Here is a 54,209-nt window from a genome sequence, read left to right on the forward strand (position 1 = left end):
ATTCATCGCTGTAGTCGGGGTCGTAAAAGGCACCGTAAAGATTAACGCTCCGTCGCCATATCTTGGACGACCAAGCACCGGCGATTATGTTCCGAATCCCGTCACCCTTCACGCCTCCCATGCTGGGAGCGCGCGTGCCGTCCCCGGCCATCGCGCGGAACATTCCACGCAAGTCCGGCATGTAGAGGGTATCTGTCTCAGGGTCGTAAAAGAATTTGCAGACACCGCCAAAGCCCTCCCAGCCAACGGTGGCCCCGCTGGCGAGCGTATGCCAGATGGCGACGTGCGCGGCCTCGCGCTCGGCGAGAGATTCAAAGCAGCGCGCCTGCCCGTGGGCTGTTTGCAGGTAGGCATGGGCCTGCGGCCATGTGGCAGCAAAATTGGCGACAGTGTTGCCGTTGAGCGGAATCATGCCGGGCCGCTCCAGCGTGTCCTCGAACCAGACGGTCTGGCAGATGCTCCAAGGACCCATGCCTGCCAGAATCTGCCAGTCCGCGCCGGCATAGATGATTTCATAGACCTGCCCCTTTGCGAGATTGCCAACCTCCACCGGCATACCCAGATACCTCAAGGGCGTGGCCTCGCCGCCATTGATGCTGATTTGGGGATTTTCTGCGGTGTTGACCTCATCGAAGCGCAAATACACTTTTGCCCCCGGGACCAGCGTGAAGTTGGCAGCCTCGAGGTTTTTGACTGCGGTTGCGGCCGGGGTGGCGCAAGTGAGGAACGGGCCGCGCCGGGTAATGAGGGCAAGAAGGGCATCGCGGACCTGGGTATTGCTCGTCTTGTCCAGTGACATGGCAGCGCCTTGGATAATGGCGCAAAGCTCCTCCTGCACGGCGTTGAGCCAGTCGGCCGTGACGGTTGTGGCGGCCACGGGGATGGTGGGGTCGCCCTCGGTGAACCTGTTGTCCGGCGTGGCCGTGGGGCAGTCTATGCGGTGCATGGGGCCTCCGTGTCGTAAGAAATGATGGCAATGGCGTGGGCGGGTTTGCGCCAGGCGATGACGCACTCGAGGATGGGGTCGCCCCAGTGGCGCAGGGCATCGCCCGCCGGGCTTTGGCCGGCCTTGAACACGCGCGCCACGTCGCCCCGGGCTGTCACCTGAAAGGCGAAGATCCAGAGGCCGTTGGTGAGCGGGTCGCCGGCTTGCGAGTGCCCGGCCCTGAAGGGCCGGAAGCCCGCAATATCCACCTCATAGCCCGCCAGGAGCGCATAGCGCCTGAGCCAGCGGCGCGAGATGCCGCCGCGCTCCTGAAAGGCGAGGGCCAGAAGCGCCATGCGCACCTGCAAGAGCTGGCCGCCCCGGGTACAGGGGCCGGGCAGGCCGTAAACACGCTCCCAGTCCGGGAGCCATTGCTGCCAGACAAAGGGCCGCAAGGCGCCGAGGACGCGCGCGCCGTCGGCCTGCACGCGGTCGAGCTCGCGGCCTTCCATCTGGAGGGAAAGCTCCACGGCCGGGGCCGCCGCGTCATAGGAAACCGGCGGCAGAAGCGCCGCCAGGAGGTCGCGGTGCGGCATCAGGGCATCCTCCGGGCGCAGACAGGAGGATGCCCAGGCGGCGGCAAAGCGCCGCCCGGCCCAAAGCAAGCAGGAAAGCCGCGCCTTTCCTGCGAAGCGAGAGGCCGTATGGTTTGAAGCGCGGAGCGGTTCAAACTAACCATTTTTAAAGGGCCTCCAGCGTCACATCCCCGAGCCGGCACCATTGCAGGGCCGTGGGCGCGGGATTGGTGGCGGGCTCACGCACGGCCACATCCGCCACGCCCTCGATGCCGGAAACGGCGGCAATCACGCGCGCGAGCACCAGGGCCTCGCCGGGCTTGAGGAGGGCGAATTGCGCCGAAAGCGCCTCGAGCACCTGCGGCCGCAAGGTGAGCAGTGTGGCGTGGCCTTCCACGCGCAAGGCGAGCGTCATGTCCACGGTGAGGAGCACGGGCGCATAGACCGTGGCCCGGATGCCCAGCGGGCACTCCTCGTCGATATGCGCCTGGGCGGCGGCTACGACATCCGGCCCGGGGATGCCGTCCTGCCCGGTGAGCACCACGTCCACCGTGCCCGGTCCCTGCCGCACGGGATAGACCTGGGCATCGGCCACGCCCGGCACCTCGCGCGCCCAGCGGCGATAGTCGGCCGCCGTGCCGCCGGCGGGCGGCTCGCGCATGTAGTCGAGCAGGCGGCCGAGCAGGCTTGAATCCGTCTCGGCATCCGTGCCCCCGGCAAGGTCGAGGAGGCCGGTGGACTGGACGCCGGAAGGCGCGGCCAGCAGCGTGACGCGCGCCCCGCGCCTGTCCGGCATGGCGCCGGCCTTTTGCGCCCGGCAGGGCACTTGCGCCGTGGCGTCGACATCTTCCCCGGCAAGCGTGGCGGCGGCGGTTGTGAGGTAGAGCTCGCCCTCCTCGTCGCGGGCCTCGGTGCCCGCGGGGACATACGCCCCGGCGCGGCCCGTGAGGGTGAGCGTTCCGGCCGCGCGGGTGGCCGCCTTGCGGGTGATGCCGCGCAGGGCGCAGTGCTGCTCAAGGTATTCGGGGTCGGCCGTATCGGGCAAAATCTGGCGCGTCTGCCAGTGCTGGAAGGCGTAGAGGCCGTCCACAGCCGAGGCCACGCAGCTCGCGCGGATGAAGAGGTCGCTGTCCGCGTCCGTATGCGCCGTGGCGTCAAGGTTGCGGGCGTCGCGCAACTGGCGGGCGCGGATCTCGGCGAAGCTGGGCACGGTATAGGGCATGGTCAGGCTCCCACTCGTACAAAATGCTCGAAGGCCCAGGCCGCGCCCCCGGCCTCGGTGACTTGCACATGGAGGAGCAAGCGCCCGTTGTGCGGCTGCTTGGCCGTCACCTCGATGGCGCGCGCCCGGCCGTCGTCCAGCAGGGGCTGGAGCGCCTGCTCGGCATATTGGCGGGCGAGGATGCTTACGCGCGGCACGTCCTTCTCGCGCGCGAGCTCGTGGAGGCGGCTGCCCAAGGCGGGGTCGGCCCACCAGGAGCCGCGCGGCGTCATGAGGCGCAGGTAAACGGCGTTGCCCAGGTGGTCGATGCGGGCGCCGGTGTAGTCGCCGGTAGTTGGGTCAAGTTGAGCGTCCATGCCCCCACTTTAGTGGGGGCAGCAGCGCAGGAAAGGCTGGCGGGGTACAGCGGCGGGGAACCTACTGGGGGAGGCCCGTGTTGCCGCCGCCGGGGAGGACGCCCGTGTGCGTGTGGCCTGTCTGGCTGATGCCGCCGGCCACATGGTCGCCGCTGGAGACGATGGAGCCGTCTTGCGTGATATTGCCCTGAATGGCGACATTGGCGCTCATTTCCACCTTGTCGCCCTTTTCGCCGGTGGCGGTCATGTTGCCGGTGAGCGTGGTCTGCGGCGTATCAATGAGGACGCCCTGCCCGGCCTCGATGACGGCGGCGTTCTTGACGCGCAGGCGGAAGTCGTCGCACTCGGCCTCGATGACGCGGCCCTGCTTTATGTGGACGTAGGCGCCCTCCTGGCTGTACATGCGCGCCTCGCCGGGGCCGACCTTGAGGCGGTAGGCCCCGTGTTCCGTGGCGATGACCACGTTGGCGGAGCTCTTCCCGGCGAGCGGCAGCACGATGAGCTGGCTGCCCTCGGGGATGCCGGAGGAAAAGCCGAACTGCTGCACGACCTCCACGGCCTGGGCCTGCTCACCCGCGAGGCCCTGCCCCTGGGCGAGCTGCAAGGCGGGGTCGCCGTTGAGCTGCGTCAGGCGCGCGCGGAAGGGCAGGCGCAGGGCGCGCAGGGCGCGGCGGATGCGCTCGTCAATGAGGGCGGTTATATCCATAATTCAATCAATCCCCCACTCGTCGTCGTCATGCGTGCCGCGCTTCTTTTTCTTTTTCGGCTTTTTGGAGGTATCGGGGAGCCAGAGGCCCCAGGGCTTGAGGGTGAGCGTGGTGGTTCGCCCCTCCCGCCCCGCGCGCAGGGTGCGCCGCGCGAGGAGGTTATCCGTCTCGCACAGGCCCTCCACGCGCAGGCGGATGTGCATCCCCGGCTCCCAGAGGGCGCCTGCGTCCGTCCTGTGGCCGCGCACCTCCACCGTGGTGGTACGGTACTCGAACACGCTGTCGCTCAAGATTTTCTTGGCGCGGGTCCTGGCCTCGGCGATGCTGTCCACATGGCCCTCGTCGCGGATGAGGGGGCGCTGAAACCAGGCCAGCGCGTCCCAGGCGCGGCCGCTGATGGCGTTTTGCGCCTCGTCGTCCTCATTGCCCACGGACTGGCCGAGGACCGTGACCTCGCTGTAGCGGCGGGAGATGTCCGTCTCGTATTCCACGGAGAGGACATTGTTTTTCGTGCCATCGAAAGCGCACAAGAGTTCCGCGTCGGCCGGGCGGGAATAGTCCGGCGCGGCCACCTTGAGCACGCCGTCCGGCGTGAACCACGGCCAGAGGCCGCTGGCCTCGGCCGCGCGGGTGAGCGCCTCCCAGGCGGTCATGCCCGGCTCCACGCTCACCTTCTTGCGGGGCGGGCCGCCCGCCCGCACCTCGATGCGGTCGATGCCCAGCGGGCGCACGATGAGGGCGCAGACTTCCTCCACTGTCACGTCGCGCCGCGTCTTGACGGGGGCCGAGCAGTCCAGCAGCACGGCCGCGCCGTCCCGGCCCGAGATGGTCAATTCCAGCGCGTCCTTGCGGATGGTGCGCCGGATGGCGTCGATGCGGCCCGAGAGCACGAGCGCGTCGCCCACGCGCACCTCCACGGGCGCCCAGGGGCGTATCCATTCCGGGATTTGCGCGGCCGGGATGCCGAGGCCCACCTGCCAGGCGTCGGCCGGGGTGAAGAGGTCGGAGTCGATGCTCGCCCGCGTCCAGTCGCGGTGGAGGTGCCCGGCGATGGTGAGCGAGACGGCGTCCTTATCTTGCATACACCAAAAGCTCCTGCCCCCGGGCCACAAAGTTGGGGTTGCGCACCTGGGGATTGATGCGCGCAAGCTCGGCCGCGCGGGTGTAGTCGCCATAGAGGCGGTGGGCCAGAAGGTGGAAGTTGCAGGGTGTTACGGCCACATGCGTCACCAGCGGCGGCCGGGCGTTCAGCGCGGCCTCGCCCATTTGCCGCACGGCAAGCGCGGCCTCGCGCAGGCCCTCACAGATGTCATGCGTGCGGCCGGGCGCCCATGCGGCCGTCACGGCGTCAAGGCAATCCTCAACGCGGGCGCGGGCATTGCCCGTGAGGCTTTCCACCTCCGCCGGGGTGAGGGCCGGCTCGTCCAGCTCGGCCTCGAGCGTGTCGGCCACGGCCTGGCACCATGTTTGCGTCTGAAGGATGAGGGCCTGCGTGGTGGCCTGGGCCACGGCCGTCTGGAGGCTCCCGGGCGTGGGCGGCGCGGGCGTGGCGGCTTGCGCCCGGGGAGCGCGCACGGCCAAAACGGCCTCGGCCCGGCCCACCTGATCGCTCACCGGGCCGGATACCCAGGCCGCGCCATAGGAGTTGACGCCGGTCGCGTAGTCGCCAGACTTGCGGCCCGTGGCAAGGTCCAGCCGGGGGAAGGCCTGGGACAGGCGCGAGAGGGAAAGATAGCCGCCAAGCCCGGAAACGCCGGCGGCCGCATGGGAAATGCAGGCGGAAAGGTCGGCCACAAAGGCGCGGGGCGCGTCCAGCCACTGGGCGGCGGTGCGGACCACCTGCCGGCTCCCGTCATAGACGGTGAGCAGGCCGTCCAGCTCCACCAGCACGGCGTTCCTGACGCTGGCGGCCTTGCCCGCAAGCTCGCCCAGGGTGGACATGAGGCCCGGCGCCGCGCCGTCGGCGGCCTTTTGCAGGCCGGAAAGGAGGGCGTCGCGGGCCTTTTCGGCCAGCGAGCGGGCGCTCGCGCCGGCAAAGAAGGGATTGTCCGGCCCGGCCTCCACGGCCTCGAAACTCACCGTGGCGTAATTGGCGCGCTCGGCGTCGTGGGCGACCTCCCAGGAGCGGATGCAGACCTCGACGCTGCCGAACACGGGGTGCACGAGCTCGCCCTTGCCGTCCTTTTCCAGCGCCGTGACGAGCGCCTCCACGCCGGCCTTGTAGGACTGGCCCCAGAACAGCGCCTTGACCGGGATGACGCGGGCCTTGCGCCCCAGGTCCTCCACTTCCGCGCCGGGGCGCCAGGGGTATTCATGGACGGCGAGGCTTTTCTCGCCCTTGTCCGTGATGGATTCCACCTGAAAGGGCACGCCCCTAAAGGTGGCGTCAAGCAGGGTGAGCCACGACATATGCCTACCTCCTCGTGGACTGCCTAAGCTGGGCCTGCTCGACCTTGCGGGCGATGACCTCGCCGTCCAGCTCCACGGTCAGGTTGAGGGTGGCGGCAAGGGGCGCGGAGCGGATAACCTCCGCCGCCCGCATGACGGTTTCTTCAATGGGCTTGGGCTCCGGGGCTTCTTTTTCCTTGTTGCCGAAGGCAAAGTCGCCCACGGCCTCACCGAGCTTGCTGCCCGCGAAGGTGCCCACGAGAGCGCCCAAAAGGCCGCCGATGCCCATGCCCACAGGCCCGGCGAAGGCGCCCGCCGCCGCGCCCGCCTTGGCCCCGCCGACGCCGCCCGCAAGGCCGCCCGCCGTTTCGGTGTGGGCCGCGTTTTTCTGGGCGCGCGTCATGCTGTCATCAAGCTCGGTGGCCGCGACCTCGCCCCCGGCAAAGAGGAGGTTGAGGAAGGGGACTTTCTTGGCGAAATTGCGCGCCGTGTTCATGACGCCGCCCCTGGCGGCGCCCTTGGCCGCCCCCTCCACGGCTTGCGCGGCCGAGCCTTCCGCCGGGGCGGTGATGTTGAGGGGCGCGTCCTTGGCGGCGGCCTTGACCTCACGCACCACATTCTTTTTTTGCGCGGCGGCCTGTTCCAGGGCCTGTACAGACTTGTTCGCGGGCCTGGCGGCCTTTTCCACGGCCTCGGCCGCGCCGCCTTTTGCCATGAACTTCCGCGCCATGCCCATGAGCGCCTGCCCGGCCTTGACCTTGGCGAAGAGCGCGAGCGCCCCCATGCCAAGCGCGCCGAGGGCGACGGTGGTGTCGCGCGCGCCCTCGCTCATGTCCGTGATGACGCGGGCAGCATTCTTGAGGGGCGCGGTGAACAGGCTGTCCATGATCTTTGCCCAGGAATTGCCCAGGGCCGTCAGGGCGCTGTCGATGGTGTCGCTGTTTTCGCGCCACTTGCGGTCGAGGTCGCCCTCGTTGCCTGTGACGTTATACTTGTCCAGGAAGTCAAAATTGCCGGATTCCCGGTACTGCTTCATGATGCTTTGCAAGGCCGCCTGGGCCTCACCGCTCAAGCCAAGTTTCTTGAGTTTTTCAATGCTGCCGCCCGTGGCCTTGGCAATGTCCTTCTGAATATCAATGATGCTGCGGATATTGCCTTTCTCGTCAAAAACCTTGATGCCCGCCTTGGCAAGGGAATCCTTTTTTCCCGATTTCGCCACCAGTTCGCGAAAGAGGGAAACCACCGCCGTGCCCGCTTCCGCCGAGGTGCCCTTGCTGTCCTTGGCAAGCTGGAGGGCGGTGTTGACCTCGAAGAGCCCACCCGTGCCGCCGCGCCCGAGGGCGCTATAGGCGGCGGCAGCGGAGCGACCATATTGGGCAAAGTCGCGCAGGGTGAAGGAGCCCTTGTCGCCAATGGCTATGGCGCCGGAAAGGCCGCGCTCTGTATCTTCACGGTTGGTGATGCCCATGGTGTGCATGACCTTGGCAAGCGCGCCCATGTCCGCGGCATTGCCACCGCTGGCCTTTTGCGCCTTGCTGTAAAGGTCAAGCGTGTTGCCGTAAAACTTGCTATCGCCGATAAGATCCTGCATGACCTCGGCCAGGGTCATGACATCGCCCTCGCCCACGCGGGTAGCCCCGGCCGCCCCCTGCACGCGGGACTTGAAGGCGCTGGCCTCCTCCGCGTTCATGTTGGCGTTGGCCTTGAGGGCGGCATAGCGGGAATCCATGCTGACGAGGTGCGCGGCGGAGCCCGCCGCGGCAATGCCCCCGGCCACCTGCGCGGCGGTGCTGGTCGCCACGGAGCCGGCCATGCGCACGCCCGCGCCCACCACATGGCCCGCCCGGTTCGCCACCTTGAGGAGGGCCGCCATTTCCCGGCGCGTCCTGCCCGTGGCCTCGCGGAGGTTTTGCATCTGCGCGGCGGCGCTCGTGAAGGGCGTGTGCGCCGCATGGGCCAGCGCCTGGGCCACGCCGTTTACGGAGCGCGAGGCATCCCGCCCGCGTTTGTCCACTTCGGCAAGGGCGTCGGCCACGGTGCGGGCGCTCGTGGCGCTCTTCTCCTGCTCCCGCGCCGCCTTGCGGGCGTCAGCGCTCACGCGGGCCACGGCCCTGGAGGCCGGGCCCGAGAGGGCATCCTTGAGCGAGGGTTCCGCAACTACCTTGAGATCATCGGCCATTCTTGCGCCTCATGGCCCGCAGGCTGTGCACCTGCCTTGGCTGGCCGCGCTTGCGCAGGGCGGCCATGCGCTCGGGATAGAGCGCCGCGTACCATTCCTCGGCCTCCGGGACGGTCATGGCGTCAATGCGCGCCATGTCAAGGCCGCCCGCCAGAAGCCCGGCTACGAGACAGCGCCGCCCTCTTCCCTGCCGAAGGCGGCCCGCAATTTTTTTGTGAGGTCTTCCTCCGCCTGGGCGAGGGCCGCGAAGTCCTGCAAGGGCAGCCCGGCCAGGAGCTCGGGCGTGATGTCCGCCTTTGGGAGCGTGCCCAGGGATTCAAGCTCGCAGGCGAAGGTCAGGCGGCGCATGGCGAGGCCGCCCCGGCTCCAGAGCTCGGGGTGCTCCTCCTCCATGCGCTCCATGTCGCCCAGGGTGAGGGCGCGCATGGTGAAGGCGCGGTGGATGGCGCCCTGCCCGTCCTTGTAGCCGTAGGGGAGCTCGCCCTTTACGGTGATGTTTTCCATTTTCTACTCCACAACGCGGTCGACCGCGAAGAGCTTGATGTCCCTTTTCGCCTCGCCCTCGGCCTCGTAGCTGGGGGAGACCTCCTGCACGACGCAGCCGGTATAGGCCGTGCGCCTGCCGTTGCCCCGGATGGGGTAGATGACCATTTTCACGTCAAAACAGTTGAACCAGTCGATCTCGTCGCCGTCCACGGGGATGGGCACCGAGGCAGTGATCTCGAAGGTGGCCACGCCCGTGGAAAAGCCCGCGATGCGGCGGCCGCGGTTCATGGTCTTGACCGGCTGCATGCCCGTGTTTTCGGTGACGCTGTAGCTCGCGCACTCCACCTCGCGGCCATCGACCTCAAGCACGACGGCGCCCACATATTCCTTGATTGCCATGCGGTTCTCCTTCGGGGCCTGAATAAGCAAGGCCCGCACCGCCACAATAGTGGCGGCGCGGGCCATAAGAAAGGCTGGCCTGTGCCAGCGCCGGGGCGGCGCGATAGCGCTGCTGTCGCTATCCGTAGCTTCCTGCGTCGCAACGGCTAGCGCTTCGCGCTCCGCTGCGTCAGGCTTCGCTTTTTCTCTCGGTCGAGTACCGTAAGAGTACACTCCCTCAAGAAAAGCTCGCCTTCCTTGCGGCGCATCGAAACTTGCGCCGCCCCGAGGTTTCAGGCTTTCTGGCTTTCCTCCATATTCCGCAGGGCGGCGGTGATGTCCTCGAAGATGTCCTCAAGGGTGTAGTAGAGGCCTTGGGCGTCTTGCGCGCCCATGTCGAGGTCGCCGTCCGGGGGAAGGCCGCAGAGCAGGCGCTGCTGCCAGCGGATGCGCGCGGCCGCGCGGGTGAGCAGGTCGGCGGGGTGGAGGTTCATGTCAGGCATGACGCACCCCCTTGGCGGCGGGAAGGTCGATGCCGAGGCGGCGGCCCGTGCCGAGCAGATCGGCCACGCGCTGGTGGGCCACGCCCATGAGCTTGCCGATGTCGCGCAGGCTCAGGCCCATGCGGCGGTAGTGGAGCACGCGCTCGAGCAGGCGCAGGCGGTCGGCGCGGGCGGCAAGGCGTTTCCCCTCGCGCAGGCCGTCAAGGTAGGAGGCCTTGAGCCTGGCCTCCTCGGCCACGGGAAGCGCGGCCTGCGGGGCGCTTTCCTGCAAGCGGGCCTCCATCTCATTGAACGCCTCGATGTAGCGCAGCTTCCACATGATGGCGGCCTTGCCGGTGAAGCCCATTGCCAGCAGAGAAAAAGCGTCACGGGACAGGAGAAAAGCGCACCGATTTTCGCCCTTGGCATCGGCGTATTCAACGGGCCGAAAATTCGGCCCGTTGAATATTTTCGGGGTGATAGAGATAATTTTGCGGATTTCAGCGAGCACATGCTTGTGCTTTTTCTGGAAATGCCGGGCCACATCCACGGAGGAAACGACAGGGGTTTGCCCTGCGGCTAAATCAATGCGAATGGGGCTGTTTTCTTTGACAAAAGACGTGATTTGAGATACTGTTTTTCCAGCCATTTCACTACCTCCGCTGTAGTGTCAGGGTTAGGCTTCAAGTGGTGTGCCACCACTACTTGGAGCCGTTTTCTTTTTCTTGCTCTTTTTTCAGTCGCGCTATCGCTTCCAAAAAAATTTCCTTCATTGTCTTGCCAGCCACTGCCGCAATGATTTTTGCCTGTCGGTGCTCCTCCTCTGTCACGTTGATGGTCAGGGTTTTTCGGGTGGGCATAGAACCTCCACGTCCGAGGCTTTAGCCTGTTTAGCTGATAGCAGTCAAGAAAAATTTGTGGGCCGGTTGGCGCTGGCGGCAAAAAAGAAAGCCCCGCGGGGCGGGGCATGGGGTCAGTCATCAGTGGAGGCCGGGCTTGGATCCCGTGCGGGGCTGTCGGGGAAAAACCGTGTGATGACTTCATTCCATACTGACCTCGGCACGCCACTGCGCCTTAACGCCTCTTTTGCCTCTGCCCTGCCAAAGCAGGCCGCAAAACCTTCGGATGCCCCGGGAACGATGACCCCCAAAGATTTTTCTCTTTGCCGAATATACTCTCTTTTTTCATGCTTAAGAAATCCCAATCCGCTCTGAATATCCTCTTCTGGCGTCGGTAATGAAGTCGTTACGGAGCCTTGGGTATCTTTGGGCATACTATCCTCCAAATAATTTGACGCACTTGGCAGGGTTAGGCGAACTTCAAACGTTCTTCTTCATCGCTCATGGGCGTGAGTGTGAGAATTGTCCTTATCGTCCTGTTCCTGAAATTTATTTTCTGTTTTTCAACTCTCATGAGGGCGTGGGCATGCTTATGCCGCAGCACGGCATAGCGACCTTCATTGACATCTGCCAAAAAACGACCGTCCGCCACGCCTGCCGCAAACTCGGTTTCATCCTCCACATCATAAAAGCGCCAGCCGGTGGGGCGGCCATCCATCTGCGCGGTGAGGATTTCGACTATGCAGGTTTTATCTGTGGAAGTCGGTTCAGTATCCTCCGCCGCCATAATCTTGTCCTGCTCTTCGGCGGGAACAATGGCTGGCGGCGTTTCCCCCCTCACATCGCCAATTTCAACTTTTTTTGCGCCAATTTTCAATGCGGAAAGAACCTTGCTCATGGCCGAGTCAGTTTGAGAAGAATCGGCCACAAGAATAACACTATTTTGGACAACCATAGTGTCCCCATTGGTATTTTTAACGATGGAGGTTGGCCCATCGCCGGTGGGGACGATTTCCGTTGGCCGCTTCCATCCTGTAAACATCTTGTATTCAAACATCTTGACAATCGTACTCACAAGCTCTGGGGCGACTGGTATGAAAGGGGCAATGAAGTCCAAAACAGCTTTATAGTCAAATGAGTTCCCAATGAATCCGCCTTTGACTTTTACGGAGACACTGGTTCCCTTACTATAAATAACGCTGTTCGTCCGGTTGACCAGTTGCTGAAGCCCTGTAAGGGATTCCATCAGGACATCAACAGGAATTTCATGCTCGTCCGCCGTGCCGCCCTCGATATTGATAGAAATCTCTTCACGCCAGCTGACATTTTCACTTGGCATATGGAGCCCCCTCTCCTGCAACTTATAGGAAAATCTGTGCCAACTATGGCGCAAATCCCCCCGCAGGGCAAGGGGGAAAGCCCCGAGGGACGGGGCTTTCCAAGGGGTTCTGCTCTCCTACAGCAGCAAATCAATCACGGCCGCAAAGACGTGCAGGCCGTTGACCACGTCGGCGGGGATGCGGGCGTTCAGGCGGTTGGCGTCCTGAAGGTCGCGCTCGCAGATGACGCCGTCGGCATTGGCGGCCACCTCCTCCACGATTTCGAGGGCCTCAAGCTGGCGCAGCACATCCAGAATTTCGCTGCGCACCTTGGGGCCGGTGCGGGTGGAGAGCTTTTCGCGCGGGAAGCGGAGCTCGATGCGCTCGCGCACGGCCTTGGCCACATAGTCGAGCGTGCGGATGGTGGTCATGTCCAAAAGGGACACGTCGGCCACGCCGGCGGCGTTCACCGTGTAGGTGCTGATGGCGCGGACGATCTGCACCACATTGCCCGGCCCCACTTCCAGCGGGGTGACGCCGCTCTTGAGCGCCACCTCCTGCTCGGTGCGGGAGAGGCGGGCGACATCCGGGGGCACGGCCACGCCCGTGAGGGCCAGCGTATTGAGGGGGCGGGCCGGGTCCTCCTCGCTGGCGGCCACGGCGCAATAGGCGGCGCTGACGCACTCGGGCGGCGTGGGACTTCCCGGAACGCAGGCGAGGCTGATGCGGCCGCTGTTGAGCGCGCGGGCAAGCGTGGTGGCCTTGGCGAGGGTGCCGGTGGTCGCGAGCCACGCCGTGGCGCGGCGCTGCTCCAGCGGGCCGGAAATGGCCGCAAGGTGGTCGCGCAGGGGCGCAAGCTGCGCCTCGGCGGCCCAGGGCACGCAATAGAGCGTGTAGTCCGCGCCGAATACGGCGGCGAGCGCGTCGCCGAGGTCCGGGTCCCGCTGGCCGCCGCTCATGGGGGTGGCGCCGGCCGTCATGCCGGGAATGGTGCTCGTCACGGAAAGGGAGAGGGAATTGCCGAGGGTGCCCTTGTCCTTGCAGGTGAGCGTCACTTCCGCCTGGCCGGGGGCGTCCTCGTCCTCGGGCGTGAGCCGCGCGGCCACGGGGAGCTCCGGCTCGCCGTTGACGGCGGAGGCCAGCGCCTCGAGGCAGGTCCGGGCGCTGTCCTTGTAGGCGGCGGCCACGCTCACCTGGGCGTCGCCCAGCGTCAGCGTGAGCACGCCCGCGCCCGTGGCCTCGCCGGAGAGCGTGAGGCGCCCTTGCGCGGCGATGCCGGCCGCATCCGGCGGCACGGGCAGCACGGAAAGGTCCACATAGGGGTACGCCTTGATGGCCGCGCGCACCATGCGCTGGCACTGGGAGCCCTGGCCGAAGAGCTGCCCGGCGGTCACGTCGTCATAGACCTGCACGGGCTCGAGGGGGGCGTCGCTCGACTCGGCCCTCTGGGCGATGATGAGCATCCGCTGGCCGTTGGTGGCCAGGGTGCGCACGGCGAGCCTGGTGTTGAACTCGAAATACTTGCCCGGCTTGCGAATGCTGGCCGGAATCTGGTCAAAGCTGATATTGGGGCTGGCCATGGTTTACTCCTCGGGGTTTTGCGGGGACGGGGCCGGCGTTGCCTGGATGAGGTCGCCGTCGGCCATGCGGCGGCGGTAATAGGCGTTGTCCGGCACTTCCACGGCGCGGTGGGCGGTGATCTGCGCCTTGCCGTCATGGCAGGGCACGGTGAGGCCCGGGGCGGCGATGACGCGGAGGGTAGTGGGCATGGGGGTCACTCCTGAAAAATGTTTACAAGGGGAAAGCGCAGGCTATCGACCAGAAGCGGGTCGTCGTGCTCCGGGTCCCGCGGGGGCTTGAGCCAATAGCGCAGGTCGAGGGCCGTGAGCTCGGGCAGGGGCGGCGCGTCGGGCGTGAGGTAGCCGGCCGGGGTGTCCTGTTCGCCCGGAGCGACTACGGGCCGCTGGCCCGGCTCCCGCAGGACAAAGACAATGCGCGCCCGCCAGTCCTGCGCGAGCACGGACAGGGCCTTGCCCTGCACCTGGGCGGAGAACAGTGTGCGGATGCGGCCGGGGCGCAAATAGTCCACGCCGTCGAGGCCGAAGTCCCGCATGCAGAGGAGGCTTGCCGCGTGCGCCAGCATGGCGTAGGTGCCGGGCGCCGAGCCCGGCGCGCCATGGCGGGAGGCCGCCTCGGAGGCGACGCTGCGGCTGGCGGCCACCAGCGAAAGCTGGATGACGGCCTCAAAGCGTGTTTGCGCCGTGTTGAGGGGCTTTGGCTCCGTCATGCCTGAGAAGGCCAGCCAATAGGCGGGCACGGCGCGGACCACGGCCTCCCAGTCGCCCGCAAGCTCGCCGCCGTAGGAGCCCACAAAGCGCAGCCAGGCGGGCTTTTCCTCCTTGAGGGCCGCGAGCACGGCGGATTCAAGCTCTGCGATACGGCCAAACACGGTTCACCGCCATTCGTTCTGGCGGCCGCAGCGCACGAAGGCCACGCCGCCCGTGGTTTCGCCTTCGTCCTCGCCCGCGCCGGAATCCGGCGGGGGCGGCAGGTCGGCCAGGCCCCTGGCAACGGCCTTGAGCCAGTCAAGGGCCTCCTGGTAGCGGCGCATGATGCCCTCGTCGTCGCGGGCATTGCCGCCGCACAGGTGATAGTGGGCCATGTCGGCCACAAAGCCTGTCAGGGGCTCGGGCCAGAGGGGCGCGCCGCCCTCGCCCGTGGCCGGGGTGAGCGGCACCTTGTAGCGCGTGGCGAGGTAGCTGTCCGCCTCGCGGCTGGCGCGGCGGAGCGCCCGGAGCAGGAGGGCCTCGTCCAGTTCGTCCTCCTGTTCCGCGCCTTCTTCGCCCTGGGCCGGGGCGAGCTGCATGAGCTCGTCCCGGCCGAAGTGCGCAAGCAGGGTCGCCACGCCGCCATAGGGCGGGGACTCGGGAAGCACAGCCACCGGCGGCAGGGCATCAGGCATGGGCCTCACCTTCGGGGTCCTCGCCTTCGGGCGCGTCGCCCTCGGGGGCCGGGTTGTCGGGTTCCTCGGGCGCGCCGAGCTCGCCGTCAGCGGGGGGCGCGGCCAGGGCGTTTCGGGCCTCGGGGGCCTCGAGCACCGTCACCACGAGCATGGGGTCGGCCGTAAGGGCGGCCAATTCCTTCCCGGAGACCACCAGTTCCTGCCCCTCGGCATCAAAGCGGTAACCGCAGCGGCAACGCCGTGCCAGCGGGGCCTTGGCTTTCACATGGACGATCATGTCGCCTCCTCCTACAGCCACGCGCAGTTGACGATGGTGGCCATGTTGTAGCAGGGGTTGCTCTCGCCGCCGTTGATGAGCTGGAGATCCACCAGCTTGATGGCGTCGGCCTCAAGGGACGCGGGCACCACAAGCAAGGTGCCGGCCTTGCCGCCACGGCCGAGGCCCAGGGGGCGGCCGCCGTCGGCCCGGAAGGACTGCATGAGGGCGCGGGCCTTGAGGAAATTGGCCTGGTTCAGGGCGTCGCGCACGCAGACGGCCTGCTGCCAGAAGCCAAAGCCCGCGTTGCAGCGGTAGCGCACGCCGTAGCGGTATTCGTCGGCCATGAAGACGTTGTCGGTGCGCGCGTCCGTCTGGCTGGTCATTTCCGGGGCCGTGCGCTCCTGGAAGATGAGCGGCTTGAGCGGGCGGGAAACGTCCAGCAGATACCAGGGCGTCGCGCCTTCCGCGCCCTCGCCTTCGATGAGGTTGCTCACGGTTTCGGGCGTGCCCGTGCCTTCCACGTTGGGATAGACCGGGTGGTCGGTGTCAAAGAAGTTCTGGCCGTCGTAGCACTCCGTGGAGACGCCCTTGCCGAGCAGGGCGAACACGAGCTCGTCCGGGTGCGTGGCCGTGGCGTAGCCCATTTCCTCAAAGAGGGGCGTGTAGATGCCGAGGTTGTCGTCCTCGATGTCCGTGCGCTTCACGCCCACGGTGCCCTCGTAGAGGTTGTTGACGATGCTGTAGCCGTGTTCGGCCATGTTCTTGACCGAGCGGCTTCCCACCCATTCGGAGAGCTTGGGGAACTGCCCCAGCCAGCCATAGGTGGTGCTCTTGTTGGCGCTCGACATCCTGGTGGCGACGAGCTGCCACTGGCTGGGGGCCTTGGCCTTGCCGCGCGCGAAGGCGGCGGAAAAGCCCGGGCGCAGGGCGGAAATGAGCGCGTTGTTGACGATTGCCATTTACTTCTCCTCCGTGGCCTTGGCGTTGATGTATTCCTCGCGCGTCATGCCGAGCTGGGCGCAAACGTAGGCCTCCTCGGCCTCGAGGGCGCCCTCGGGCGTATCCTTGGGAGCGTTGCCCCCCGATTGCGTGCCCGCCAGCGCGGCCACGGGCGGCGCGGCCTTGAGGAAGGCGCGCAGGGCCTCGGGATTGCTGCGGGAAAGGTCGCGCGCCCAGGGCTCGGCGGCGGCGGCGAGGCGCCCGTCCTTGAGGGCGGCCGCAATCTCCTCCTCAAGGCCGGCTGCCGCCTTTTCGGCCTCAAGCCTCGAAACGGCGGCGCGCAGGGTTGCTGCCTCTGCCTGCACGGCCTGGAAGGTGGAAAGCGTCACATAGAGCGCCGGGTCGGGCGGCGCGGCCTTGGCCTCGGCAAGCTCTCCCCGCGCGGCCGTGAGGGCGTCGTCCTTGCTCTGGAGCAGGGCCACGAGATTGGCTTGCGGCAGGTGCTTTTTCAGCGCCTCGGCGGCCTGTTCGGGGCTGTTCAGGTCCGGCAGGCCCAGGAGCACGCACAGGGCGGCGAGCAGTTTGTCCATCGTTGCATCCTCATCGGTGAAGGTTTTGGCGCTGGCGGCGTCCATGCCGTCGAGGGCCGGGGTATTGGTGAGGGCCGCGCTGTGGAGTTCCAGCACGGCCCCGCTTTTGCGGTCAAAGCTGAAGGTGGGCGAGATGTAGCGATATTCGCCCGCGCGGATATGCTCGCGGGCGCGGGCAGTCCATTCCACGGTTGCGTAGAGGCCGGAGCCAGCGGCCTCAAGCCCCGTGATCCAGCCGGCGGCGGGCGCGGGCTGGCCATTTTCGGCGCTGTGCTGCGTCTGGTGCTCGTAATCCACCACCAGCGGCGTGGCGCGAATCTTCCAGCGGGTGATGACCGCCACCATATCTTCCGGGCCGAGCCGGAAACTGGTGGCGGAAACGCCCTTGAGACATCCCGGCCGGCCATCGCGCGCGACAAAATGACCGGCCGGGAATAGCTGGATGCGCCCGGCCTTGGCGGCTGGGGGGGCGCCGTCAGGGCCGGGGGCCTCGGGCGGGAGGGGCGCCAGGTGCGCCGCCATTGCGATGTCGGCCGCAGGGATGCGGCCGCCCCCGGAGGGGAGCGAGCCGCAACTTGCTTGCGGCGAAGTGACCCCGAGCGCCCCGCAGGGACGCGGGGCCGAGGGGTATGCGGAGGAAGGTGAAGGCGTTGCCATGCCCTGCTTGTAGCAGGGCCGTGCCCGCAAAAAAGGCTGGCCGGTGCCACCTCTTCGGGAGCTTCAGTTGAAACGCTGCGCGTTTCAACCATACGCGCCGGCGTTGCTCCAGCCGTTGCGACGCAGGAAGCTACGGATGGAGACAGCAACAAGTTGCCCCGACAGCCATTCAACGCTGCCACTGTCGCTATCCGTAAGCCTGCTGACGCAGGCAACGGCTACCGCTCGCAAAAAAGCAAGTTTTTTGCTCACTTTAGCGCGGGCGGCGCTGTGCGCTCGCCTTGTCGCCCTGCTCCACGGTGGCGTGGTCCCTTGGACTGGCAGCCGCAACACCCGCGAGAAGGCCGTTAGAGGGGCGTTAGATTTTGCGGAAGCGCGCGAGCGCGGAGCCAAGGCCGGGCGAGGGCCAAAACGCGGCGCAGGGGCGATTTTTTAGCGGCGCCCGTAAATGGCGTCCTCGATGTAGCTGCGCATGGCGTCCTGAATCTCCATTTCGTCCTCCTCGCCGATGCCCAGGCAGGGGCGAGCCGGAAGGTCGCCCCAGGGCGCAACGCCCTTGAACTCGCGCTTGCGCGCGCCGAACTGGTGCGGGCCGGCATAGATCCTGTTCGTGCCCACGCGGGCGCTTGTGGCGTCATGCTCCGCCTGGATGCTGCCCCTGAGGCCGCTCGCGCCGCCCGTGGGCGCGAGTATCTTGCCCTTGCCCTTGCGGCGGGAGAGGGTAAGGGGCGTGAGGGGCGCCCACTTCCTGCCGTCCGGGCTTTGCTCCGCCTGGAAGGCGCGCGCCGTGGCGTCATACATGATTTCGCTGATGTTGCGCGTGAGGGGCGTCATGTCGTGCCCGGCGTCCATAAGGCGCTCGAGCGCGTCTTCCAGTTCGCTGAGGTCGATGTTGACTTTTATGGTGAACATGCCCATTCTCTTCAGCGGTGAGCCGCATATGATCCACGCCCTTGATGGTCGGCGTGGGATGCCCGAAAGGGGATCAGGAAGTTGGTTCGAATCCAACCCGTGCGGCTCACTCCTTTTTAATCATTGGCACAAGCTGCCGGCCTTCCACTTTCTTTTTCGGCATCCGATAGGCATTGACAATGACGCCGAGGCCGGGGGCCTTGCGCTCCCTGTTGCCCGGCAGCTCCACCGGCACGACCAGTACCCACTCGGGGTCAGTGTCCGGGATGATATAGACCGGCGTTTGTTTGCCTTTATCCCAAAACAGCCATTCCATGTGCCGGAGCATGGCGGGCAGCTTCAAAAACTGCTCCCGGCTTAGGGCCATGCCCGCCTCGTGGTGCTTTTCGCTGTTGGCGTGGGCCACGCGCTCGTCCGGGAATACCAGCACGTCCGGCGCGTCCACGCCCACCGCGCGCAGGGCGCGGGCGGCTTCGGGCGTGAGCGTGCCCGCGTAGATATTGACGCCCTGGGTGCGCTTCGTATCCAGCACCCGGGCCACGGCGTCCTCATAGGCTTTTCGCATGACCGGGCTTGTGTCCAGCGCCGACTTCACGGCCATGAAGAGCGCCGGGGCGGCCGCGCGCAGCTCCCCCAGCCTGGCGGCCATTGCCCCGTCCATGCCCCCGGCCCAGAGGGCGGCGTTGTTGCTGGAAAAGCCCAGGTCAGTCCAGGCGGTGCGGCCGTCCGGCAGTTGGTAGCCCCAGACCTTGCGGGTGCGCCTGCGCCCGGCGTGGCGGTCATAGACCTTGACCTCGCGGCTCACCATATGGCCCGCGCTCTCCCGCACCTCCAGCCCCTCGCGGAGCAGGCGCGCCCGCGAAAGGAAGCGGACGAAGCACTGGCAGCGGTAGCCGTTGGGCGGGTAATGCGTATCCCAGAAAGGATCATCGTGGCGGAAGACGAGGCTGTTCAGCGCCTTGTGCGCCGCGCGGCTCGTGGGCAGCATCCGGCAGACATATTGCCAGAAGGGGCGGAAGGCCGCGTTTTCCTTTGCCTGCTTGTAGCGGCCGGCGGAAAAGGCGCCGCCGATGTTCTGGTCAAAAATGAGTTGCACACGCTCCGGGCAGCCCTGCATGACCTCGCGCACCTCGCCCGTCTCGGGGTCCGTCTCTTCCTTCTTTCCCCACCAGCCCTTGCGGCGCAGGATAGGCGTGATGCGGTCGGCGAACCATTTTTCCGACTGGCCCGTCTCAAGCGCCGCCTGAAGGGCGTTGCGGATGTCGCGCAGGATGTCGGCGCGGGCCACGCCCGCCACGGTAAAGGCGCGGGCGTGCTGTTCCTGCCAGACTTGCGTCCAGTTGAAGGAAATGGCGTAGCCCTTGGACTCGAAGTAGGCGATGGCGTCCCTGGGCGCCATGTGGATGGCGAGACTTAGGTCCGGCACTTGTTCAGGCATTCGCGCTCACCCTGCCCCATATTTCCGCCACGAACATGGCGCGCGCCAGGATGTCGGCAAGCTCGTCCGTATCCATGCGGGGGTAGAGTTCCGCAAGGCGCGCCTGCAATTCCTCCGGGGTCACGCCCTTGGCAAGGTCGTCCAGCAGCGGCCGCAAGAGGGACTCCCCGGCGGCGGTGAGGGCCGCATCCGCATTTATGGTGTCAAGAGCCTTTGCCGCTCCGGCGGCCGAGGGCTGCGCGGCGCCCCCGGCATCCTGCGCCTTGGCGGCGGCGTTGGCACTTGTGCCCTCATTCTCCTCCTGCGGCTCCCCCTCCCCGTCCGGCTCCGGGGGCGTGGTCGCGGCCTGGAACACATCCTCCTCGCCCACCGCTTCCGGGAGCTTGAGGCGCTCGTGGACATAGCGGCGGCTGATGCGCATGTAGGGCGCGAGCTTGGGCAGCGCATCGGCGTAGAGGGCGAGGTCGGCCGCGTCCTGCGTGTCGAATTGCCACCAGGGCAACGCGCGCCTGTCGGTAATGCCGAGGTTGAGCATGGCGAGCGGCCGCAGGAGCTGCTCCGTCAGGGTGGCGGCTATCTGGCGGGCGTCCGCGCTCAAGATGTCGCGGCGCACCTGCTCGTGGATCTCGCCGAGGGCGTTGGTGCTGGTTTTGCCGTCGGCCTGGCTTGTCAGCGTGCCGCCGAGGATGGCCTTGCTCATGCCCTGCTCGCAGCGCGTGACCAGTTCGCCCGGGATGTCGCGGGTATTGGCCGTGGGGGACTCGAAGAGGACCTCCATGCCCACGGGGATGATGCCCGCCGCGTCCTGCCCCAGGCAGCGCAGGGCGTTGAGCAGGGCCGTCTTGTCCTCCTTGGTGCTTCCGGGCGGGTACTTGCCGAGGCGCAGGGGCAGCCCGTGAATCTGGACGTATTGCACCTCGCTCGAGGCCGCATAGGCCCGGATGAGGTAGGTCCACGCCAGCACGCGGAAGAGACCCGCGCGGGGGAGCCAGCCCGAGCGCGACTTGTGCGTATGCACTATCCAGCCGCAGGGCCAGAGCTCGGCGCCCTCGGCGCTGCCGTCGCGCAGGTGGAGCACGTTGCGGTCCCGCCAGGGGCAGACGAACCAGCTTTGCGGCCGGAAGGTCACGGCCTTCGGGATATGCCAGCCGTCCGCATACTGCCACTCGATTTCAAGCGCCGAAAAGCCGTGGCCAATGGCGTCGGCCATGTCGAGGATGATGTCGTCCACGGAAGGGAGGGCGTCCACCATCGCCCGCACCTGCCGGGCGGCCTCGCGGGCCTTGGCGTCGTCCTTGACGGCGGGGAGGATGTCCCATTCCAGCGTGAGCAGGGAGCGCTTGCGCTTGCCCATTTCGGCCGCAAGGTGATCGCAGCGCTCCTCCATGTTGGCAAAGAGGGCGTGTTGCTCGCTGATGATGCCGGCGTCGGCGTCGCGCAGGATGCGGCGCAGGCGGTTGGGCGTGAGGCCGTGGGTCAGGTCGGGGAGCTGCTCGAGGTAGAGCAGGCTTGCGGCCATGCCCGAGTCCTCGGTTTGCCGGCGGCCGGGCTGGAGCGCCGCGCCGGGGCGGCGCGGGAGGGAACGGCGGAAGGGGCGCATCAGAACCATCCTTGGCCCCTGTGCGGGGCCTCTTCTTCATCTTCGGGGGTATCGTCGTCGGAAGTGCCGTCAGCTCCGGCGGGCGCGCCGAAGATGCCGCAGGGCCGGGGCACGCGCACAAAGGCGTCCTTGAGGCTCACATAGCCCTGCGTGGCCACGCGCCAGAGCATTTCAAGCGCGTCCGGGCCGTCGTCATGGTCGGCCAGGGGGAAGTGCCGGAGCTGGTCGCGCAGGGTCTGGTGCTCCGGGGAGAGCAGGATGCGGCCCTGCGCGAAATAGTGGTGCAGGCTCTCGATGCGCAGGGCCTTGTCCGCATGGTTTTTCAGCGGCCAGACGGGCATGGGCACGCCCTGGCGCGCGGCCTCGCGGATAAGCACATCCGCAAAGAACTCCTGAAACTGCACCGTCTCCACTGCCCAGGAAAGGCAGGCGTGACGGCGCTGCAAGGCGATCATGTCCTGGATGATGCGGTCGGGGTGGCGCTTGCGGATGAGCGCCTCGAGCACGAAGAGCCGCATGGTCTCGCGGTGGAAGCCGCCCACCAGAAGGGCCGAAGGGTCGCGCCCGGCCCCGGCCTTGCCGAGGGACGGGTCGCAGGCGCCGAAGAGCAGGAGCCCGGCCGGCAACTCGTGCCAACAGGCGAGCACATTGGCAAAGGGCGCGGCGTCGCCCACCAGCGGGTCGTTTTGCTGCTCGCTGTCAAAGGCGGCGCGGTCCTCCGCGCGCTTGCACATGAGGGTGTAGAGCGGCCGGAAGCTGGGCCAGCTCACCTTCGCGCCCTTTTCCATGGGGTGCGCGCCGGCGCGGCCACGGGCGGCCGCCTTGCGGCCTACCTCGTCATAAAATTCGCGCGCCTTGGCCGGGCCGTCAGGGGGCGTCTTGTAGATGCGCTCCCAGATGTCCCAGAGATCCATGCGCTCGGGCATCTTCTCCACGGCGCGGAAGGTCCGGCCCTGCCATTGCGGCTTTTTCAGGGTGCGGGCGAGCACGCTGTCATAGTGGAGGATGGTGCCGATATAGACCACGTCCATGCTGTCGTCGGCAGGCCCGAGGGAGAGCACCGTGCGCAAGAGCCAGCTTTCCAGCTTGTCGCGCTGCTCCGGGGAGCGGACGTTCTCGTCGTTCTCAAGGTCGTCCAGGAGGGCGAGGTCCGGCCGGTTGGGGCCGTGCCTGAGGCCGCGCATCCGTTTTCCCGCGCCGAAAGCCTGCACCTTGACGTTTTGCGCCGTGATGATGGTGCCCACGTTCCAGACGCGGCCAGGGCCGCAATGGGCCGGAAAGTCGGCCATGAGGCGCGGGTTGCTTTCCAGCTCCACCTTGACGGCCTCAAGGAAGGAGGCCGCCTGTTCCAGGGCGTCGGCGATGATGAGGATGTAGCGCTTGCGGCCCGTGACCACGCACCAGAGCAAAAAGAACACGTCCACAAAGGTGGTCTTTGCCTCGCCGCGCGGCGCCGCGCAGGCCAGCTTGACGCCGCCGGGCGCATTGACGGCGGCGGGGAGCGCCACGTCCAGCCACTGGTGGAGCAGGCTGTCGCCCGTGGGCGTGCCGTCCTTGCGGGAGGTGTAGTGCGGGAAATAGGTACGCCGGAAAAAAGGGAAGTCCTCCTGGACGCGGGCGGCGCGGGCGCAGCTTGCGGTAGCGTCCATCGGGAAGGCCGCGCAGTCGGCCTCGATGCTGCGCCGCAAGGAAAGCGTGAGGGCGGCAAGCTCCGCGCGGAAATTCTCCGCCGAAAGGCGGCGGGAGCTAGGCACGGGCGCCTCCCAGACGCTCGGCCACCTCATCCGCGAAAGGCTCGAGCACTTCGAGGAGGGCCGGGGCGTGCTGCGGGAAGCGCTGGCGCACAAATTCCGTCAAAAGCTGGATGACGCGCAGGGCCGTCGCCAGTTCGTTGCTCTCCGGCAGGACGCGCTTGGAGGCCGCCACCATCTTGTTGAAGGAATCCGCCAGGGAGGCGAGGGCCGTGGTCTTCTGGCTCGCCGTCATGTCCTGCGCGGTGATTATTTCAGCCATGAGCGCCTTGTGCTGGAGCACATACTCGCTCAAGGTCTGGCGGGCCACGGCCTCCATGCCCTCGCCCGCCAGCACGTTGGCGGCGCGCAGCTTGTCCCAGTCGTCGCCCTGCTCGGCGGCCTTGCGCTTCCAACTGCGGAGCGTTGCCACCGGGATGCCGTGCGAGGCGGAAATCTGCGTCAGGGGCAGGTTGTCGAAGATGTAGGCGGCGCGCGCGGCCGCCCTGAATTGCACGGTATGGGCCATTAGTGGCGCTCCTGCCCGGTTTCCTCGCGCACCTTGTTCTTGAGACGCTCACGGCCGCCGAACACCAGCCACTTGAGGACGGGGGGCACGGGCACGCCCAGATAGTGGAGGTGCCCAATGATGCTGGCCGTATCCGTGAGGATCAGGTAGGCGAGCATGATGTCCACAATGGGCAGGCCCACATGGAGGCCGCGCTGGAAGGCCACCTGCGCCGCCCAGGCCATGACGATGAAAATCAGGTAACAGACATAGCGGGGCAAGGCCCGCTTGAGGCCACGACAGAGGGGACGGTTGCGCTTGCAGCACACGGCCACGCGCGCGGTCATGTCGCCCGTCAACATGCCGAAACAGATGTAGGCGAGGGCCACGTCCGTCTCCATGAGGGCGCAAATGCCGGAAATGGCCGCGCCGACGGCCACCTTGTCCGGCCAGAGGGCCGTGAGCTGGGCGAAGGCGCTGGCAAAAGCGTCGCCCCAGCGCGGGTCAGTCATGGGGAGCCTCCGTCGCTTGTCCAGCCATCTGGGCATACCACGCTCGCAGGGCCGTCTTGTCGGCGTTGCAGCCGTCAAGGGCCGCATTGAGCGCCACCATATGCCGCGTGGCCGCCAGCGCGTAGGCGCGCAGGTCATTGGCGCTCATGAGGCCCTGCGGCGTTGGCGGCGCCGGACACTGTTCCAGCAGGCTCTCCGGCGGCATCAGGAGCACCGGGCGCGGAGCCGGCGAGCATGCCGCGCAGGCGGCGCAGAAAACCAGCATCGTCAAGCTCCGCGCTTTCCTCGGCCAGTTGCTCGAGCGAGCGCATCTTTTCGTCAAGGTCATGGTCAATGGCTCCCTGGAGGCCGTCGCGCAGGGTGCGGGCACATTCGTCCGCGCTGCGGGCGATTGTCACGGCCACCACTTCGGCCTGAAGTTTCGCTATCTCTTCGGTCTTGGCCCGGCGGTCCTGCCACAGGGCGGCGTTGACGGCCAGCGAGGCGCAGGCCAGCGCGGCGAGGCCCCAGTACAGGGCTTTCATGCCCGGCCATCCAGCGAGAGGAGCAGCTTGCCCTCGCGGGCGCGCCGGTTGGCATAATCGCCCCAGCGCTTGCGCTCGCAGAGCAGGGCGCCGGCGGCGGACCACTGCCTGCGGACCAGCGCCCGCCAGACTTCGGGGAACTTGTCCGCAAAGCCCACGCCATACTGGTAGCAGGCGGAGAAGATGACCACCTGCGCCTCCTTCGGCAGACTGACATATGCGCCCGCGCCGGCGTCGCGGTCATAGCGCCGGGAAATAAGCTCCGCGTGGTAGCCCATGATGCAGCGGTCAAGGGCGTCCGCAAGTTCCTGGCTGATGGTGAGCGGCAGCCGGTGCAGAACCTCGACGGCAGCCGCCTTGCGCTTGCCGAGGTAGGGGCGCAGCGGGTTGACGCTCCCCTCGAGCAGCCCCAGGCGCAGGAGCGTGGACGCGTCCTGCTGGCCCAAGTCAACGCCGGTGGCGATGGTGACGCCGCTCTGTCCGAAGGGGATGTAGCGCTCCGGGTCGGGCCCGCCCCGATAGTTGGCCGTGCCGCCCGTGGTGAGCTTGCAGGGGATGTATCCCCGCAGCTGCTGCGGCCCCTCGCAATAGGGGCCGCGCAGAAATTCCTCGATCTCCGCCAGGTATATCTTGCCCTGCATGGTTCCTCCCGCGAGCCAAAAGAAAGCGCCCGCACCGCCACTGTAGTGGCGGAACGGACGCAAAAAAGGCTGGCGCGGGACAGCGCTAGAGGAGGCTCGCCTGCTCCTGCGCCGGGGCCGTGGCCGGGATGGGCTTCTTGAGCAGGCGCCAGACATAGCGCTCGGTGAGGTGGTAGCGCAGGGCGAGGCACTGCACGAGGGCGCGCTCCGAAAGGCCCTCGGCGGTGAGCACGCGGCGGTCCTCAAAGAGGGCCGCGTCCCGCGCCTTGAGGAGCGCCAGCTTGCAGCTTGGGACCGTGAGCGCCGTGCCCGCGTAGCGTTGCACCAGGGCGTCGGCCGCCGCCTGCCCGATGTGGCGCGCCATGTCGTCAATGAGGGCGCGCCCCCGCTCGGTGGCGCCGCGCGGGATGCGCAGGGTCAGCCCGCCGAAGTTCTCCACCAGCGCCACGGTGGCCGTGAGGCCAATGGTGCGGGCCAGTTCCTGCGCCGAGGGCGGCAGGAGGCCGAAGTCCAGCGTGGCGAGGGAGCTTGCGCACATTTCCCCGGCGCGCATGGCGTCAAAATATTCTGCGGCTGCGGGCATGGTTACGCCTCCTGCGCCTCGCGGCGCTGCTGACAGGTGAGTGCGGCCACGCAGGCCATGAGCTGCGCGCGGTCGGCGGTGCCAAGCGTGGCGCCATTGTTGGTCTGGCGCCGGATGATGGTCTCCGCATAGGTGCGCGGACGGCCGAGGCTCGCCAGGAGGGCCTTGATCTTGCGGTGGAGGGGCAGGAGCTCGGCGGCGATCCTCGGCCGGGGGCGCCAGCCCTTGAGGCGGAGCTCGGCCAGCATGGCCTTGAGTTCGCGCACGCTGCACTTGGCGGCGCTGTCCTTGCCGGTCACGGCACGCAGGAGCGACCTGTAAATCTCATCTTCCATGCCCAGGTCCTTCTGGGCAATCTTGACGCTGGCAATCAGTCCCTTTCGGTAGCCGTTGCCTGCGTCAGCAGGCTTACGGATAGCGACAGTGGCAGCGTTGGATGGCTTTCGCGGGAACTTGTTGCTGTCTCCATCCGTAGCTTCCTGCGTCGCAACGGCTGGAGCGCGGTAGGCGGTCTGCCTGTCCATGACTCACCTCGATGCGGTTGCGGGCTTCGGGCTGGCCGCGCGGTTGAGGGCGTCCAGCATGACCTGTATCATGGCCTCGGTATGTTCCGGCGGCCGCTTGCCCTTGTTCACGATGCAGACCACCTCATCGGCCTTTGTATCCTTGATGAAGCGGACGCCGGATTGCGATGTCGTCTTGATAAAGCGTTGTTTTGTCTCTGCCATGTCAGTTCTCTCACGGGCTGCTCATCAGGCCCGGCGCGCCGCCGCCGGACGACCGCCCCGCAGGGCGGTTTCGCTTGTGCGCCTCACAGCGCCGACATATCCAGCGGCACGGCCACATAGCGCCCGTCCGACGCGCGCTTGTAGAGGCGCACGTAGGCCTTGCTGTCCTGCACCGTGAGGCTGTCGCTGATAGCCTGCATGGCGCGCTGCCAGCGCTCGTCCTCAATGTTGTGGCGGCGCAGGCTCAAGATGGCGTTGGTATTGATACGGCCTTCCTTGTTGACGTTGAACGCCTGCTCCACAATGGCGCGCAGGGCCGAGGGGCTGTCGCGGCTCCATTCCTCGAGGCACTCGTCAATGAGCGCCTTGGCGGCCCGCAGGCCCTCGTCAAAGCCGATGTTTTCCGAGGTCTGGCGCTTGAGCTTCCACTCGCCGTCAAAGCTCATGAGGGTGATATTGCCCTTGTCGCCGCCCAGCTTGGCGCCGTAGCGCTCGGCCGAAAGCTCCACAAAAGCGGCGATGTCGCCCATGAGCTCGTCGCGCAGGGCGCGGAGCTGCCCCTGCATCGCCTCAATCTTGGCGGCCTTCTCGCGCACAAGGTCGTCCCGGGCGAGGTCGATCTCGCGGATGGCCTCCACAGGCACATAGGCGCCCCGGCTGTCCTTGCGGTACTTGGTCGGATCATCGAAGGGGTTGCTCTGTATCTGGCTCATGCCGCCCTCCTAGTGGCTGCAAGTTTCGGCTGCGGCCTGCCGGGGCGCATCGGGCACCAGCAGGGACGATTCCATGATTTCCACGCGCTCCGCCGAGGCGGAGAGATTGGCGCGGATGATACGCACCAAGGCCCACTGGTCCTCGGAGACCTGCCCGGCAAGGGCGCCCAGGGCGGACGCGCAAGAGGCGATGTCGGCGCTGACGCTCATAGCTGTTCCTCCTTTTCGCGGTATTGTTGGCACTGTTGGCACTCGCGCCAGCGGCGGAGCGCATAGGGGTTTGAGGTGGGCATGGGGCCGGCACGGCGCGTCCGGCATGTCTGCGCCGTGAGGTGGCCGCCATAGACCGGGCAGGCAGCGCCCAGGACGGCCACGATGCGCCGCTCCATCCGCGCGGTGCTTCCGGGATAGTGGCCGTTGCGCAGCAGGGAGAGCGAGCTGCGCGCCACGCCAAGGCGGCGGGCCACGGCCGTGACGCTGGACGCCGCGATGGCCGCCTCTAGCAGGGCCGCGCACTCGTTACGCATGGCCGGCCTCCGCTATGGAGACGGTGCGCCCCGTGTTGCGGTCCGTCACGGTCTTGCTTTCGCGGTTGTAGGCCGGGGCCTTGTCGCCGGTATTGGCCTCCTGCCGCAGGAAATAGGCGCCCGTGCGCCGCGTCTTGCCCAGGATGCCCGCCAGATAGAGCGCCCGGCAGTAGTTGCGCAGGTTCTCCTCCGCGCCGCGCTCGCCTCCTTCGCAGATCACGCGCAGGAGATCCGGCACGGTGGTCTGGTCGGCCATGCGCAGCACGGCCCACGCCCGTTGGCGAAGGGTGCGCCCGTTGCTGGTGGCTGCCCTTCCCGCCCGCTGGCAGGGCACCCAGCCCCCATTTTTGGCTGTCTCCATGCCGACGGCGGTCAGGCCGTGCATCCCGGCCTCTGTATGCAGCAGGCCGTGCCTTTGCAAGCAGTGGCAGACTTGTAAAACACCCACGGCCGTGGCGCCCAGCATGGAGGCAAGCTGACGGGTGAGGCTGGGACCATGTTCCGCCAGATGGCGGAGGACTCGCTCGGAAAGAACAGCCATGACTACGCCGCCGCCTTTGCCGGGCGCACGGTCTTGGCCGTCCGGCTTTGCCAGTCCCGGGCGAGCTCCTGCCCGGCGAATTGCGCCACGTCCAGCGTGCCCTCGAGGCCATTGGCGCGCGCCAGGCGTTCAATGCGGGCAAGGATGTTGAGCACTTCGCGCATCCGCCCGGCGGATAAGCGCAGCACTTCCGCCGTGAGGGCCGGGCTCAACTCAAACTCGCACAGCTTGGCGCAGGCGAGGGCCACGTCGGAGGCCGTTGCCGGGCCAAACTCCACCACCTGGGCGATGCGGCTGCTGATTTGCTTGTAGCGGCTGATATTGCGCTGGATCTGCTCCATGCCGATGAGGACCACCGTCACTTCGGCCCGGTCGGAGAAGTCGCGGATTTTCTCCAGCACGGCGGCGCGGTCGGCCAGCGTAAATTCGGCCTCGTCAATGATGATGGGGCACTGCCGCTCGATGAGCACACGCAGGCAGCGCTCGAACAGCGCCTGCGCCGTGCCGCGCGTGTCGAGGTTGAGGGCCTTGGCAAGCTCCACGAGAAAATACTTCGGCGTCCAGTCCACATTGGCGCGCAGGAAGATGGCCCCGGCCTCCTCTGCCCAGCGATAGACGATGTGGCTCTTGCCGAGGCCCGGCTGGCCGTGGACCAGCATCATGCCCGCCTCGGCCGCGCCGCGCTCTTCCACCGCCTTCACTCCGGCGGTAAAGCGGGCATAATTCTCGGTTTTCACAAATCCCTGACGCATGGCGCTCTCCTTCTGGTTATGCGATACCCTTGATTTCCAAGAGTTCGCGCATATCGGCATATTCTTCGCCCTGGCGGTAGGTCACGAGCCAGGCGGCGTCGGCTGGTGTCTGCTGGTCCGTATGTGCCATGAGCCAGCAATAGCGGTCATAGGTGCTCCCAAACAGCGGCCGCGCGGTGGGCGCGGGCTCTTCGGCCGCGACTTCGGCGGGAACTATCTCAAGAGTGGCGGCCTGCGCCTCGGCCTGGAGGCTGTCGGCAAGAGCCGGGCGCTCCGCTCCGGGCAGGAGGATCTCCGCGCCCGGGGCTACGCGCTGGAGCCTCGCGTCCAGCCGCGCCACCTGCGCGCGGGCGCGCTTGTCGCGGGCCGCCTCCACGCGGCTGGGCGCAAAATAGGGCTGCGTGTTGCCCTCGAGCAGGGCCTCGCAGATACGGCGGCCGTCCAGCGTCCAGCACCAGACGCGGGAGCTGTCCCAGATGTCATAGCGCACTTCCACGGCCTCGCCGTGGTAGTCGGCCAGCTCCGCGCCATAGTAGCGGCCGCCGAATACCTCCACCCAGCCGTTGCGGGCCACGCGCCGCTCGCCCGGCATGAAGAGCTCCGCGCCCATGCCCTCGGGCACGCGCACCGGCTCAAAGCCGCGCTCCTCGAAGGCCGCCCAGTATTCGTTGGGGCTGTAGTGGACATAGCGCCCTTCGGCGTCGCGGTAGCGGGGCAGGCCCCGATGCGGGGTCGCGTTGTATTCCTCGACGCGGGCGAGGATATGCTTTTTCGCCTCCTCCCAGGTGGGAAGCACGGCGCGCTTCCCGGCCTTGAGGGCCTTGCGGCTACACTTGTAGTTGGCGTGGGCGGCGTCCGTGTCCATGAGGGCGCCGGTATAACTTTCCAGCCCCTGCGCGGCCCGTACCCAAAGCGTCTTGACCGCCCGCTCCATGAGGCCCTTGCCCTGCGGGCGTCCGGGTATGGCGTGGCAGGGCGTGATGCCCAGGCGCTGGAGCATGCCGGTGCGGTCGTCGAGCATCAGGTTGTTGGCGTAGCCCGGGCCGTTGTCGCTGTAGAACATGGCCGGGATGCCCGCGTAGATGCAGCCCATGCGCAGGGCGTCCAATACCGTCAGCTTGCTTTCCGCCAGGGCAATGGAGATGCCCACGCAGCGGCGCGTGGCCACGTCGAGGATTGCCGTGATTTCAGGCTTGAAAGGCTGGCCGTGGAGAGGGTGCAGCACTTCGGCGTCAAAGGTGGTCCCGTCGGCCGTATAGACATCGCCGGGCCAGAGTTCCGAGGTGTCGCGTCTGCGATGGGGCCGCAGCTTGAGCAGGGCATTGCCTGTGGCGCGCCCGGCTTCCCGCGCCGGAGTGCTCATCTTGGCAAGAGCGCGACGCACGGCATAGACGGATGGCGGCGTCTCGCCGCGTCGGCGCAGGGCTTCCGCAAAATCGTCATACGCCTGCGAGACCGGCGGATGCTGCGGCTTCTGATAGTGGCAAAGAAACTCCTGCATCCACTCCGGCAGGGGCTGTTTCCGGCTCATGCTGGGCAGCAGCGCTGCTTCGCCGCCGACGGCGTAGTCGGAGGCCCAGCGGTACAGGCTGCGGCGCGAAAGGACCCCGCCCCGGCGGCAGGCCGTCGCCGTGTTTATCAGGTCCAGCAAAACGGGCGAGAGGGACCGCGTGCGGGAGGCTTCCACCAGATGCCGGATTGCCCCTTCCTTTTTGACTATCGCGGACAGGCGTTCAATCTCGCGCACAAAGACCAGCCGGGCGGCGGCCACTTCGCGCTCTCGCGCGGAGGCGCGCTGCCATTCGGGGCTATGTTCCGGCTTCACATCTGCCGGGCGCGTTGCCGGGGCCGAGTGGTCGGGGGAGGGGCAACTCGCGGCCCGGGCCTCGCGCAGCAGGGCCGTGGCAATGGCGTCACGGGTCGCCGGGGGCATGCTGGCCACGTTCCAGAGATTGCCGCCGCCACGTCCTGTCCGTTGCGTTGCCTTCCAGGCTTCACGCTTGGCGCGTTTATCAATCGCCTGCTGCGAGAATCCTAAAAGTGCCACCAGTTCACGGGTGCTGTAGGCTTCTGCGGTCTGCATATGGCGTCCCTATTCGCAAGCCTTGCGAGGATCGCAGAGGTGATCTTCCGATGCCCCGTGCTCCCGCAGCCAGTCCAACACTTTTGGGCTATGGATTTTCCCCGAGAGAGTGCGATAGACAGCCTCGCTGGAAATACCGAGGAGGCTGGCCAGCGCGACGCCATTCAGGCCCTGATTGTCCAGCACCTCTTGAAGGCGGCGGCGATATTTCGCGCGTCGCGCCCCGAGTGCCATCTTTTGCGCAAATGTCAGACTCACAGTTCTTCCTCCAGCTTGCGGAGCAGCTTTTTCACCCGTTTTTGCTCAATCAGCGCCCGCCCGTATTCACACATCTTGCGGTCGTCCGGCGTCATGATGTCCAGGCCGATACTCTGGAGCATGGTACGCAAAGGGGCATAATCCGCCGTGGCCACGCAAAAGGCCAATATGGCAAGGATTGACGGGGGGTGGCTTGCATCAGACGGTGCCAGCCACTTGTCCAGCGTGTCCTTGCTGACGCTGTCTTTGTTTCCCTGCGTGAGCCTGATGCCGGCCTGACGCGCGATGGCGTTCATGCGGTCTGGGAGCGCCTTACGGCCTTCGCCTTCAGGTGCGCCTGCGGTGGCGCGCATGGCCGCCCGAATGGCGGCCATCACGCCTGCAAGCTGGTAAGGTGTTCCGAGCAGGGAAAGCTGTGTCATGGCTAGGACGCCCAGCAGGACCTATCAAGCGAGGATTCGACCAGTTCCTGGAAAGCATTTTGATTTGCCCCGGTCACTTGCCGCGCCGCCACCATGGCATCGGTCAGCGCATCCAAAGCCTCGATGAAGGCATCGGAAAACCCATTCAGGCCGTAGTGAAAGTAATGGCGTGCGAGGGCGCTATGGGCAGAAAAAAGGTCGGGGCGGTCTTGGATAACCGGGTCAATCTCCGAGGAAAAAACTTCTTCCGAAACTTGCTCTTGAGTAGCACCCGTGATGTCCAGAAATTCTTGATATTCCATTTTGTCCTCCGCTCGTGTCCAAAAAGGGTTTTGCCGTGGACGTTGATTTTTCTCTTTTGGGCCGTTAGTTTGTTTTTCGGGCGGAAAAATAACCGCCCGCAAGGACAACTTGCAAAAAAATCTTTAAAAAGTCAACGCAGATTCTTTGTTGTAAGTTTTATTTTGCGAAAAATCTTGTAATATATTTGATTTTCAAGCAATTTTCAAAAAAATTCTTGAAAGCAAAGGTTGTAGGTTTAAAGATGGAAGATACAACAGCAAAAGGAATACTTGCTCGTTTAGTTGAGGCGACGGAGGTGCCCTCTGAGGCCGCGTTATCCGGGGTGCTAGGAGTATCTTCCCAAGCTATATATGACGCGCGCCGACGGGGAAAGGTTCCCGATTCATGGATTCGAATAGTCGCTGAAAAATACAATATTTCTGCGGATTGGCTTTTTTTTGGCGCGAGGGATGTTACAAACGGCCCAGAAGCTGAAGAAAAGTCAAGTAGTACGCCGCGTGATGATGTGGACCTGATAAGGATTCCTATGGTTGAGGCACGCTTGTCGGCCGGCCACGGCAGCCTACTGGTCAGCGGGGAGGTCGAGCGTAGTTATGCCTTCCGCTCGGATTTTCTGCTGCGAAAAGGGAACCCTAAAAGTATGGTGATGATGCGTGTCTCGGGCGACAGTATGCAGCCGGAAATAATGGACAATGACGTGGTCCTGTTGGATCAGTCAAAAACAGAAATCAAAGCTGGCCGCATATTTGCCGTGGGCTTTGACGATGCCATTTACTGCAAGCGAATAGACCGGGTGCCGGGCAAAATCATTCTGAAGAGTGTAAACCCGGCATATGAGCCGCTTGAGATTGACGTGCGCGGCCAGGAAGCGGACGAGTTCAGAGTTATCGGCCAGGTCATCTGGTGCGGTAGAGAATATCCAATTTAGTGCCAATACTGACGCAAAAACGCGCTAAAAATCAGCGGAAAAAGTGATTTTTAGCGCGTTTTAATTCTTGGCTTTCCCAGCCCTGAAACCTAGGCACCACGCGGGCGCGCGGGGGCTGCGCCTGCCTTCTCTCCTTGTGCCAAGTTAAACGCTCCCCTAGTCAAGCATGGGTTCATGCGGTTTTTCGGACATGGTGGAAAACTTCTGAGCCAAGCGCCTAGACGAATTTTGAAAAAAATACCTGCCATGGCATCGCAGACCCCACGGTAGGTCATGCCTTCTTTGGGCTGTCACCAACATTTTTCTAACCTCGGCCGCCATACTCATGACACGACTTAAAAATGGCAATGTTCAGTCTCTTCATGCAGTCAAAAATATTCGTTGCCCTATCTTCCAAATTTTATAGCGATTCAAATGAGAACTAATAAAAAATACGTCAAACCGATATCTACAAGAATCCCACCGCAAGAAAAAACTCGCCAAGTACTAATTATTATGTGTATCGGTCACCTGGTTTTTGGTTTTCATGTTTTTTGACTTTTATCATTGGATTTTTAATCATTACTGTCCTGCGACGCAGCCTTATCTAATAGGCTAAGATTGAAGGGATTTCAATTAATCTGAGTATTCGAGAGCAACGCTTGATTTTATTTCGGTGTTCGAGTGTCTATAAAAGATGACTGGGAATCAGGGCTAGCGTCCGGAAAAAAAGCATGCTATAAAGTCTAGGTCAAAATCCCTCTGTGCAGCAGTTACGAGCCTTAAACTGGTGTACTACATAGCAATGAGATTTTTGGCTTTTTTCATGCACCTTTTTCCGAATAGCAAGATAAAAACTCGAATTTTGAGTGTATGCGTGGCTGGATTTCAGTCTTTGAGTGTGACAGGGTGCCCTGGCTAGGGATATAAAATAAAGGTGATTGCTAATATGTCCCCCAAAAACAATTCATTTTCAAGGGTGGATTTCGAATACGCGGAAGAACAGATTTCCCGTCCTGAAGTTTATAAGCAGCCTATTTTGCCACTTTATGAAGCAATATATAATGCAATTCATTCTTCAGCGGAAGCTAGCTGTGATAAGATTGTTGTTGAAGTTGAAATAATAAGGGATGAGAGCGCGCTACTTAAAGAAGTATCAAGAATAGCTGAAATCCATATTTCTGATTATGGTATAGGTTTTAATGATGGCAAGACTGATGCCTTTTATAAGTTGTTTACAACAAATAAAAAAACAAAATTTAATTCAAAAGGAGTTGGCCGCCTCACCTACTTCTCCGCATTTAACAAAGTCAGGATAGAAAGCTGTTTTGAGCATGACAATAAAAAATTCAGGAGGGATTTTGTAGCCACTCTTTCTGCGCTAGGGAGCGGAGAATTGCCGGTTGCGTCAGATTGCGGTCACGATTTAAGAAAAACCACAGTGCGTCTTTTTGAGTTAAGGCCCGAAATGAAGGACAAATTCTTCATTGATTTTGAAAATCTGAAGTCTAACATTGAAGATCAATTCTCCCCGGAGATACTGACATCAGATAATATTGAAATAATTATAAAAGATGGCGCGTACGAAGCCAAAATTAATAGACAGAATTTCCCAAAAAGTCAGCAATCCTCGTTTAACCTTTGTGGATACCATTTTGATATTTATTATTTGCAAGATTCCCGCAAATTTGCACAAAACAATGAAATTTGGCTCGCGGCATCCTTGAGGATAGTAAAAAAGCGTCCTTTGAACTTCCTTTCATCCAGAAAACTTCTTGATCCCGATGGAGACAGTTTTAATTTAAAAGCTATTGTGATTAGTGATTTCCTTAATCAAAGGGTAAATTCCACGCGAACTGATTTTACTGGCATTCCCGATAAAGACGAATATCCGAATGAAATATCTTATGAATCACTTTTCAGGGCGATAAACCGGGAAGCAAGAAATTATGTTATTAAACTAATTCCTAATATAGAAAACAGCAATAAGGAGTTTACAAAAAGCCTATTACAAAAACTACCACATCTTGCTTTCGTAATAGAAAATGATGACATCAATAACAATATCCCATTCCAATCATCACAGGAAAAAATTCAGGACTATTATGTGGGCGAATTTGCTAAAAAGCAGGTGGAAGCAGTAAATTATGTTCAGCGGATAACAAAGAAATATGAAAAGACTGGTATACCGAATTTTAAGGAATTTCTAGAAAGCGAATCCCAAAAAATTGAGGAAGGCTCAAAATTAAATCATGCATATTTGGCAACTTACGTACAATATAGAGAATTTATTATCGATTTATTTTCTAAATTTCTTGAGCCAAATTCAGATGGCAAATGTCCTGCGGAATCTGTTATCCATGAGTTGCTTTTTCCAATGCGGGTAGAAAGCAAAGATGCGCGTAATGACTATGATAATCACAATTTATGGATTATTGAAGACCGATATTCCTATTACTCACATCTAACCTCTGATCAGTACGAGAATAAAATTTTGAAAAGAAAGCATGAAAAAGGCGATAAAAGGTATGATATACTCGAGGTTTTCAATGAAGGGTATCCATATCAGAATATATTTATTATAGAATTAAAAAAGTATGATGCGAATTTATCCCAAATAAATGATCCTGTTCGCCAGATAATAGATTATGCATTACGTTTAATAAATGGCGAAATAAGTGATGATAAAGGATTAAAAATAGGGACTATGCCAAATACTTGTTATCAAGGTATGGTAATATGCAATACAAATGATCCATATTTTCAGAATACATTAAAAGAGGTACAACATTGAATCTACGCCCTGATGGTTTATCATATTACGGCATTGCTTTAAAAAATAAGCTATTTTTAGAAGTTGTTGATTATCAGAATTTGCTCAAAATATCACGCCGTAGAAATCAGGTTTTCTTTAGAAAATTACACGGAGAAATTTAATAACACTTCGTTGGATGATTGATATGCGTTCCTTATCCATCGATCCTGTTTAGGATTGATTCGAGAATGGTGGTTGCGGTGGCGTAGGTCCTAAATCTCCTTGTGTAGCGCTCCTTGTCTTGAGCCGGCGTGCCATCTCTCTTTGAGATTTTAGATTTTTTCTTGGCACTTAATCGGGCAGCAATAATTCGTGATTTGGCCTTCGGAAAGCATGAGGTCGATGACATTCCTGGGTCGGAAACCTGCAAAATTCTCGCCCGTCGAAACCTCGCCCTCTTGTCCCTGCCTGCCATTGACGCAGCGCATGGCTGCGCTTGCCCCACTTCTTCCAACCGCCTATCATTCACCAAGGAAAATTTTTCGCCAGAAAGGTGGATACATGAGCTACGACGGTATTTTCGACAATCATCTCTATGACCGCAATTTCTTTGAGCATGAGATTTTAGCAACGCTTCCTGAAATCGCTGATCCCGATGCGGTATTTGAAAGGCTGGAACCTATACGCAAAAGGATCGTCACGGGCGACTCGGAAGCCAATCTCGACCTTTCCTTTACTTCCGCTTTATTGGACGAACTGAACTGGCCGCATGCCTATCAGCAGAAATTCAAGTTTCATGGCAATAAAAAAATCCCCGACTTCTTCCTTTTTGCGAGCGGACAGGACAAACACACTTTTCTTGCCTCGCCAACTGATGCCAAGCCCTTGAAAACACTTTTTTCAATTTGGGAGGACAAGGCAGAAAACGTTAAGCTGGACAACGGGAAGACGGACAACAGCAACCCCTATTTCCAGCTTATGGATTATCTCGTCTATTTGCGGCTTCCCTTCGGCTTTTTGAGCAACGGCCATGAAATCTGGTATGTGGACAATTCCGACATATTTTCGGAAAAGCGTTACTTGGCCATGGATTTCGACAGGCTTGTGCAAAGCCGCAATGTGAACGCCCTGCGCATCTTCCTCGGCATTTATGGTCATGCCGGCCATATCGCGTCCGGGGACACGGAATCCCCGGCCGTGCTGGTCGCCAAGGAGAGCCTGAGGCGCAAAACCCAGTCTGAAGAAGAACTGCGCAATGTCATCTATGGATTGAACGGGCGCGACTCGCTGTTTGAAAAATGCGGCGTTTTTCTTTTCCGGGCGCAGGAGAGGCAAGATCCCACCATTCTCACCGAGCTTTACAAAAATTGCCTTTACTTCACTTTCAGGCTCATCTTCATCGCCTTCTTTGAAGACAGGCACAGGCACATACTGCGCAGGCATCAGGGCTACCAGAACATCTCCCTGATGAGCGTCTACCTGCGCGCAAAGGAATTTGTGGCCGTGGAGAGAGAGAGAGAGAGAGAGAGAGAGAGAGAGAGAGAGAGAGAGAGAGAGAGAGAGAGAGAGAGAGAGGGAGAGAGAGAGAGAGACGGCTACCAGTGCTGGAACGACCTGCAAACGCTGTTCCGCACCCTGGATGAGGGCAATCCCAATCTGGACATTCCCCTCTTCAACGGCGGCCTGTTTGCAAGGCGCGTGGCCGCCATGCTGGACCGCCCCAAGGTGATGACCAATCTTGAGGTCTTTGAGCTGCTTGACATGCTCTATGGCGAAAGCGCCACCGGCTATATCCGGGATTTTTCTTCGCTCTCCGTCATCCAGCTCGGGCGAATATATGAAAGCCTGCTTGAATTTGAATTCCGCATAGCGGAAGAAAACCTGTGGTACTTCACCTACAAGGAAAAGAAAAAGGGAAAGGCCGAAACGATCGAAGGCTACTTCGATACGGAAGATTACAGGAAGATCGAAAAGAACTTCACTATCACAAGCGATGTTGTGGGCTATACAAAAGGCGAAGTTTACCTTGTGGGCGGCAAAAACAGCAGGAAGCAGTCCGCCAGCTATTATACGCCGCAATCCCTGTCGCGCCCGCTGGTGAAGGCCGCGCTTGACGATGCCGTGGCCAAGCTCGGCGCGACCGAAAGCCTGCTGGACCTGAAGATACTGGACAATGCCTGCGGCAGCGGCCACATGCTTGTCGAGTCCCTGCAATATCTCACCCAGCTTGCCATCGCCCGGATAGAGGATGATGCGAAGCTGAAGCCCATTCTGGAGGATGAGAAAAAGCGCATCAATGAAGCACTGGAGCAGCTCGGGCTCCTGAAGCTGGGGATAGCGGTCGATGAATTGTCCATCCTGAAAAGGATACTGCTTAAAAGAACCATCTATGGTGTGGACGCGCAGCCTTTCGCCGTGGAGCTCACCAGGTTGAGCCTCTGGATAGAGACGTTCGTGTTCGGCACGCCGCTCTCGTTCATCGAGCACCATGTCAAGGCGGGGAATTCCCTTGCCGGGTGCTCGCTGGCACGGGTGAATGAAAGGCTCAATACCGGCCAGGGCAACCTGCTGGATACGACCATAACGCAGACTTTCCGCTCGCTGAGCGATGTCTTCCAAAAGCTGAGCGATTTGCAGGATACCACCGCCGCCGACATCACCACCTCAAAGAATATCTATCAGGCCGAGATCCAGCCCCGGCTTGAAGAGATGAACAAGTATTTTGACCTGCTGAACGCGGCCGACATGCTGCTGGCCGAGAGCGAGGCCGACAGCAGGATGGCGGAGGGCCTGGCGCCCAGCAGCATGAACTTCCCTGAGAGTGAGAAATGGAAAAATTCCTACAGGGAAGGGGCCGCTGAAAAGAAGCGAAAGGCGCTTGCCCTGCTGAAGAACTATGTGGGATTGGCCCAGGAGTTGCGCGACAAGGCCTGGGGCTGGGAAAAAACAGCGGCTGTCATTGAGCGCATGCGCGAAAAATACCGCTTTTTCAACTGGCAACTGGAATTCCCCGAAGTGTTCGCGTCTCCCGGGGCAAAGGGCTTTGACGTGATCGTCGGCAATCCGCCCTGGGACAAGACCAAGTTTTCCGACCCGGATTTTTACTCGCAATACCGCTCCAATTACCGGCAGATGAGCAACAGCGAAAAACGGCGCACAGCAACCGACCTGCTCGCCAAGCCCTTCATCAGGGAACGGTATGAAAAGGAGGAAAACGGCATCCTTGCGGCGAACGAGTATTACAAGGAGCATTTCCCCCGCTCCCAGGGCGAGGGAGACGGCAACCTGTTCCGCTTTTTCGTGGAAAAGAACCTCGGCCTGCTCCGCAAAGGCGGCACCCTGAATTATGTGATTCCGACAGCCCTGTGGACGGACGAGGGCTCTACACAACTGCGGAAACACATTTTCGACAAATTCTGGCTTCGCTCCTTTTATGGCTTTGAGAACAGGGAAAAGCTGTTTTCAGATATAGACATACGCTATAAATATGGCTTGATGCAAATCGAGAAGCCCAGGGGCGACATGCCTGCATCGGAAAAGGCCGCCAACGCCCGGTTTATGCTCACATCGCCCACCGAGCTGGAAGACAAGAGCAGGAATTTTGCCTACACGATGGAGGATGTGAACCTGACCTCCCCCGGCTGGCATGCGCTCATGGAGGTCAGGAGCCGGGCCGAGTTGGACATCCTGCGAAAAATCCACGGTTCCGGCTATCCGTATCTTGACCCTGCCTGGATCGATTTCCGCAGGGAGCTGGATGCTACCACGGACAAGAAGATTTTCCATGAGCATCATGTTGAGGGCATGATCCCGCTCTACAAGGGGGCGTGCATCTGGCAGTTCAACAGCCAGTACTGGAAGCAGGCGGGGGCGGAAAACAGAAACGAATACTGGCTCAATGTGGCGGAATTTGACAGGCATCTTCTTTCCAAGGAAAGAAGGCGGATCATTGATGATGTGTACCGGCAACTTCCCGGGACCGGAAAAAAATCCCAGATAAAGGCCGTGCTTGACGCGCTTGGCCTGAAAAAGGCTACGGAGCTTGACCAGTTCATCGTCCCGGACAGGCATTTCCCCAGGCTGGCTTTCCGGGCGATTGCCAGCGACACCAATGAGCGCACCATGATTGCGGCCGTCATTCCGGCCAATGTGGGCGCGCAAAACTCCCTGTGGGTATCCATCCCCAAACGCTATGTGCTGGACGGCAAGGAGGTGACCGTCAAGCCACAGGATGTAAAGACGCTGTTTTTCGCGCAGGCTTTTTTCAATTCCCTCGTCTTTGACTGGGTCATGCGTTGCTCGATAACCATCAACGTGAACAAGACCTATATCTGGCGTATGCCCATGCCTCAGCCCACGGCGGCCGAAATCGCCACCAATCCCGAGTTCCTGCGGCTGGCGCGCAATGGCCTGCGCCTTTCGGCCTATTACAACAAGGAAGCCTTCGAGCCCCTCTTCCCGCAGTTGGGGCTTGAGCCGGCCGACCGCATCACCACGGAGAAAGTGGCGGACATGGCACGGCGCGAAAACGACCTCACCGTCAGCAGGCTCTATGGCCTCAATAAAACCGATATGGAAGCCATGCTCGGCTCATTTGCCGTGATGAACAGGAACCGCCCCGGCTATGCGGAAGCCTTGCTCGAAATGATGGATGCCACGGCCCCCGCTCATTCAGGGGCATGGGAGAAAACCTCTTGAACTGCGCACCGGCGCACCCGGTGGCATGCCAGGCATAGCGCCTCTTGGTTGACCCGCTGCCCGGCTTGGCCCATTAAACGAAAGGGGGGCACACCCGCGGCATGCCCCCTGTCAATCGCGCATCAAAAAGCGCGGCGCGCTTACCAGAGTATCTTGCCGTTCTCCCCGTCCGAGGAAATGGTCGGGAAGCCGGCCTCCTGCAGGATGGCCGCGGCCTTGTCCATTTCCCCGTCGTCAAGGCGGAAGGCCACATAGGCGCGGTCATGCTCCCGGCCCGCGAAGGCGTACAGGTATTCGATGTTGATGTTGTGGTTGCCGAGCACCTCGAGCGCGTCCGCAAGGCTCCCGGCCTGGTCTTTCAGCACCACCGCCAGCATGGGCGTGATCTTGAACACATAGCCGGCATCACGCAGCACAGTGGTGGCGGCGTACACATCATCGACGATGATGCGCAAGATGCCGTAATCCTGCACGTCGGCGAGCGAGAGGGCGCGCAGGTCGATCTTGTGCTCCCGCAGCACGTTGGCCACGGCCGAAAGCGAGCCGGGCTTGTTCTCGATAAAGACAGATATTTGCTTGATAGGCATGGTTCACGCTCCAGAAATTAATGCAGTTTCCGCTTGTCGATGACGCGCTGGGCCTTGCCTTCGCTGCGCGTGATGGACTTGGGCGCCACCAGCTTGACGTTGGCGTGGATGCCGAGCATGGACTTCAAGTCCGCCACCAGTTCGTTTTCCTTGGCGGCGACGGCGGAGAGGCTGTCCGAGAACATCTCGTTGGTCATTTCGACCTGCACTTCGAGGGTGTCGCTGTTCTTCACCCTGTCCACGATTATCTGGTAATTGGCTGGATAGTTGCGGTTGATGAGCACGGTCTCGATTTGCGAGGGGAAGACGTTGACGCCCTTGACGATGAGCATGTCGTCGCTTCGGCCCATGGGGCGCGACATCTTGATGTGCGTGCGCCCGCAGGAGCAGGGCTTGCGCGAGAGCTTGCAAATATCCCGCGTGCGGTAGCGGATGAGCGGGAAGGCCTCCTTGGTGATGCTGGTGAACACCAGCTCGCCCACCTCGCCCTCGGGGAGGACTTCCCCGGTCTCGGGGTCGATGATTTCCGGGATGAAGTGATCCTCGTTGATGTGCAGCCCGGATTGTTCCTCGCACTCAAAGGAAACGCCGGGGCCGGAAAGCTCGGTCAGGCCATAAATATCGTGGGCCTTGATGCCCAGGCTCTCCTCGATGCTTTTGCGCATCTCCTCACTCCAGGCCTCCGCCCCGAAGATGCCCGCCTTGAGCTTGAGCTTGTGCTTGAGGCCCTTTTCGGCAATCATTTCGCCAATATAGGCCGCGTAGGACGGCGTGCAGCACAGGATGGTGGCCTCAAGGTCGCACAGGAACTGGATCTGCCGCTCGGTATTGCCCGACGACATGGGGAGCGTCAGGCTGCCCACCTTGTGCGAGCCGCCGTTCAGGCCCGGGCCGCCGGTGAACAGGCCATAGCCGTAGCAGACATGGACCACATCGTTCTTGTCGCCCCCGGCCGCCACGATGGCCCGCGCGCAGCATTCGTCCCACAAGTCGATATCCGGCTGCGTGTAAAAGGCCACCACGCGCTTGCCCGTGGTGCCGCTGGTGGACTGGATGCGCACGCAATCGGAAAGGGGCCGCGCCAGAAGGCCGTAGGGATAGGCCTCGCGCAGGTCGTTCTTGTCCAGGAAGGGCAGCAGGTGCAGGTCCTGGCGGCCCCGGATGTCCTCCGGCTTGACGCCGCGTTTGTCCATAAGGTTGCGGTAATAGGGCACATTTTCATACACCCGTTTCACCGTGTCGCGCAGGCGCTCGTCCTGCCAGGCAAAAAGCTGTTCAACGGGCGCGCATTCGATTTCGGGTTGAAAATACTTTTTTTCCGGCATGATCCGATCCGTGTTTTGGGGGTTGTGGAGAGATGAGGCCTGGAAACAACGTGCGCCAGAGCCGAAAAATATCCTGTCAGCTGGAATCCTTGGGAATCAGGTTTTGAATAGATGATACATGGCATTAAATCAAGGCTGCGCGGGAGGAAACCCACCTGAAACGAACCTATGCAGGTTTATTTTATCGCCTCAATATCATTACAAATTAACATTGTAATAAAAATCGATATGCTCACTCATAGGCCTTGTCCCGCGACCGGGGGGAGAGAACTGGCCGGGGATGCGGAGGTTCTCCGTTAGCCAGCCGTGCGCGGAGTGCTGGCGCGCAGCCCTGTGAACCGGGAAGCGGCGTAAGCGAGCCCAGAGGGTCGAGGTGAACCCCGCGGGGAGAACTCCCGGGTCCGTGGTACGAAAAAATAATTTCCTGCAATACTATAGGGATGCAGGCATGGATTTCACACCAGCAGGCATTGGCTTATCCTGACGGCGCCGGCATGTTCCCCACCGCGCAGTTCCGGGAACGGGCGGGAGGGTTGCGGGCGATGCGCGCCGTCTCACGCCGCGCCGGGAAGCCGCTTAACAGATATTTTTTGCAAGCCACCGCACAAGCTGGATATAGAGCTCTTTCGCGGCGCTGTTCTTGTGCTCCAGCACCAATCTGTATCCCGGTTCAAGATATTCTTCCCACATGGTCGCATAAATTTTTTCACTGTCGGGCCTGCTCTCAATGACGCGGACGATATCCGGGGCTATGCGATAATATTCCGCAACCAGGGCCCGCCCCTCGCCCGTGGCTAAAAGAATTTCGTCACGAAAACGGCGGTAGGCGGTGAGCACATCACAATCATCCGGCAAGCCTTTTGCCCGGCAGGTGGCCGTTGTGAGAAAACACCCGCCGCCGCCGCTGGAGGAGGAAGAGACCGTCTCTTCCTTCCTGTGGTAATCGGTGCCCCGGCTGCGGGCTTGCCGGCGCCTGCGCTCATGGGCGTCCAACTTTTCAAGGAGCCCGGGCGCCCTGCTGTCCCCGCCCTCTATTGCCTTGCCATAGAACAGGCGCGCCTTGTCCACATCAATGGAAACACCATTGCCATAATGATACATGCGCCCGAGCAGGCAGTAGGCATGGGCCTCCCGGCTTTGCGACAGGTAATTGAACGCCTCCTGGTAGCGCCGCTCATAGTTGAGCATGGACCCGAGCTCGCAGAGCTCCTTGCTGGACAAGGGCGCCCGCATTTCCTCAAGGCGCCGGTAAATGCCGATGGCATGCAGCCGGTGCACTTTCTTTTGCTCTTCGGTGAGGGAGTTGCGGAAGGACTTGATGCGCTCCTCACTGGCAAGCGCGCGCAGGGCGTCCACATGGCCCCGCGCCGCCGCCGCATAGAGGTAGAACAGGCCCCTGCCCCTGCTGGGCTCCCTGCCGCCGGCCAGCGCCATGTCATAGCAGGCTGCGGGCACGAGGTGATTGGCAAGAAACTTGATGGTCTTCTCATCGCTGGCCAGCCTGGCATGGTCATACAGCGTCTTCCCCGCGGCTTCGTGCCCGTTTTTCAAGGCCTTGCGCAAGAATTCCGTGCCGGCTTCCGTGTTGCCCTCATGACAAAAGGCCACGCCGGCGGCAAAATAGAGCTCGGGCAGCCTGTCGGCGATGTCCGGGCACTCGGCCACCAGCGGCCACGCGTGGCTTTTGCCGGCCTCCTCGATGCCCAGGCCAAGCCTGTCTCTCAAGAGGATGGTCAGCACATGCGCGAGCCGGTTATCCATGCCGGCGATGGAAGCGTCCGGGCTGCCGTCGCCGAGCGCGGCCCTGGCGCTGGCGAGAATGCCGGGATAGGGATAGCCCTTGTCCGCGAGGGCTGCGGTGAATTTAACCACGGCGCCCGGGTTTCCGGCGCTGACGAGGTCGAGAAGATGGGTTTCGGCCACGCTCCAGTCATTATTGTGCTGCCATGCGATGCCCGTGAGCGGCTGCACCTTTGAGACCCCGGCAATGCGGGTGTCGAGGGCGGCCGCCATTTCGCCGATTTTTTTGGCGGCATCGGCGTACCGCGCCTGCCATTGGCCGAGCTGCTCCAGCGCGCTCCGGCATTTTTCCCGCACGCCGGCAAGGTGCTTTTTCAACTCCCGGTCGGCGTCGTTGAGGATGAGGTCCTCGGTGAGCCGCCCTTCCTGGCGGCCAAGGCGCTGCCCCTGGAGGCCGCTCCACACTTGGGGGGCGGCAAGGAAACATTCGCAGAGAAACTGAAAAGGGATATAGCCGCCACAGCGCCAGTCCGGCCGGGGTTCATCGGCCTTGCGCGGCAGCCTGACGGCGAACTTCTCATGCGCGGGCTCCACCCATACGGGGAAAAGGGGGCGCCGCGATTGCAAAAAACGCTCGGCCTCGCGGGAAAGGACCCCGGAGGGGAAGAGCTTGATTTGCTCGGCCGCCGCCAGCAGGGGCTTGAAAAAAAGGTTCTCCGGCTGGCAACGGGAAGGAAAGTCCACAAGGACAGCATCCTTCGGCAGCGACGCGTCCCTGACGGCGATCAGCGAAAAGAGCGCGTCCACATCGCCACTGGAGGTGCGGATGGCGTGGAGAATGCGGGGAATCTCCTCCCGGGGGTAGTCAAGGGCGCTGCCCTGCGGGGTGTAGAGCGTGGTCTCCACCTGCGGCGCGTAGAGGATGGGGATGCTCACTATGGCCGGAAGACCGTGGCGCACGGAGAGGGGCTCCCGATAGCCGATGCGCCCGATGAGGCACTTGCCCCCGAGCCACGGAAAGCGGCAAAAGAAAAACAGCCTTTTCAGGAGAAAGTCCATGTTCTTGCGAAAGGCCCGCTTGCCCGGATAGGCCGAGGGAAAGACGAGGCTTTCCTCCAGCTCGCGGACGCTTTCCGCAAAGCGATTCCACTCCCCTGACCAGTCATTGGCGAGGGGGAGAAACTTGGACAAAAACTCCAGGACTTCACTGGGTTGTGAGGCCATTGCACATGCTCCTCTGCGCGTGGGCTCCGGCAAGCGCCCGTAAAACATGCCCGGGGGCCGCGCCCTCGACGGCCGCGGGCGGCGGCTAGAGAAAGTCCCCCACGGTGCGGAAAAACTCTTCCATGCCCTTGTGAAAGCTTTTCTCCTCATAATAGAGCGTGGTGCTGTCGCGTGACAGGGAGGAATAGACACCGATCATGCCCAGAATGGCCGAGACCCTGGCGGAGCCTGTCACGGCATCCTGGATGGCATAGAGGTCGGCGGCGATTTCCGCCTTCTGTTTCGTGAAGCTCGCGCTCCATTGCCGCTCAAGCGCGGCCAGCTCTTCGCGCGGGGAAAAGGGCTGCGACCGCCTGGCCTGGGCGATATAGTCGCGGACAAGGTTCCTGCCCAGGTATTCTTCCTTGTCAGCCGAGGAATAGGCCGTGACGCCGAAAACGCGCATCCCCTTTGACGCGAGGAGATCTTCCGAGCGCCGCACCACATCCGCTATCTCCCCGGTGGATTTCCCATCGGCCTTGTTGAAAACGACCAGGAAGGGGTTTCTGGGCTCCAGCTCCTTCAGGAAGGTTACGTCCGTCTCGGTGATGGCGCCGCTGCCGATATCAATGAGCCAGATGAGGTAATCGCTGTTTTTCAGGTGCTCGCGCGCGATGCGCCTGTCCACGGCCTCCAGCGCCTTGCCGTCCGCCGGTTTCGTATAGCCGGGCGTATCCAGCAGGACGAGGTGTTCCAAAAAGTCCGGCGAGGTGATGACCAATTTGTGCAGCACATCGGCAAAGCCGATTTTGTAGGCGGCATGGAACTTGTGGCTTATGGTCCGGAGCTCTTCCATCCGCAGGGCCTCCAGCCCGTTGCCCTTGGTGTGGGCGAGGATGGAGAACTCCGGCCCGCGGACCAGGTAGGTGCCTATGGCAGTGGCGGGCCCCTGCTCTTCCGGCAGGCATTCCCGGCCGGTGAGCGCATTGAGAAAACGGGACTTGCCCGCGCTGAACGCGCCGCCGATGCCGAGCACGGTTTTATGCCGCAGCATGGGCAGGCGCGCGTTCTCGAGGATGGACGCCGCCAGCTGGTCGAGCCTGCCGAAAGCCTGCCTGAGGCCCGGGTCGCCGAGGCCGGCCCGGCTCAGGATTTCCGGCAGCCAGTGCGAGAGGCAACTGCTGAGCCGCCGGTGCCGCACGAGCTCGTCCCATTGCTTCGTTTTCGAGCACAGGCGCCCCAGCAGTTTCAGCGCCTCGGCCTCATCCAGGCCGCACGCCGTCTCGTCCAGCGACTCATACTTTTGTTGAATTTTGTCGTAAAAGCCCATCGGCTATTCCACCAGCAGCTTCTTGCACTGCTCCAGGGTATTCCGGCATTCGGCGTAGCGCCCCACGCTCTCCTGCCTGTCGTTCATCTGCTCCATGAGCTTTGCCATCTGCCCCTCGAGCAGCTGGCGCACCTCTCCGGCGAAATTGACCCGCGCATCATGCAGCTTGTCGACGATCTGGCCCTGGCGCTCCTCAAGGTTTTTCCGCATATCCTTGCACAGTTCCTGCAACTGGAGCTCAAACGCGGTCTTGAACCTGTAGATCGCGTCGTTCTCGATCTTGTCCTCAAAGCCGCTTTGCAGGACCGAATTGTAGGGCGTGTTGTCAAACTGCCATTGAGGGATGTTGAATTCCTGCACCAGCGCGTTGACCGGGTGGAGGATCATCTCCTCGCTCATGGGCAGGCGCAGGTTGCTGGCCTCAAACTTCCGGTAAAAGGGCAGCACGATGCGCTTGAGGGTCTCATTGAGCTTGTCCTTGTCCACCAGTTCCTTCACGGTGTCATTGATATCCTCTTCGCAATGCGCCGCGTACTTCCGCAGGAGCTCGAGAGCATTCACCAGCTGCGCCGTGTAGGTCGTGATGGTGACGGTGGTGGTATGCGTCTTTTTCCACCACAACATGCCCGTGGTGTGGTGCCGGTCTTCATTGCGGGCGGAGACATTGACATCAATGTCTTCAAAACGCTTCGCGTTAGCTGTGATCCTGTTCTTGAGATCGGCGAATTTTTGGCCGACCTCGTTTTCCATGCGCGAGAAAACATCGCTGATGGGCAGCGAGACCGAGTCCATGAGCTCCAGCAGGCCGGCGCGCAAGGCCTTGAGGGAGCCCATGTCGTGCTCCTCGAGGATGCGGCTGTCCGTGTCCACGGCCCGGCCCAGCGCGGTGAGGATCTCGATGAATGTGCGCCGCGCCTCGCGGGCGCGGTCTTTCTGGTGCTCCTCAATGATCCTGTCCTTGTCCTCCCGGTACTTGGCGAGCTCCTCGCGCACGGCCCCCATGTTGGCAATCTCCCGAAAGTCGGCGGGGCTTGCCGGCACATGCTCCTTGAAGCGCCTGAGGTTCCTTTCCAGCACCTGTTTCTCGTCCGGGCCCAGGGGCTTTCCGCCCTCCATTTTGCAGGCCAGGATCTCGAAGAGGCTGCTCACCGGGATGGGCGCCTGCGGCACATTGTTCCGCTTGCCCGTGCGCAGCACGTTATCCAGCGTATTCTCCAGCGCCCTGGAATAGGAGCTGGTCTTGCCGACCTCGTTCTGCGCCCCGAGGTCCATCTGGGTGGCGATGACCGAGACGCGGCTTATGCCGTTGTCCAGCAAGGTGCGCCCCAAAAGCTGCATGTCCTCGCCGCTGAGGAATTGCGACGCGCGCGAGAGCAGGAACACGGCGTCGCACTGCCCCATGAACTTGTAGGTCTCTTCGCTGCGGGAGCGGATGGGATCATTGAGCCCCGGCGTGTCGACGATTTCCAGGTCCTTCAGGGTGGCGTTGTTGATGCCCATCTCCACATATTTCACTATGGGGGAGTATTTGCCGTCACTGCCCACATATTCCCTGAGCAGCCGGCAGACCTCGTCGAGGGTGGCTATTTCTTTTCTCTCGCCCTTTCCGAGCAGCCTGAAAACGTCAAGGCCGTTCTTTTCGGCCTGTTCCACCAGCTCGTAACAGGCCTTCTGGCTTTCGGGCAGGTTGAGGGTTTCAAAGACGTGGTTTTTCTCTATGGGCCGCGGCAGGTAGCCCGGAACCTGGCGCGCCCGCTTTTCCTCCTCCGCCTCGGCCTGCCGCACCGCCCTGTCGAGGGCGCGCTCCACTTCCCTGTGGGCCGACTTAATGATCTGCCAGTCCTCATGGGTATAGAACACGAAGTTGAGGAACTGGTTTTCGGAAAAGCCCAGCCGGGTGAGCGATGCCGTCATGGGCGTGGCGGCCTTGGGCAGCACCTCCTCGCCATTGAACAACAGCGCGTTGAGAAAGGTGGACTTGCCCGCCTTGACCGACCCCACAATACCGAGGCGCAAGGTCTTGCCCTTGGTTTCCTCTTCCCGCAGGGCCTCGCGCAGGTTGCGGGCAAGGTTTTTGAAATTCTGCAGGTCCTGCGTGGCGAGCAGGCTGTCATACGGCGCAAGCCGCTCGCCGATGTTTTCCACCGATTCCATGAATTGGGCTGCGGACTTCATGGCTGCTTTTCTCCTCTGCAGGGGCGGCGCAGGGGCGCACCCCACGGGCTTGCGTTCAGGCCGGCGCGCCGGCGCGGACACCGGCCCTGATGGCGGCCACGAGGTCGTTGATCCGGGCGAGGTCCGCGTCGAAGGCCGCCATGGCCTGCCGATGGGCGTCCTCGGCGCTTTCCTTGCCGGCCCGGGCCTCCTCGAGGGCGGCCTTGGCGTCCTCGAGCCGGTCCGACCACTCCTTGCGCAAGGCGGCCACGAGATCGCCCTTTATCTCCGGGAGCAGCGCGTGGAGCTCCTTGATAACAGCGCCCTGAACGGCCGGGAACACCCTGGCCCTGAGCTCCCCGGCCAGCTTTGCCCGCTGGTTTTCCTTTGAGTTGAAGAGCGACAGCAGCTCGGGCAGAAAAATGATGACCAGCTCCACGAGAGGCGCGACCACCGATGTGGTGAGCGCAAGGATGGTGGTGACCACCTTGTAGTACTGGCCGGCGCCCTGTATTTTCTTCAGGATCTTCGCCACCGTGGTCAGCGTCTTTGTGGCCACCTGGACGCTGTCGCGAAGCTTGCGGGGATCGAAGGCCTCCCCGTCCTCGAGCTCAAGAGTCTTGGCGATATCCTTGATCATGTCGCCGAAATCCTTTTCCAGCGCGGCGTCGAGGGAGCTGTTGACCACCTTGTTGACAAGGCCGGTGAGCCTTGTGGCGAACACCTCCTCGCCGCTCTCAAGGGCGGCCGCCAGGGTCTCCGTATTGCTGTCGAGCGCCCGCAGGACTTCGTCGCCCACGGTGGCGGGCAGGTCCGCCAGCTTCCTGCCAAGCTTTTTTTCCTCCACCCGCAGCGCTTCCTCAAGGTCGCGCACAGCCTTGTCACAGGCCCGTATCTGCCTGTCCAGCTCGCGCGAATCCAGCGTGCCGGAATCCTGCAGGGTGGCGATCTGCTCCTTGAGGCGCAGGCAGGCCGCCAGCGCCTGTTCGAGGTGGGCGCTGCCGTTGAGCGCCGCCACGTCCAGCGAGAGCAGGGCCTTTTGCAGGCGCTCGGCCGTATTGCCCGCTCCCCGGCCGCACCGAAGCACCCCCGCGGGCGCGATGCCCATGGCCCCGAGCTGCGCGGTGACGGCCTCCGTCACACTGGTGATTTTCTCCTCATGCGCGGTGTCGCACTTGGTGACCACCACCCACACCGGGCGCCCGCCCAGCTCGAGCTCCTGCAAAAAGGCCTTCATGGCAGCGGGCAGCGTGCCCTCCTCGGGCATGAACACGAGGAAGAAGGCCGCGCCCCGGTTGGCATAGCGGTAGAGGGCCTCGGTGTGCCGCCTGATGCCCGAATTGATGCCGGGCATGTCCACGGGCACGACGGGAAAGACCCGGGCCAGGTTTTCCGAGGGCGAGGTACAGTAGGCATAGAGGCCGTTGCTGGCCTCGGGCGCGTTGGCCTCCTCCGCATCGGCGGGCAGCGCGGGCAGGGGCCTTTCCGTGCCGTCCTCCCGCACGATGACCATGGCGCTGTCGGGCCCGGGGAGGAGCTCCGTGGCAAGCGCGGTGGTCGCCCCCTGCGCCTCGGGCAGCAGGCTCTCGCCCAGCCAGTCGTTGAGCAGGGAGGACTTGCCCACGGTGAACACCCCGAGAAAAGGCACATAGGCCCGAAAATCCTTCATGCCCTGGCGGATGGCGGCGATATCGCCCCGTGTTCCCTCGGTGAGCTTCCCATATTTTTCCGCAATGCTCGCAAGTTCTTCAAGCTGTACACTCATTTTCGGCTGCATGAGGATCGGCTCCATGAATAAATGTGTGTGCGCGCACCCTTGTTTCGCCTGCCAGGAGGCATGGGGTGACAGGAGAAACTGGTTTGCGGGAGTTTACGCGCCTCCTGAACTTCCCGATTGCCGCGCAACAAAACGCCTTGTGCGCTGTTTCCGGCCCGGCGACCGCGCCCCGGGGACACGGGAGAATGCGGTTGCACGCTCCCGGTGGCCGTGCCCCCGTGAAACGCGCCGGGCGCAGGGGCGCCCACCGGAGGCGCCCCTGCCGCTTTATTGGCCTGTGGCCAGCAATTGCGCCTGTTTTTTCGTTTCTTCTGCCAAAAAATGCCCCACCGTCAAGCTGTCCATGGTGCCCCCGGCGCCCATGCCGTAGAGCGCGTCGCCCATGGCCTCCTTGTACTGTATCCAGAGGCGCTGGGCCTTGAGCAGCCTGGCGCGGCATTCCTTTGCATTCGCCGTGTCCTCGCAGGCGCCCTGCGCCTTCTTGAAATTGGCGTTGAGCGCCTTGTCCCAGTAGTTGTAGGCGCCGGTGAGGCACTCCACATTGTCCGCCGTGCTCTGGGCCTTATCGATGCAGGCGTTGTAGCCCGGGGCCAGTTCCTCTTCCGCGTGGGCGCAGGGCACGCACAGGCCCGCGCAGGCGGGGAGGACGCAGAACATCACGGCGCAGAGGTGTTTCAGCAGTTTTTGCATCGAGGTTCTCCCTTGAGGCTGTCTTTCAGGGCCGCTGCAAGGCCCCCGGCATGGCTGGTGCAGAGAGTGAGGCCCTCCCGCGCCCTTGTCACGCCCACATGGGCGAGGCGCCGCGCTTTTTCATCATCCGCCGGCACCTCGTCGAGCCCCAGCAGGAAGACCCGGGCATAGTCGAGGCCCTTGGCGCTGTGGATGGTGGATACGGTCACGCTGTCGGTGGTGATGTCGTAGGCGCGCTTGCTGCCCGTGTCCCGCGCGGCCCAGCGGGCGAGAACGCCGCGCGCCTCGAGCGCCTCCACAAGGGCCTCGGCGAGATTGTCCACGGCTTCATTCCTGTTGCGCACATAGAGCACGGCGATCTCGCTCATGGGCACACCAGCGCGCACCAGCCCGGCCACGGCCGTGGCCACATCCTCCACCTGCGCGCGGGCATCCTTGCTGGCAAGCCAGCGGGGCGCCGGGCCGTCGGCTCCCGCCGGTTCCGCGCCCCCGGGCGGCAAGCCAAGCACCCGCGCGGCCAGGGCCGCGATGGGCCGGGTGCTCCGATATTGCCGGTTGAGGCGGCGCGTCCTGAGGCCGGGAACAAGGGCCGAGCTCCACCCGGCCGCATCCGGCTGGTAGAGGCACTGGTTTTCGTCCTGCGCCACGGTGAGGCTGCCGTGCTCCGGCAGGAGGCACAGGAGCACCCGGGCCATGTCCGGGGAAAAATCCTGCCCCTCATCCACAAGGATGGCGTCCCAGCGGCCCTTGAGGGGATGTTCGCCCGCAAGGCGCTCCCGGCATTCGCGCACCACGAGCTCGTAATAGTCGCCGCCCTCGTTGGCGTGGGTGAGCGGCTCGCCGAGAATGCGCTCGCAAAGGCTGTAAAAGGGCACCACCTCCACGCCGTCCGGCCCGAGGCTGACGCCCTTGCGCGCGAGCAGGCGCCGGATATAGCCCACCAGCGAGAGATTGAAGCAGGTGATGAGAATGCGGCGGATGCGCCTGTCCACCCGCGGCAGGTGCCACGCCTGGTGCGCCAGCACCAGCGTCTTGCCGCTGCCCGCGGGCCCGGTGATGAGGGTCTTGCCGGGGCCGAAGCTGCGGGCGAGGTTTTCCTGCTCATGGTCCAGCGCGAGGACCGTGGCCGACTGCCGCGGCACGGACGCGCCGCCGCGTTGCGGCAGGTCGAGCCGCACCACCGGGAAGATGCAGGCGCGCAGCCACGCCACCTGCTCCGGCGTGAGGCTGAAGGGAAAGAGCGGCGGAAAATGCTCGGCCAGCCACTGGCGCAGGCGCTGGCCCGAGGCGTCCCGCAGGAGCGGCGAATCCTCGTTGAGGTCGTCCCAGCAGAGCACGCGGCCGCCGTCCATGACCTCCCCAAGGCCGCAGGCTTCAAATTCCTCGCGGCGCATGTGCGGGAACACCGCGCCCCAGGTGACGGGGCACGGGATCGCGGCCTTGCCCCCGGCGCCTGCCGGCGCATGGCGCCCGAGCAGGGAAAGCAGGCTGTTGACATATTCCCGCGCCTGGGCGAGCGGCTGCTTGCGGCGCTCCTGACGGGGGCCGACCTGCAGGAGCGCGGACTTGGGGTCCGCCTCCAGCACCTGCCCGGCCAGCCAGTCCTTGACCTCCAGCACGATGAGCCCCGAATCCGGCGAGAGCAGGATGAAGTCCGGCTCGCGGTCCTCAATGTCCGGCGAATACCACGCCAAAAACACCGCATCTGGCCGGGCGGCGCGCCTGAGGAAGCGGTAGACCGTCGCCTCGCCCGCCGTGGTGAAGGCCTCGTTGTCCGCCGGGAACATGGTCGCCATATATCGCCCCGCTGTGCCTACATGACATGGATGACGGACACATGCCCGCAATCCTTGCAGATGACGCGCTTCGCTCCCCACTGGCGCCGCGGGTCGCCCGGGGCGCCCAAAAGGTCCGAGAGCTTGTCGAGCAGCGGGATGCCGGGGCGCATGTCGCGCAGCTCCACATGGCGCGAGCCGCACTTGGAGCAGGCCCACGGCCCTTCAGCGGTGGTCTTCCGAAACATGTTCTTCCTCCTCCGAAACAAGCTCGGCGGCTTCACCGAAACTGCGCACCCACGCGGCGAGCTCCGGCTGGCTGCGGGTGGTGATGGTGAGGATGAGGCCGCCGTCCGGCGTCTCCTCCATCCGCTGCGTATCCGCCCAGGTGCGTTCGCGCACATAGTCCGCCACCTTTCCGGGCGCGAAGCGGATGCGGAAGGTGCGGGGCTCGTGCCAGGGCAGGCCGAAGGTGGCCGGGTCGGCCTCGGGAATGGTGAACAGGACCGGGTGCTCCGTCAGTTTTGCATCGCGGATGCGATGCACAGCCATACTGCATAAATGGCGCATGGTCCTGAAATCTTCGCGCACATCGGCGCCCAGCACATAAAGCGCGTTGTTCATGGCGATCAGCCGCCCCACGGCCAGCCTGTGCGTCTTGTAGAGCCTGCTGCCGGCGGCACGGTAGTGCGCGATGCAGATGCGGCGCGTGTCCTGCGCTTCCAGCAGGGTCTCGATAACGGGAAAATACGGCGTGTAGTCGATGCGCCCCTTGCTGAAAAAGGTGAACCTGGGTTTTTGCAGGCCGGCCTTTTCCCTCGCCGTGGCGTCGCCCAGAGCGAGCGAAAGGCGCAGGATGCTTTCATCGACCCTGTGCGCCACCTGCTCGGGCAGGTAGGGCGCCGCCATGTCGCGGCAGACGCGAAGATAGCGCACTTCCTCCAGCTCAGGCCCGAGCCGGAAGCCGGAGCGCGGCACCATGCGGTACCAGCGCCGGTGGCGGTCCATGCCCGTCTCGAGGCTCGCGCCGATGACGCGCTCGATTTCGGTGGTCAGGCGGATGATGGTCTGCCGTGAGCAATTGAGCCATTCGGCGAGCTCGCCCTGGTAATGCCGGCGCCCGTCAAGCATGAGCCGCTGGAAAAGCCGCAACAGCTTGGTGCCTGTGGTCGCATCCTGGTCACGCTTGACGGGCATGGCAATCTCCTATGCCCCGGCGAGGGAAAGCGG

The 54,209-nt window shown here is 63.0% G+C and carries 57 protein-coding genes, 1 other RNA gene and 1 pseudogene (1 of these 59 running past the window's edge); 3 read left to right on the forward strand and 56 right to left on the reverse strand.

Going from position 1 to position 54,209, the window contains the following annotated elements; genetic code table 11:
- The 45 genes and pseudogenes from G7Y54_RS09565 to G7Y54_RS09785 all read right to left on the reverse strand — a co-directional run.
- A pseudogene (locus G7Y54_RS09565) lies at positions 1 to 946 on the reverse strand (hypothetical protein); the annotation flags it as partial.
- On the reverse strand, positions 934 to 1,521 hold the full coding sequence (locus G7Y54_RS09570; RefSeq protein WP_165079092.1) for a putative phage tail protein: 588 nt from the start codon (positions 1,519 to 1,521) through the stop codon (positions 934 to 936). The gene G7Y54_RS09570 and the pseudogene G7Y54_RS09565, both read right to left, overlap by 13 nt.
- A gap of 145 nt (positions 1,522 to 1,666) precedes the next feature.
- A complete protein-coding gene (locus tag G7Y54_RS09575) occupies positions 1,667 to 2,722 on the reverse strand; it encodes a baseplate J/gp47 family protein (RefSeq protein WP_165079093.1) in 1,056 nt (351 codons plus the stop codon).
- Between the two features lie 2 nt (positions 2,723 to 2,724).
- Positions 2,725 to 3,078, reverse strand: coding sequence for a phage GP46 family protein (locus G7Y54_RS09580; protein WP_165079094.1), 354 nt, complete (start codon positions 3,076 to 3,078; stop codon positions 2,725 to 2,727).
- A 61-nt stretch (positions 3,079 to 3,139) separates the two neighbouring features.
- Positions 3,140 to 3,784: a phage baseplate assembly protein V gene (locus G7Y54_RS09585; protein ID WP_165079095.1), complete on the reverse strand. Its 645-nt coding sequence runs from the start codon at positions 3,782 to 3,784 to the stop codon at positions 3,140 to 3,142.
- A 3-nt stretch (positions 3,785 to 3,787) separates the two neighbouring features.
- On the reverse strand, positions 3,788 to 4,867 hold the full coding sequence (locus G7Y54_RS09590) for a phage baseplate assembly protein (RefSeq protein ID WP_165079096.1): 1,080 nt from the start codon (positions 4,865 to 4,867) through the stop codon (positions 3,788 to 3,790).
- Positions 4,857 to 6,194 carry a DNA circularization N-terminal domain-containing protein gene (locus G7Y54_RS09595; RefSeq protein WP_165079097.1) on the reverse strand — a complete coding sequence of 446 codons (1,338 nt, stop codon included), beginning with the start codon at positions 6,192 to 6,194 and terminating at the stop codon, positions 4,857 to 4,859. The genes G7Y54_RS09590 and G7Y54_RS09595 overlap by 11 nt, the downstream gene beginning before the upstream one ends.
- Before the next feature lie 4 nt (positions 6,195 to 6,198).
- Positions 6,199 to 8,352: a phage tail tape measure protein gene (locus tag G7Y54_RS09600; protein ID WP_165079098.1), complete on the reverse strand. Its 2,154-nt coding sequence runs from the start codon at positions 8,350 to 8,352 to the stop codon at positions 6,199 to 6,201.
- Positions 8,342 to 8,488 (reverse strand): hypothetical protein, encoded by a 147-nt coding sequence (locus G7Y54_RS09605; RefSeq protein WP_165079099.1) that lies wholly within the window; start codon positions 8,486 to 8,488, stop codon positions 8,342 to 8,344. Before G7Y54_RS09605 ends, G7Y54_RS09600 begins: the two co-directional genes overlap by 11 nt.
- A 26-nt stretch (positions 8,489 to 8,514) precedes the next feature.
- Positions 8,515 to 8,856 (reverse strand): hypothetical protein, encoded by a 342-nt coding sequence (locus G7Y54_RS09610; protein ID WP_165079100.1) that lies wholly within the window; start codon positions 8,854 to 8,856, stop codon positions 8,515 to 8,517.
- Positions 8,857 to 8,859: 3 nt separating this feature from the next.
- The gene (locus tag G7Y54_RS09615) at positions 8,860 to 9,237 is read right to left on the reverse strand and encodes a phage tail protein (protein WP_165079101.1); all 378 of its coding nucleotides are present in this window, start codon (positions 9,235 to 9,237) and stop codon (positions 8,860 to 8,862) included.
- A gap of 272 nt (positions 9,238 to 9,509) precedes the next feature.
- A complete protein-coding gene (locus G7Y54_RS09620) occupies positions 9,510 to 9,719 on the reverse strand; it encodes a hypothetical protein (protein ID WP_165079102.1) in 210 nt (69 codons plus the stop codon).
- Positions 9,712 to 10,347: a Rha family transcriptional regulator gene (locus G7Y54_RS12760; protein ID WP_277424356.1), complete on the reverse strand. Its 636-nt coding sequence runs from the start codon at positions 10,345 to 10,347 to the stop codon at positions 9,712 to 9,714. Before G7Y54_RS12760 ends, G7Y54_RS09620 begins: the two co-directional genes overlap by 8 nt.
- Before the next feature lie 52 nt (positions 10,348 to 10,399).
- Entirely contained in the window at positions 10,400 to 10,558 is a 159-nt protein-coding gene (locus tag G7Y54_RS09630; RefSeq protein ID WP_165079104.1) for a hypothetical protein, read from the reverse strand.
- 113 nt (positions 10,559 to 10,671) lie between these two features.
- Positions 10,672 to 10,971 carry a hypothetical protein gene (locus G7Y54_RS09635; RefSeq protein WP_165079105.1) on the reverse strand — a complete coding sequence of 100 codons (300 nt, stop codon included), beginning with the start codon at positions 10,969 to 10,971 and terminating at the stop codon, positions 10,672 to 10,674.
- Between the two features lie 35 nt (positions 10,972 to 11,006).
- Positions 11,007 to 11,876, reverse strand: a complete 870-nt coding sequence (locus tag G7Y54_RS09640; RefSeq protein WP_165079106.1) for a hypothetical protein — start codon at positions 11,874 to 11,876, stop codon at positions 11,007 to 11,009.
- Positions 11,877 to 11,993: 117 nt separating this feature from the next.
- Positions 11,994 to 13,436, reverse strand: a complete 1,443-nt coding sequence (locus G7Y54_RS09645) for a phage tail sheath subtilisin-like domain-containing protein (protein ID WP_165079107.1) — start codon at positions 13,434 to 13,436, stop codon at positions 11,994 to 11,996.
- 3 nt (positions 13,437 to 13,439) lie between these two features.
- Positions 13,440 to 13,625 (reverse strand): DUF2635 domain-containing protein, encoded by a 186-nt coding sequence (locus tag G7Y54_RS09650; RefSeq protein WP_165079108.1) that lies wholly within the window; start codon positions 13,623 to 13,625, stop codon positions 13,440 to 13,442.
- A 5-nt stretch (positions 13,626 to 13,630) separates the two neighbouring features.
- Complete coding sequence (locus tag G7Y54_RS09655; protein ID WP_165079109.1) at positions 13,631 to 14,305, reverse strand: phage protein Gp37; 675 nt, start codon at positions 14,303 to 14,305, stop codon at positions 13,631 to 13,633.
- Positions 14,306 to 14,308: 3 nt separating this feature from the next.
- A complete protein-coding gene (locus tag G7Y54_RS09660; RefSeq protein ID WP_165079110.1) occupies positions 14,309 to 14,818 on the reverse strand; it encodes a DUF1320 domain-containing protein in 510 nt (169 codons plus the stop codon).
- Positions 14,811 to 15,095, reverse strand: a complete 285-nt coding sequence (locus tag G7Y54_RS09665) for a hypothetical protein (protein WP_165079111.1) — start codon at positions 15,093 to 15,095, stop codon at positions 14,811 to 14,813. The genes G7Y54_RS09660 and G7Y54_RS09665 overlap by 8 nt, the downstream gene beginning before the upstream one ends.
- Positions 15,096 to 15,106: 11 nt before the next feature.
- Entirely contained in the window at positions 15,107 to 16,036 is a 930-nt protein-coding gene (locus G7Y54_RS09670; RefSeq protein ID WP_165079112.1) for a Mu-like prophage major head subunit gpT family protein, read from the reverse strand.
- Positions 16,037 to 17,128, reverse strand: a complete 1,092-nt coding sequence (locus G7Y54_RS09675; protein WP_165079113.1) for a phage protease — start codon at positions 17,126 to 17,128, stop codon at positions 16,037 to 16,039.
- 567 nt (positions 17,129 to 17,695) lie between these two features.
- Positions 17,696 to 18,175 (reverse strand): phage virion morphogenesis protein, encoded by a 480-nt coding sequence (locus G7Y54_RS09680; protein WP_165079114.1) that lies wholly within the window; start codon positions 18,173 to 18,175, stop codon positions 17,696 to 17,698.
- A 106-nt stretch (positions 18,176 to 18,281) separates the two neighbouring features.
- Positions 18,282 to 19,613, reverse strand: coding sequence for a phage minor head protein (locus G7Y54_RS09685; RefSeq protein WP_165079115.1), 1,332 nt, complete (start codon positions 19,611 to 19,613; stop codon positions 18,282 to 18,284).
- Positions 19,606 to 21,213: a DUF935 domain-containing protein gene (locus G7Y54_RS09690; protein WP_241159450.1), complete on the reverse strand. Its 1,608-nt coding sequence runs from the start codon at positions 21,211 to 21,213 to the stop codon at positions 19,606 to 19,608. The genes G7Y54_RS09685 and G7Y54_RS09690 overlap by 8 nt, the downstream gene beginning before the upstream one ends.
- Positions 21,213 to 22,967, reverse strand: a complete 1,755-nt coding sequence (terL, locus tag G7Y54_RS09695; RefSeq protein WP_241159451.1) for a phage terminase large subunit — start codon at positions 22,965 to 22,967, stop codon at positions 21,213 to 21,215. The genes G7Y54_RS09690 and terL overlap by 1 nt, the downstream gene beginning before the upstream one ends.
- Positions 22,960 to 23,472 (reverse strand): DUF1804 family protein, encoded by a 513-nt coding sequence (locus G7Y54_RS09700; protein ID WP_165079118.1) that lies wholly within the window; start codon positions 23,470 to 23,472, stop codon positions 22,960 to 22,962. The genes terL and G7Y54_RS09700 overlap by 8 nt, the downstream gene beginning before the upstream one ends.
- The gene (locus G7Y54_RS09705; RefSeq protein ID WP_165079119.1) at positions 23,472 to 23,963 is read right to left on the reverse strand and encodes a phage holin family protein; all 492 of its coding nucleotides are present in this window, start codon (positions 23,961 to 23,963) and stop codon (positions 23,472 to 23,474) included. The genes G7Y54_RS09700 and G7Y54_RS09705 overlap by 1 nt, the downstream gene beginning before the upstream one ends.
- Positions 23,956 to 24,111, reverse strand: coding sequence for a hypothetical protein (locus tag G7Y54_RS09710; protein WP_165079120.1), 156 nt, complete (start codon positions 24,109 to 24,111; stop codon positions 23,956 to 23,958). Before G7Y54_RS09710 ends, G7Y54_RS09705 begins: the two co-directional genes overlap by 8 nt.
- Positions 24,098 to 24,487 (reverse strand): hypothetical protein, encoded by a 390-nt coding sequence (locus G7Y54_RS09715; RefSeq protein WP_165079121.1) that lies wholly within the window; start codon positions 24,485 to 24,487, stop codon positions 24,098 to 24,100. The genes G7Y54_RS09710 and G7Y54_RS09715 overlap by 14 nt, the downstream gene beginning before the upstream one ends.
- On the reverse strand, positions 24,484 to 25,128 hold the full coding sequence (locus tag G7Y54_RS09720; protein WP_165079122.1) for a pesticin C-terminus-like muramidase: 645 nt from the start codon (positions 25,126 to 25,128) through the stop codon (positions 24,484 to 24,486). Before G7Y54_RS09720 ends, G7Y54_RS09715 begins: the two co-directional genes overlap by 4 nt.
- An 85-nt stretch (positions 25,129 to 25,213) precedes the next feature.
- The gene (locus tag G7Y54_RS09725; protein WP_165079123.1) at positions 25,214 to 25,711 is read right to left on the reverse strand and encodes a Mor transcription activator family protein; all 498 of its coding nucleotides are present in this window, start codon (positions 25,709 to 25,711) and stop codon (positions 25,214 to 25,216) included.
- 2 nt (positions 25,712 to 25,713) lie between these two features.
- Positions 25,714 to 26,046, reverse strand: a complete 333-nt coding sequence (locus G7Y54_RS12675; RefSeq protein ID WP_241159452.1) for a phage protein GemA/Gp16 family protein — start codon at positions 26,044 to 26,046, stop codon at positions 25,714 to 25,716.
- A gap of 192 nt (positions 26,047 to 26,238) precedes the next feature.
- Positions 26,239 to 26,439 (reverse strand): hypothetical protein, encoded by a 201-nt coding sequence (locus tag G7Y54_RS09735; protein WP_165079125.1) that lies wholly within the window; start codon positions 26,437 to 26,439, stop codon positions 26,239 to 26,241.
- An 11-nt stretch (positions 26,440 to 26,450) separates the two neighbouring features.
- An RNA gene (locus tag G7Y54_RS09740) (hammerhead ribozyme type II) lies at positions 26,451 to 26,515 on the reverse strand.
- A 7-nt stretch (positions 26,516 to 26,522) separates the two neighbouring features.
- Positions 26,523 to 27,152, reverse strand: a complete 630-nt coding sequence (locus G7Y54_RS09745) for a DUF3164 family protein (protein WP_165079126.1) — start codon at positions 27,150 to 27,152, stop codon at positions 26,523 to 26,525.
- Positions 27,153 to 27,161: 9 nt separating this feature from the next.
- A complete protein-coding gene (locus G7Y54_RS09750) occupies positions 27,162 to 27,362 on the reverse strand; it encodes a hypothetical protein (RefSeq protein ID WP_165079127.1) in 201 nt (66 codons plus the stop codon).
- On the reverse strand, positions 27,359 to 27,679 hold the full coding sequence (locus G7Y54_RS09755; RefSeq protein WP_165079128.1) for a hypothetical protein: 321 nt from the start codon (positions 27,677 to 27,679) through the stop codon (positions 27,359 to 27,361). Before G7Y54_RS09755 ends, G7Y54_RS09750 begins: the two co-directional genes overlap by 4 nt.
- Positions 27,672 to 28,220 carry a hypothetical protein gene (locus G7Y54_RS09760; RefSeq protein WP_165079129.1) on the reverse strand — a complete coding sequence of 183 codons (549 nt, stop codon included), beginning with the start codon at positions 28,218 to 28,220 and terminating at the stop codon, positions 27,672 to 27,674. Before G7Y54_RS09760 ends, G7Y54_RS09755 begins: the two co-directional genes overlap by 8 nt.
- Positions 28,221 to 28,222: 2 nt before the next feature.
- Complete coding sequence (locus G7Y54_RS09765; protein ID WP_165079130.1) at positions 28,223 to 28,972, reverse strand: ATP-binding protein; 750 nt, start codon at positions 28,970 to 28,972, stop codon at positions 28,223 to 28,225.
- Positions 28,973 to 28,988: 16 nt separating this feature from the next.
- Positions 28,989 to 31,055, reverse strand: coding sequence for a Mu transposase C-terminal domain-containing protein (locus G7Y54_RS09770; protein WP_165079131.1), 2,067 nt, complete (start codon positions 31,053 to 31,055; stop codon positions 28,989 to 28,991).
- Positions 31,056 to 31,064: 9 nt separating this feature from the next.
- Entirely contained in the window at positions 31,065 to 31,313 is a 249-nt protein-coding gene (locus G7Y54_RS09775) for a hypothetical protein (protein WP_206214945.1), read from the reverse strand.
- Entirely contained in the window at positions 31,310 to 31,735 is a 426-nt protein-coding gene (locus tag G7Y54_RS09780; RefSeq protein WP_165079132.1) for a hypothetical protein, read from the reverse strand. The genes G7Y54_RS09775 and G7Y54_RS09780 overlap by 4 nt, the downstream gene beginning before the upstream one ends.
- 2 nt (positions 31,736 to 31,737) lie before the next feature.
- Positions 31,738 to 32,037 (reverse strand): hypothetical protein, encoded by a 300-nt coding sequence (locus tag G7Y54_RS09785; protein ID WP_165079133.1) that lies wholly within the window; start codon positions 32,035 to 32,037, stop codon positions 31,738 to 31,740.
- A 242-nt stretch (positions 32,038 to 32,279) separates the two neighbouring features.
- On the opposite strand from G7Y54_RS09785, the gene G7Y54_RS09790 reads away from it, so the two are divergent.
- The 3 genes from G7Y54_RS09790 to G7Y54_RS09805 all read left to right on the forward strand — a co-directional run bounded on the left by G7Y54_RS09790 (position 32,280) and on the right by G7Y54_RS09805 (position 40,398).
- Positions 32,280 to 32,966: a S24 family peptidase gene (locus tag G7Y54_RS09790; RefSeq protein ID WP_165079252.1), complete on the forward strand. Its 687-nt coding sequence runs from the start codon at positions 32,280 to 32,282 to the stop codon at positions 32,964 to 32,966.
- Between the two features lie 928 nt (positions 32,967 to 33,894).
- Complete coding sequence (locus G7Y54_RS09795; RefSeq protein ID WP_165079134.1) at positions 33,895 to 35,739, forward strand: ATP-binding protein; 1,845 nt, start codon at positions 33,895 to 33,897, stop codon at positions 35,737 to 35,739.
- A 522-nt stretch (positions 35,740 to 36,261) separates the two neighbouring features.
- Positions 36,262 to 40,398, forward strand: coding sequence for an N-6 DNA methylase (locus tag G7Y54_RS09805; protein ID WP_206214946.1), 4,137 nt, complete (start codon positions 36,262 to 36,264; stop codon positions 40,396 to 40,398).
- A gap of 140 nt (positions 40,399 to 40,538) precedes the next feature.
- On the opposite strand, the gene G7Y54_RS09810 is transcribed toward G7Y54_RS09805, so the two are convergent.
- The 11 genes from G7Y54_RS09810 to G7Y54_RS09860 form a co-directional block, all read right to left on the reverse strand.
- Positions 40,539 to 40,985, reverse strand: a complete 447-nt coding sequence (locus G7Y54_RS09810) for an acetolactate synthase (protein ID WP_165079137.1) — start codon at positions 40,983 to 40,985, stop codon at positions 40,539 to 40,541.
- Between the two features lie 17 nt (positions 40,986 to 41,002).
- The gene (locus tag G7Y54_RS09815; RefSeq protein WP_165079138.1) at positions 41,003 to 42,310 is read right to left on the reverse strand and encodes a phenylacetate--CoA ligase; all 1,308 of its coding nucleotides are present in this window, start codon (positions 42,308 to 42,310) and stop codon (positions 41,003 to 41,005) included.
- A gap of 576 nt (positions 42,311 to 42,886) precedes the next feature.
- On the reverse strand, positions 42,887 to 45,274 hold the full coding sequence (locus G7Y54_RS09820; protein ID WP_165079139.1) for an SEL1-like repeat protein: 2,388 nt from the start codon (positions 45,272 to 45,274) through the stop codon (positions 42,887 to 42,889).
- Between the two features lie 85 nt (positions 45,275 to 45,359).
- Complete coding sequence (locus G7Y54_RS09825) at positions 45,360 to 46,583, reverse strand: dynamin family protein (RefSeq protein WP_165079140.1); 1,224 nt, start codon at positions 46,581 to 46,583, stop codon at positions 45,360 to 45,362.
- A 3-nt stretch (positions 46,584 to 46,586) separates the two neighbouring features.
- Positions 46,587 to 48,758 (reverse strand): dynamin family protein, encoded by a 2,172-nt coding sequence (locus G7Y54_RS09830; protein ID WP_165079141.1) that lies wholly within the window; start codon positions 48,756 to 48,758, stop codon positions 46,587 to 46,589.
- A 55-nt stretch (positions 48,759 to 48,813) separates the two neighbouring features.
- On the reverse strand, positions 48,814 to 50,502 hold the full coding sequence (locus tag G7Y54_RS09835; protein WP_165079142.1) for a dynamin family protein: 1,689 nt from the start codon (positions 50,500 to 50,502) through the stop codon (positions 48,814 to 48,816).
- Between the two features lie 279 nt (positions 50,503 to 50,781).
- Complete coding sequence (locus G7Y54_RS09840) at positions 50,782 to 51,204, reverse strand: lysozyme inhibitor LprI family protein (protein WP_165079143.1); 423 nt, start codon at positions 51,202 to 51,204, stop codon at positions 50,782 to 50,784.
- Entirely contained in the window at positions 51,189 to 53,000 is a 1,812-nt protein-coding gene (locus G7Y54_RS09845; protein ID WP_165079144.1) for an NERD domain-containing protein/DEAD/DEAH box helicase, read from the reverse strand. The genes G7Y54_RS09840 and G7Y54_RS09845 overlap by 16 nt, the downstream gene beginning before the upstream one ends.
- 17 nt (positions 53,001 to 53,017) lie before the next feature.
- A complete protein-coding gene (locus G7Y54_RS09850) occupies positions 53,018 to 53,227 on the reverse strand; it encodes a hypothetical protein (RefSeq protein ID WP_165079145.1) in 210 nt (69 codons plus the stop codon).
- Positions 53,205 to 54,176, reverse strand: a complete 972-nt coding sequence (locus tag G7Y54_RS09855) for a WYL domain-containing protein (protein WP_165079146.1) — start codon at positions 54,174 to 54,176, stop codon at positions 53,205 to 53,207. Before G7Y54_RS09855 ends, G7Y54_RS09850 begins: the two co-directional genes overlap by 23 nt.
- A gap of 9 nt (positions 54,177 to 54,185) precedes the next feature.
- Positions 54,186 to 54,209: the 3' end of a hypothetical protein gene (locus tag G7Y54_RS09860; protein WP_165079147.1), read on the reverse strand. 624 nt of this gene lie beyond the right edge of the window; 24 of the gene's 648 nt are visible here — the last part of the coding sequence; its start codon lies off the right edge, out of view — the gene reads right to left on this strand; the stop codon is at positions 54,186 to 54,188.

It is taken from the genome of Desulfovibrio sp. ZJ746 (assembly GCF_011039155.1).
Taxonomy (GTDB): Bacteria; Desulfobacterota; Desulfovibrionia; order Desulfovibrionales; family Desulfovibrionaceae; genus Desulfovibrio.

Excerpts from the sequence above, each read along its gene's own strand:
- G7Y54_RS09570 (WP_165079092.1), bottom strand. The coding sequence starts at position 1,521 with ATGCCGCACCGCGACCTCCTGGCGGCGCTTCTGCCGCCGGTTTCCTAT.
- G7Y54_RS09575 (WP_165079093.1), bottom strand. The coding sequence starts at position 2,722 with ATGCCCTATACCGTGCCCAGCTTCGCCGAGATCCGCGCCCGCCAGTTG.
- G7Y54_RS09580 (WP_165079094.1), bottom strand. The coding sequence starts at position 3,078 with ATGGACGCTCAACTTGACCCAACTACCGGCGACTACACCGGCGCCCGC.
- G7Y54_RS09585 (WP_165079095.1), bottom strand. The coding sequence starts at position 3,784 with ATGGATATAACCGCCCTCATTGACGAGCGCATCCGCCGCGCCCTGCGC.
- G7Y54_RS09590 (WP_165079096.1), bottom strand. The coding sequence starts at position 4,867 with ATGCAAGATAAGGACGCCGTCTCGCTCACCATCGCCGGGCACCTCCAC.
- G7Y54_RS09595 (WP_165079097.1), bottom strand. The coding sequence starts at position 6,194 with ATGTCGTGGCTCACCCTGCTTGACGCCACCTTTAGGGGCGTGCCCTTT.
- G7Y54_RS09600 (WP_165079098.1), bottom strand. The coding sequence starts at position 8,352 with ATGGCCGATGATCTCAAGGTAGTTGCGGAACCCTCGCTCAAGGATGCC.
- G7Y54_RS09605 (WP_165079099.1), bottom strand. The coding sequence starts at position 8,488 with ATGGCGCGCATTGACGCCATGACCGTCCCGGAGGCCGAGGAATGGTAC.
- G7Y54_RS09610 (WP_165079100.1), bottom strand. The coding sequence starts at position 8,856 with ATGGAAAACATCACCGTAAAGGGCGAGCTCCCCTACGGCTACAAGGAC.
- G7Y54_RS09615 (WP_165079101.1), bottom strand. The coding sequence starts at position 9,237 with ATGGCAATCAAGGAATATGTGGGCGCCGTCGTGCTTGAGGTCGATGGC.
- G7Y54_RS09620 (WP_165079102.1), bottom strand. The coding sequence starts at position 9,719 with ATGCCTGACATGAACCTCCACCCCGCCGACCTGCTCACCCGCGCGGCC.
- G7Y54_RS12760 (WP_277424356.1), bottom strand. The coding sequence starts at position 10,347 with ATGGCTGGAAAAACAGTATCTCAAATCACGTCTTTTGTCAAAGAAAAC.
- G7Y54_RS09630 (WP_165079104.1), bottom strand. The coding sequence starts at position 10,558 with ATGCCCACCCGAAAAACCCTGACCATCAACGTGACAGAGGAGGAGCAC.
- G7Y54_RS09635 (WP_165079105.1), bottom strand. The coding sequence starts at position 10,971 with ATGCCCAAAGATACCCAAGGCTCCGTAACGACTTCATTACCGACGCCA.
- G7Y54_RS09640 (WP_165079106.1), bottom strand. The coding sequence starts at position 11,876 with ATGCCAAGTGAAAATGTCAGCTGGCGTGAAGAGATTTCTATCAATATC.
- G7Y54_RS09645 (WP_165079107.1), bottom strand. The coding sequence starts at position 13,436 with ATGGCCAGCCCCAATATCAGCTTTGACCAGATTCCGGCCAGCATTCGC.
- G7Y54_RS09650 (WP_165079108.1), bottom strand. The coding sequence starts at position 13,625 with ATGCCCACTACCCTCCGCGTCATCGCCGCCCCGGGCCTCACCGTGCCC.
- G7Y54_RS09660 (WP_165079110.1), bottom strand. The coding sequence starts at position 14,818 with ATGCCTGATGCCCTGCCGCCGGTGGCTGTGCTTCCCGAGTCCCCGCCC.
- G7Y54_RS09665 (WP_165079111.1), bottom strand. The coding sequence starts at position 15,095 with ATGATCGTCCATGTGAAAGCCAAGGCCCCGCTGGCACGGCGTTGCCGC.
- G7Y54_RS09670 (WP_165079112.1), bottom strand. The coding sequence starts at position 16,036 with ATGGCAATCGTCAACAACGCGCTCATTTCCGCCCTGCGCCCGGGCTTT.
- G7Y54_RS09675 (WP_165079113.1), bottom strand. The coding sequence starts at position 17,128 with ATGGCGGCGCACCTGGCGCCCCTCCCGCCCGAGGCCCCCGGCCCTGAC.
- G7Y54_RS09680 (WP_165079114.1), bottom strand. The coding sequence starts at position 18,175 with ATGTTCACCATAAAAGTCAACATCGACCTCAGCGAACTGGAAGACGCG.
- G7Y54_RS09685 (WP_165079115.1), bottom strand. The coding sequence starts at position 19,613 with ATGCCTGAACAAGTGCCGGACCTAAGTCTCGCCATCCACATGGCGCCC.
- G7Y54_RS09690 (WP_241159450.1), bottom strand. The coding sequence starts at position 21,213 with ATGCGCCCCTTCCGCCGTTCCCTCCCGCGCCGCCCCGGCGCGGCGCTC.
- G7Y54_RS09700 (WP_165079118.1), bottom strand. The coding sequence starts at position 23,472 with ATGGCCCATACCGTGCAATTCAGGGCGGCCGCGCGCGCCGCCTACATC.
- G7Y54_RS09705 (WP_165079119.1), bottom strand. The coding sequence starts at position 23,963 with ATGACTGACCCGCGCTGGGGCGACGCTTTTGCCAGCGCCTTCGCCCAG.
- G7Y54_RS09710 (WP_165079120.1), bottom strand. The coding sequence starts at position 24,111 with ATGAGCGCCAATGACCTGCGCGCCTACGCGCTGGCGGCCACGCGGCAT.
- G7Y54_RS09715 (WP_165079121.1), bottom strand. The coding sequence starts at position 24,487 with ATGAAAGCCCTGTACTGGGGCCTCGCCGCGCTGGCCTGCGCCTCGCTG.
- G7Y54_RS09720 (WP_165079122.1), bottom strand. The coding sequence starts at position 25,128 with ATGCAGGGCAAGATATACCTGGCGGAGATCGAGGAATTTCTGCGCGGC.
- G7Y54_RS09725 (WP_165079123.1), bottom strand. The coding sequence starts at position 25,711 with ATGCCCGCAGCCGCAGAATATTTTGACGCCATGCGCGCCGGGGAAATG.
- G7Y54_RS12675 (WP_241159452.1), bottom strand. The coding sequence starts at position 26,046 with ATGGAAGATGAGATTTACAGGTCGCTCCTGCGTGCCGTGACCGGCAAG.
- G7Y54_RS09735 (WP_165079125.1), bottom strand. The coding sequence starts at position 26,439 with ATGGCAGAGACAAAACAACGCTTTATCAAGACGACATCGCAATCCGGC.
- G7Y54_RS09745 (WP_165079126.1), bottom strand. The coding sequence starts at position 27,152 with ATGAGCCAGATACAGAGCAACCCCTTCGATGATCCGACCAAGTACCGC.
- G7Y54_RS09750 (WP_165079127.1), bottom strand. The coding sequence starts at position 27,362 with ATGAGCGTCAGCGCCGACATCGCCTCTTGCGCGTCCGCCCTGGGCGCC.
- G7Y54_RS09755 (WP_165079128.1), bottom strand. The coding sequence starts at position 27,679 with ATGCGTAACGAGTGCGCGGCCCTGCTAGAGGCGGCCATCGCGGCGTCC.
- G7Y54_RS09760 (WP_165079129.1), bottom strand. The coding sequence starts at position 28,220 with ATGGCTGTTCTTTCCGAGCGAGTCCTCCGCCATCTGGCGGAACATGGT.
- G7Y54_RS09765 (WP_165079130.1), bottom strand. The coding sequence starts at position 28,972 with ATGCGTCAGGGATTTGTGAAAACCGAGAATTATGCCCGCTTTACCGCC.
- G7Y54_RS09770 (WP_165079131.1), bottom strand. The coding sequence starts at position 31,055 with ATGCAGACCGCAGAAGCCTACAGCACCCGTGAACTGGTGGCACTTTTA.
- G7Y54_RS09780 (WP_165079132.1), bottom strand. The coding sequence starts at position 31,735 with ATGACACAGCTTTCCCTGCTCGGAACACCTTACCAGCTTGCAGGCGTG.
- G7Y54_RS09785 (WP_165079133.1), bottom strand. The coding sequence starts at position 32,037 with ATGGAATATCAAGAATTTCTGGACATCACGGGTGCTACTCAAGAGCAA.
- G7Y54_RS09790 (WP_165079252.1), top strand. The coding sequence starts at position 32,280 with ATGGAAGATACAACAGCAAAAGGAATACTTGCTCGTTTAGTTGAGGCG.
- G7Y54_RS09795 (WP_165079134.1), top strand. The coding sequence starts at position 33,895 with ATGTCCCCCAAAAACAATTCATTTTCAAGGGTGGATTTCGAATACGCG.
- G7Y54_RS09805 (WP_206214946.1), top strand. The coding sequence starts at position 36,262 with ATGAGCTACGACGGTATTTTCGACAATCATCTCTATGACCGCAATTTC.
- G7Y54_RS09810 (WP_165079137.1), bottom strand. The coding sequence starts at position 40,985 with ATGCCTATCAAGCAAATATCTGTCTTTATCGAGAACAAGCCCGGCTCG.
- G7Y54_RS09815 (WP_165079138.1), bottom strand. The coding sequence starts at position 42,310 with ATGCCGGAAAAAAAGTATTTTCAACCCGAAATCGAATGCGCGCCCGTT.
- G7Y54_RS09820 (WP_165079139.1), bottom strand. The coding sequence starts at position 45,274 with ATGGCCTCACAACCCAGTGAAGTCCTGGAGTTTTTGTCCAAGTTTCTC.
- G7Y54_RS09825 (WP_165079140.1), bottom strand. The coding sequence starts at position 46,583 with ATGGGCTTTTACGACAAAATTCAACAAAAGTATGAGTCGCTGGACGAG.
- G7Y54_RS09830 (WP_165079141.1), bottom strand. The coding sequence starts at position 48,758 with ATGAAGTCCGCAGCCCAATTCATGGAATCGGTGGAAAACATCGGCGAG.
- G7Y54_RS09835 (WP_165079142.1), bottom strand. The coding sequence starts at position 50,502 with ATGAGTGTACAGCTTGAAGAACTTGCGAGCATTGCGGAAAAATATGGG.
- G7Y54_RS09840 (WP_165079143.1), bottom strand. The coding sequence starts at position 51,204 with ATGCAAAAACTGCTGAAACACCTCTGCGCCGTGATGTTCTGCGTCCTC.
- G7Y54_RS09845 (WP_165079144.1), bottom strand. The coding sequence starts at position 53,000 with ATGGCGACCATGTTCCCGGCGGACAACGAGGCCTTCACCACGGCGGGC.
- G7Y54_RS09850 (WP_165079145.1), bottom strand. The coding sequence starts at position 53,227 with ATGTTTCGGAAGACCACCGCTGAAGGGCCGTGGGCCTGCTCCAAGTGC.
- G7Y54_RS09855 (WP_165079146.1), bottom strand. The coding sequence starts at position 54,176 with ATGCCCGTCAAGCGTGACCAGGATGCGACCACAGGCACCAAGCTGTTG.